Origin of the sequence: Roseicyclus amphidinii (assembly GCF_030163755.1) — a bacterium.
Taxonomy (GTDB): Bacteria; Pseudomonadota; Alphaproteobacteria; order Rhodobacterales; family Rhodobacteraceae; genus Roseicyclus; species Roseicyclus amphidinii.
On the sequence record NZ_JASJOE010000004.1, the window covers coordinates 56034 to 110092 of the forward strand.

At 68.6% G+C, this 54059-nt stretch carries 58 protein-coding genes (1 of these 58 only partly in view); 24 read left to right on the forward strand and 34 right to left on the reverse strand.

The window, feature by feature from the left end:
* Window positions 1–26: 26 nt before the first annotated feature.
* The 4 genes from QQK83_RS02455 (at window position 27) to QQK83_RS02470 (ending at window position 5524) form a co-directional block, all read left to right on the forward strand.
* Window positions 27–1265, forward strand: a complete 1239-nt coding sequence (locus QQK83_RS02455) for a biopolymer transporter ExbB (RefSeq protein WP_284261362.1) — start codon at window positions 27–29, stop codon at window positions 1263–1265.
* A 6-nt stretch (window positions 1266–1271) separates the two neighbouring features.
* The gene (locus QQK83_RS02460) at window positions 1272–3293 is read left to right on the forward strand and encodes a peptidoglycan -binding protein (protein ID WP_284261363.1); all 2022 of its coding nucleotides are present in this window, start codon (window positions 1272–1274) and stop codon (window positions 3291–3293) included.
* A gap of 121 nt (window positions 3294–3414) precedes the next feature.
* The gene (locus QQK83_RS02465) at window positions 3415–4623 is read left to right on the forward strand and encodes an MFS transporter (RefSeq protein ID WP_284261364.1); all 1209 of its coding nucleotides are present in this window, start codon (window positions 3415–3417) and stop codon (window positions 4621–4623) included.
* A gap of 136 nt (window positions 4624–4759) precedes the next feature.
* Window positions 4760–5524: a polysaccharide lyase gene (locus QQK83_RS02470; protein ID WP_284261365.1), complete on the forward strand. Its 765-nt coding sequence runs from the start codon at window positions 4760–4762 to the stop codon at window positions 5522–5524.
* 22 nt (window positions 5525–5546) lie between these two features.
* Here the strand turns inward: QQK83_RS02470 and QQK83_RS02475 are convergent, their stop codons facing one another.
* Window positions 5547–6575, reverse strand: coding sequence for a ribose-phosphate pyrophosphokinase (locus tag QQK83_RS02475; protein WP_284261366.1), 1029 nt, complete (start codon window positions 6573–6575; stop codon window positions 5547–5549).
* A gap of 111 nt (window positions 6576–6686) precedes the next feature.
* Between QQK83_RS02475 and QQK83_RS02480 the strand changes: the two genes are divergently transcribed.
* Window positions 6687–7289, forward strand: coding sequence for a 2-hydroxychromene-2-carboxylate isomerase (locus QQK83_RS02480; protein WP_284261368.1), 603 nt, complete (start codon window positions 6687–6689; stop codon window positions 7287–7289).
* The gene (locus tag QQK83_RS02485; protein WP_284261370.1) at window positions 7286–8062 is read left to right on the forward strand and encodes an alpha/beta fold hydrolase; all 777 of its coding nucleotides are present in this window, start codon (window positions 7286–7288) and stop codon (window positions 8060–8062) included. Before QQK83_RS02480 ends, QQK83_RS02485 begins: the two co-directional genes overlap by 4 nt.
* 9 nt (window positions 8063–8071) lie before the next feature.
* Here the strand turns inward: QQK83_RS02485 and QQK83_RS02490 are convergent, their stop codons facing one another.
* The 6 genes from QQK83_RS02490 to QQK83_RS02515 form a co-directional block, all read right to left on the reverse strand.
* Window positions 8072–9121 (reverse strand): threonine aldolase family protein, encoded by a 1050-nt coding sequence (locus QQK83_RS02490; RefSeq protein ID WP_284261372.1) that lies wholly within the window; start codon window positions 9119–9121, stop codon window positions 8072–8074.
* A complete protein-coding gene (locus tag QQK83_RS02495) occupies window positions 9118–9564 on the reverse strand; it encodes a YcgN family cysteine cluster protein (protein ID WP_284261374.1) in 447 nt (148 codons plus the stop codon). Before QQK83_RS02495 ends, QQK83_RS02490 begins: the two co-directional genes overlap by 4 nt.
* On the reverse strand, window positions 9561–10487 hold the full coding sequence (locus QQK83_RS02500; RefSeq protein ID WP_284261376.1) for a bifunctional riboflavin kinase/FAD synthetase: 927 nt from the start codon (window positions 10485–10487) through the stop codon (window positions 9561–9563). Before QQK83_RS02500 ends, QQK83_RS02495 begins: the two co-directional genes overlap by 4 nt.
* A gap of 47 nt (window positions 10488–10534) precedes the next feature.
* On the reverse strand, window positions 10535–10978 hold the full coding sequence (locus QQK83_RS02505; RefSeq protein WP_284261463.1) for a MaoC family dehydratase: 444 nt from the start codon (window positions 10976–10978) through the stop codon (window positions 10535–10537).
* 264 nt (window positions 10979–11242) lie between these two features.
* On the reverse strand, window positions 11243–12115 hold the full coding sequence (locus QQK83_RS02510; RefSeq protein WP_284261378.1) for a TIGR01459 family HAD-type hydrolase: 873 nt from the start codon (window positions 12113–12115) through the stop codon (window positions 11243–11245).
* A 169-nt stretch (window positions 12116–12284) separates the two neighbouring features.
* Window positions 12285–13208, reverse strand: a complete 924-nt coding sequence (locus QQK83_RS02515) for a manganese-dependent inorganic pyrophosphatase (RefSeq protein WP_284261380.1) — start codon at window positions 13206–13208, stop codon at window positions 12285–12287.
* A gap of 243 nt (window positions 13209–13451) precedes the next feature.
* Here QQK83_RS02515 and QQK83_RS02520 point away from each other — a divergent pair, with 243 nt between their 5' ends.
* Both QQK83_RS02520 and groL read left to right on the forward strand, forming a co-directional pair.
* Window positions 13452–13739, forward strand: a complete 288-nt coding sequence (locus QQK83_RS02520) for a co-chaperone GroES (RefSeq protein WP_284261382.1) — start codon at window positions 13452–13454, stop codon at window positions 13737–13739.
* 45 nt (window positions 13740–13784) lie between these two features.
* Window positions 13785–15425: a chaperonin GroEL gene (gene groL, locus QQK83_RS02525; RefSeq protein WP_284261384.1), complete on the forward strand. Its 1641-nt coding sequence runs from the start codon at window positions 13785–13787 to the stop codon at window positions 15423–15425.
* A 57-nt stretch (window positions 15426–15482) separates the two neighbouring features.
* Here the strand turns inward: groL and QQK83_RS02530 are convergent, their stop codons facing one another.
* The gene (locus tag QQK83_RS02530) at window positions 15483–15878 is read right to left on the reverse strand and encodes an ACT domain-containing protein (protein WP_284261386.1); all 396 of its coding nucleotides are present in this window, start codon (window positions 15876–15878) and stop codon (window positions 15483–15485) included.
* 179 nt (window positions 15879–16057) lie between these two features.
* On the opposite strand from QQK83_RS02530, the gene QQK83_RS02535 reads away from it, so the two are divergent.
* Genes QQK83_RS02535 through QQK83_RS02545 form a run of 3 tightly spaced genes read left to right on the forward strand, consistent with a single transcriptional unit; the run spans window position 16058 to window position 18892 of the window.
* Window positions 16058–16903: an NAD(P)-dependent oxidoreductase gene (locus tag QQK83_RS02535; protein WP_284261387.1), complete on the forward strand. Its 846-nt coding sequence runs from the start codon at window positions 16058–16060 to the stop codon at window positions 16901–16903.
* Entirely contained in the window at window positions 16896–18029 is a 1134-nt protein-coding gene (locus QQK83_RS02540; RefSeq protein ID WP_284261388.1) for an alpha-D-ribose 1-methylphosphonate 5-triphosphate diphosphatase, read from the forward strand. The genes QQK83_RS02535 and QQK83_RS02540 overlap by 8 nt, the downstream gene beginning before the upstream one ends.
* Window positions 18026–18892: a DMT family transporter gene (locus QQK83_RS02545; protein ID WP_284261390.1), complete on the forward strand. Its 867-nt coding sequence runs from the start codon at window positions 18026–18028 to the stop codon at window positions 18890–18892. Before QQK83_RS02540 ends, QQK83_RS02545 begins: the two co-directional genes overlap by 4 nt.
* Here QQK83_RS02545 and QQK83_RS02550 read toward each other — a convergent pair.
* Entirely contained in the window at window positions 18862–19350 is a 489-nt protein-coding gene (locus QQK83_RS02550) for an NUDIX domain-containing protein (protein ID WP_284261465.1), read from the reverse strand. The genes QQK83_RS02545 and QQK83_RS02550 overlap by 31 nt on opposite strands.
* 42 nt (window positions 19351–19392) lie before the next feature.
* Here QQK83_RS02550 and QQK83_RS02555 point away from each other — a divergent pair, with 42 nt between their 5' ends.
* The gene (locus tag QQK83_RS02555; protein WP_284261391.1) at window positions 19393–20124 is read left to right on the forward strand and encodes an alpha/beta fold hydrolase; all 732 of its coding nucleotides are present in this window, start codon (window positions 19393–19395) and stop codon (window positions 20122–20124) included.
* A 144-nt stretch (window positions 20125–20268) separates the two neighbouring features.
* Here the strand turns inward: QQK83_RS02555 and QQK83_RS02560 are convergent, their stop codons facing one another.
* The 3 genes from QQK83_RS02560 to QQK83_RS02570 all read right to left on the reverse strand — a co-directional run bounded on the left by QQK83_RS02560 (window position 20269) and on the right by QQK83_RS02570 (window position 22141).
* Entirely contained in the window at window positions 20269–21339 is a 1071-nt protein-coding gene (locus QQK83_RS02560) for a 5-(carboxyamino)imidazole ribonucleotide synthase (protein WP_284261392.1), read from the reverse strand.
* A complete protein-coding gene (gene purE, locus QQK83_RS02565) occupies window positions 21332–21820 on the reverse strand; it encodes a 5-(carboxyamino)imidazole ribonucleotide mutase (RefSeq protein ID WP_284261394.1) in 489 nt (162 codons plus the stop codon). The genes QQK83_RS02560 and purE overlap by 8 nt, the downstream gene beginning before the upstream one ends.
* 93 nt (window positions 21821–21913) lie before the next feature.
* Window positions 21914–22141 carry a YdcH family protein gene (locus QQK83_RS02570; protein ID WP_284261397.1) on the reverse strand — a complete coding sequence of 76 codons (228 nt, stop codon included), beginning with the start codon at window positions 22139–22141 and terminating at the stop codon, window positions 21914–21916.
* Window positions 22142–22315: 174 nt separating this feature from the next.
* Here QQK83_RS02570 and QQK83_RS02575 point away from each other — a divergent pair, with 174 nt between their 5' ends.
* The gene (locus QQK83_RS02575; RefSeq protein WP_284261399.1) at window positions 22316–22738 is read left to right on the forward strand and encodes an Hsp20 family protein; all 423 of its coding nucleotides are present in this window, start codon (window positions 22316–22318) and stop codon (window positions 22736–22738) included.
* A 15-nt stretch (window positions 22739–22753) separates the two neighbouring features.
* Entirely contained in the window at window positions 22754–22981 is a 228-nt protein-coding gene (locus tag QQK83_RS02580) for a DUF1150 domain-containing protein (RefSeq protein ID WP_284261401.1), read from the forward strand.
* A gap of 63 nt (window positions 22982–23044) precedes the next feature.
* On the opposite strand, the gene QQK83_RS02585 is transcribed toward QQK83_RS02580, so the two are convergent.
* Complete coding sequence (locus tag QQK83_RS02585) at window positions 23045–24706, reverse strand: NAD+ synthase (protein ID WP_284261403.1); 1662 nt, start codon at window positions 24704–24706, stop codon at window positions 23045–23047.
* A 205-nt stretch (window positions 24707–24911) separates the two neighbouring features.
* On the opposite strand from QQK83_RS02585, the gene QQK83_RS02590 reads away from it, so the two are divergent.
* Complete coding sequence (locus QQK83_RS02590; protein WP_417750328.1) at window positions 24912–26366, forward strand: MORN repeat-containing protein; 1455 nt, start codon at window positions 24912–24914, stop codon at window positions 26364–26366.
* 68 nt (window positions 26367–26434) lie between these two features.
* Here QQK83_RS02590 and QQK83_RS02595 read toward each other — a convergent pair whose 3' ends face one another.
* Window positions 26435–27316 carry an NAD(P)H-binding protein gene (locus QQK83_RS02595; protein ID WP_284261405.1) on the reverse strand — a complete coding sequence of 294 codons (882 nt, stop codon included), beginning with the start codon at window positions 27314–27316 and terminating at the stop codon, window positions 26435–26437.
* Between the two features lie 105 nt (window positions 27317–27421).
* On the opposite strand from QQK83_RS02595, the gene QQK83_RS02600 reads away from it, so the two are divergent.
* Window positions 27422–27802 carry a winged helix-turn-helix transcriptional regulator gene (locus QQK83_RS02600; protein WP_284261407.1) on the forward strand — a complete coding sequence of 127 codons (381 nt, stop codon included), beginning with the start codon at window positions 27422–27424 and terminating at the stop codon, window positions 27800–27802.
* A gap of 3 nt (window positions 27803–27805) precedes the next feature.
* On the opposite strand, the gene QQK83_RS02605 is transcribed toward QQK83_RS02600, so the two are convergent.
* A complete protein-coding gene (locus tag QQK83_RS02605; protein WP_284261409.1) occupies window positions 27806–29872 on the reverse strand; it encodes a bifunctional sulfate adenylyltransferase/adenylylsulfate kinase in 2067 nt (688 codons plus the stop codon).
* Window positions 29873–30123: 251 nt separating this feature from the next.
* Between QQK83_RS02605 and QQK83_RS02610 the strand changes: the two genes are divergently transcribed.
* The gene (locus QQK83_RS02610; protein ID WP_284261411.1) at window positions 30124–31953 is read left to right on the forward strand and encodes a fasciclin domain-containing protein; all 1830 of its coding nucleotides are present in this window, start codon (window positions 30124–30126) and stop codon (window positions 31951–31953) included.
* A 28-nt stretch (window positions 31954–31981) separates the two neighbouring features.
* Here the strand turns inward: QQK83_RS02610 and trxB are convergent, their stop codons facing one another.
* A complete protein-coding gene (gene trxB / locus QQK83_RS02615; protein WP_284261413.1) occupies window positions 31982–32983 on the reverse strand; it encodes a thioredoxin-disulfide reductase in 1002 nt (333 codons plus the stop codon).
* 227 nt (window positions 32984–33210) lie between these two features.
* Here trxB and QQK83_RS02620 point away from each other — a divergent pair, with 227 nt between their 5' ends.
* Window positions 33211–33711: an Lrp/AsnC family transcriptional regulator gene (locus QQK83_RS02620; RefSeq protein WP_284261415.1), complete on the forward strand. Its 501-nt coding sequence runs from the start codon at window positions 33211–33213 to the stop codon at window positions 33709–33711.
* A gap of 94 nt (window positions 33712–33805) precedes the next feature.
* On the opposite strand, the gene QQK83_RS02625 is transcribed toward QQK83_RS02620, so the two are convergent.
* From QQK83_RS02625 to lgt, 4 genes are all read right to left on the reverse strand, one after another.
* Window positions 33806–33937: a hypothetical protein gene (locus QQK83_RS02625; protein ID WP_284261416.1), complete on the reverse strand. Its 132-nt coding sequence runs from the start codon at window positions 33935–33937 to the stop codon at window positions 33806–33808.
* Window positions 33938–34235: 298 nt separating this feature from the next.
* Window positions 34236–34991: a peptidoglycan editing factor PgeF gene (gene pgeF / locus QQK83_RS02630; protein WP_284261470.1), complete on the reverse strand. Its 756-nt coding sequence runs from the start codon at window positions 34989–34991 to the stop codon at window positions 34236–34238.
* An 8-nt stretch (window positions 34992–34999) separates the two neighbouring features.
* On the reverse strand, window positions 35000–36070 hold the full coding sequence (locus QQK83_RS02635) for a class I SAM-dependent methyltransferase (protein WP_284261417.1): 1071 nt from the start codon (window positions 36068–36070) through the stop codon (window positions 35000–35002).
* A complete protein-coding gene (gene lgt, locus QQK83_RS02640) occupies window positions 36067–36981 on the reverse strand; it encodes a prolipoprotein diacylglyceryl transferase (RefSeq protein ID WP_284261419.1) in 915 nt (304 codons plus the stop codon). The genes QQK83_RS02635 and lgt overlap by 4 nt, the downstream gene beginning before the upstream one ends.
* A 122-nt stretch (window positions 36982–37103) precedes the next feature.
* On the opposite strand from lgt, the gene QQK83_RS02645 reads away from it, so the two are divergent.
* Window positions 37104–37346 carry an accessory factor UbiK family protein gene (locus tag QQK83_RS02645; protein WP_284261420.1) on the forward strand — a complete coding sequence of 81 codons (243 nt, stop codon included), beginning with the start codon at window positions 37104–37106 and terminating at the stop codon, window positions 37344–37346.
* Window positions 37347–37375: 29 nt separating this feature from the next.
* On the opposite strand, the gene QQK83_RS02650 is transcribed toward QQK83_RS02645, so the two are convergent.
* Complete coding sequence (locus QQK83_RS02650) at window positions 37376–38059, reverse strand: D-lyxose/D-mannose family sugar isomerase (protein WP_284261422.1); 684 nt, start codon at window positions 38057–38059, stop codon at window positions 37376–37378.
* A 169-nt stretch (window positions 38060–38228) separates the two neighbouring features.
* Between QQK83_RS02650 and QQK83_RS02655 the strand changes: the two genes are divergently transcribed.
* Window positions 38229–40199 carry a monovalent cation:proton antiporter-2 (CPA2) family protein gene (locus QQK83_RS02655; RefSeq protein ID WP_284261424.1) on the forward strand — a complete coding sequence of 657 codons (1971 nt, stop codon included), beginning with the start codon at window positions 38229–38231 and terminating at the stop codon, window positions 40197–40199.
* A 24-nt stretch (window positions 40200–40223) separates the two neighbouring features.
* Here the strand turns inward: QQK83_RS02655 and QQK83_RS02660 are convergent, their stop codons facing one another.
* The 6 genes from QQK83_RS02660 to QQK83_RS02685 form a co-directional block, all read right to left on the reverse strand.
* Window positions 40224–40493 (reverse strand): glucose-6-phosphate isomerase, encoded by a 270-nt coding sequence (locus tag QQK83_RS02660; RefSeq protein WP_284261426.1) that lies wholly within the window; start codon window positions 40491–40493, stop codon window positions 40224–40226.
* 125 nt (window positions 40494–40618) lie between these two features.
* Window positions 40619–41131, reverse strand: a complete 513-nt coding sequence (locus QQK83_RS02665) for a CarD family transcriptional regulator (protein WP_284261428.1) — start codon at window positions 41129–41131, stop codon at window positions 40619–40621.
* A 284-nt stretch (window positions 41132–41415) separates the two neighbouring features.
* Window positions 41416–41751, reverse strand: a complete 336-nt coding sequence (fdxA, locus tag QQK83_RS02670) for a ferredoxin FdxA (protein ID WP_284261430.1) — start codon at window positions 41749–41751, stop codon at window positions 41416–41418.
* 142 nt (window positions 41752–41893) lie between these two features.
* Window positions 41894–42271, reverse strand: a complete 378-nt coding sequence (locus QQK83_RS02675; RefSeq protein ID WP_284261472.1) for an RNA-binding S4 domain-containing protein — start codon at window positions 42269–42271, stop codon at window positions 41894–41896.
* Window positions 42268–45207: a helicase-related protein gene (locus tag QQK83_RS02680; RefSeq protein WP_284261474.1), complete on the reverse strand. Its 2940-nt coding sequence runs from the start codon at window positions 45205–45207 to the stop codon at window positions 42268–42270. The genes QQK83_RS02675 and QQK83_RS02680 overlap by 4 nt, the downstream gene beginning before the upstream one ends.
* A gap of 69 nt (window positions 45208–45276) precedes the next feature.
* Window positions 45277–45753 carry a tetratricopeptide repeat protein gene (locus tag QQK83_RS02685; RefSeq protein ID WP_284261432.1) on the reverse strand — a complete coding sequence of 159 codons (477 nt, stop codon included), beginning with the start codon at window positions 45751–45753 and terminating at the stop codon, window positions 45277–45279.
* A 164-nt stretch (window positions 45754–45917) separates the two neighbouring features.
* On the opposite strand from QQK83_RS02685, the gene QQK83_RS02690 reads away from it, so the two are divergent.
* On the forward strand, window positions 45918–46208 hold the full coding sequence (locus QQK83_RS02690; RefSeq protein WP_284261434.1) for an SCP2 sterol-binding domain-containing protein: 291 nt from the start codon (window positions 45918–45920) through the stop codon (window positions 46206–46208).
* Window positions 46208–47167 carry an alpha/beta fold hydrolase gene (locus QQK83_RS02695; protein ID WP_284261436.1) on the forward strand — a complete coding sequence of 320 codons (960 nt, stop codon included), beginning with the start codon at window positions 46208–46210 and terminating at the stop codon, window positions 47165–47167. Before QQK83_RS02690 ends, QQK83_RS02695 begins: the two co-directional genes overlap by 1 nt.
* On the opposite strand, the gene QQK83_RS02700 is transcribed toward QQK83_RS02695, so the two are convergent.
* Together QQK83_RS02700 and QQK83_RS02705 are read right to left on the reverse strand one after the other, a co-directional pair.
* Window positions 47164–47847 carry an ABC transporter ATP-binding protein gene (locus QQK83_RS02700; RefSeq protein WP_284261438.1) on the reverse strand — a complete coding sequence of 228 codons (684 nt, stop codon included), beginning with the start codon at window positions 47845–47847 and terminating at the stop codon, window positions 47164–47166. The genes QQK83_RS02695 and QQK83_RS02700 overlap by 4 nt on opposite strands.
* The gene (locus tag QQK83_RS02705) at window positions 47840–49129 is read right to left on the reverse strand and encodes a lipoprotein-releasing ABC transporter permease subunit (protein WP_284261440.1); all 1290 of its coding nucleotides are present in this window, start codon (window positions 49127–49129) and stop codon (window positions 47840–47842) included. The genes QQK83_RS02700 and QQK83_RS02705 overlap by 8 nt, the downstream gene beginning before the upstream one ends.
* 162 nt (window positions 49130–49291) lie before the next feature.
* Here QQK83_RS02705 and QQK83_RS02710 point away from each other — a divergent pair, with 162 nt between their 5' ends.
* Complete coding sequence (locus QQK83_RS02710; protein WP_284261442.1) at window positions 49292–50416, forward strand: beta-ketoacyl-ACP synthase III; 1125 nt, start codon at window positions 49292–49294, stop codon at window positions 50414–50416.
* A gap of 42 nt (window positions 50417–50458) precedes the next feature.
* Window positions 50459–51049, forward strand: a complete 591-nt coding sequence (locus tag QQK83_RS02715; protein ID WP_284261444.1) for a thymidine kinase — start codon at window positions 50459–50461, stop codon at window positions 51047–51049.
* Window positions 51050–51185: 136 nt separating this feature from the next.
* On the opposite strand, the gene QQK83_RS02720 is transcribed toward QQK83_RS02715, so the two are convergent.
* The 5 genes from QQK83_RS02720 to QQK83_RS02740 form a co-directional block, all read right to left on the reverse strand.
* Window positions 51186–52133, reverse strand: coding sequence for a 2-hydroxyacid dehydrogenase (locus QQK83_RS02720; protein WP_284261476.1), 948 nt, complete (start codon window positions 52131–52133; stop codon window positions 51186–51188).
* Window positions 52130–52471 (reverse strand): tRNA-binding protein, encoded by a 342-nt coding sequence (locus QQK83_RS02725; protein ID WP_284261446.1) that lies wholly within the window; start codon window positions 52469–52471, stop codon window positions 52130–52132. Before QQK83_RS02725 ends, QQK83_RS02720 begins: the two co-directional genes overlap by 4 nt.
* On the reverse strand, window positions 52468–53280 hold the full coding sequence (gene proC / locus QQK83_RS02730; RefSeq protein ID WP_284261448.1) for a pyrroline-5-carboxylate reductase: 813 nt from the start codon (window positions 53278–53280) through the stop codon (window positions 52468–52470). Before proC ends, QQK83_RS02725 begins: the two co-directional genes overlap by 4 nt.
* 30 nt (window positions 53281–53310) lie before the next feature.
* Window positions 53311–53814: a type III secretion system chaperone family protein gene (locus tag QQK83_RS02735; protein WP_284261450.1), complete on the reverse strand. Its 504-nt coding sequence runs from the start codon at window positions 53812–53814 to the stop codon at window positions 53311–53313.
* 218 nt (window positions 53815–54032) lie between these two features.
* Window positions 54033–54059, reverse strand: the end of a protein-coding gene (locus QQK83_RS02740) for a DUF2726 domain-containing protein (protein ID WP_284261452.1). The gene runs 594 nt beyond the window's last position; the window shows 27 of its 621 coding nt (coding positions 595–621); its start codon lies off the right edge, out of view; its stop codon occupies window positions 54033–54035.

A 54059-nucleotide genomic window follows, 5' to 3' on the forward strand; every position in this document is an offset into this window, starting at 1 on the left:
AGTAGAACAAGACCCCGGCGGGCCCCATGGCGAGTAGAGCAGACAGCGGCGCACAGGCACCTTTCATCACGCGACCGACGCAGCAGATCGTGCTGATGCTGATCATCTGTGCCGCCGTCGCGGCGGGGGGCGTGCTGATCTGGCCCTCGGTGCAGCCGGTCTTCCTGACCTCGCCCTACCTGAACGGCACCATCGGGGTGGTGTTCATCGTCGGCGTGCTGGCCTGCTTCTTCCAGGTGTTCCAGCTGTTTTCCTCGATCGCATGGCTGGAGGAGCTGACCGGCGGCGGGGCGCAGGCCGGGACCGAAAGGCCCCCGCGCCTGTTGGCGGCGATGACGGGGATCGCGCGCGTGCGCGGCCGCGGCTTGCAGGTGACGGGGCCGGCGGCGCGCTCGATGCTCGACTCGGTCGGCGCGCGGATGGAGGAAAGCCGCGACATCACGCGGTATATCGCCAACCTGCTGATCTTCCTCGGGCTTCTGGGCACGTTCTTTGGCCTTGCCACCACCGTTCCCGCGGTCGTCGACACGATCCGCTCGCTTCAGCCCACCGAGGGCGAAGAGGGGATGGCTGTCTTCGGGCGGCTGATGGACGGGCTCGAGTCGCAGCTGGGCGGCATGGGCACGGCCTTTGCCTCGTCGCTGCTGGGGCTGGCGGGCTCGCTGGTCGTGGGCCTGCTGGAGCTTTACGCGGGCCACGGGCAGAACCGGTTCTACCGCGAGCTCGAGGAATGGCTGGCCTCGATCACGCGGGTCAGCTTCGCCGGTGGCGAGGGGGAGGGCGGGGGCCTCGACAAATCCACCATCGCAACCGTGCTCGACCACATGGTCGACCAGGTCGAGACGCTGCAATCGCTCTTCGCGCAATCCGAGGCGCGCCGCGCCGAGACCGAGGCGCGGATCGTCCAGCTTGCCGGCGCGGTCGAAGGGCTGACCGAGCGGCTGGGCCCCGAGCCTGTTGCCGCGACGCTACGCCTTGCCGCGGCGCAGGAGCGGTTGTCGGAGGTGCTGGAACAGGGCGCGGCGGGCACCGGCGACGAGGAAAGCCGGATGCGCCTGCGGTCGATCGACGTGCAGTTGCTGAAGATCTACGAGGATCTCGGCGCGTCGCGCGATGCCGAGTTGCAGCCGCTGCGCGCCGACATCGGCGAGCTGACGCAGGCGCTGCGCGACCTGGTGACGGCGGCCCGCGCCCCGGTGCGCCAGCCGCGTGCGGCGCAGCCAGCCCAGCCGCCCCAGCCGCCCGCCGCAACCGGCGGGGAGTGACGCGCGATGGCCTTTCAGCGCCGCGCCGGAAACCGCTTTTCGGGCTCGATCTGGCCGGGATTCGTGGACGCGATCACCTCGCTTCTGATGGTGATGATCTTCGTTCTGTCGATCTTCATGATCGTGCAATTCGTCCTGTCCGAAGAGATCACCAGCCAGGACGACGAGCTGAACACGCTGAACGCCCGGCTGAACGCGCTGTCCGAGGCGCTGGGCCTGGAAGAGACGCGGGCGGCGCAGCTGGAAAGCCGGGTGGCGACCCTGTCGGGGTCGTTGCAGGCGGCTGAGGATGAAATCGCCGCGCAATCGGCGCTGATTTCCTCGCTGACCGCGGAAACCGGCGCGCAGGCCGCGCGGATCGCCGATTTCGAGGCGCAGGTCGCCTCGCTCATCGCGGCCAACACCGCGCTGGAAGCCGAGCGCGACGAGACCGCGGCGGAGCTGGCCGAAAGCCTGAGCGCCGCCGAGGCGCTGGAGCTGGCGCTGGCCTCGGCCCGGTCCGAGGTCGACGCCGCCGCCGAGGAGGCGCGCCTTGCCGCCGCACGTCGCGCGGCGCTGGAGGCGCTGATCGCCGACCTAGAGGCGGAGGTGGAGACCCGCGAGCAATCGCTGGCCGAGGCGGTCGCGGCCCTTGCCGCGGCGCAGGCGGATGCCGATGCGCAGGCCGCCGATATCGCGGCCCTGCAGACGGAGCTGTCCGAGGAAGAGGCCGCGCGCCTTGCCGAAGCCGCCGCGGCTGAGCTGTTGCGCGCGCGGCTGCAGGATGCCGATGCCGAGCTGACGGCGATGACCCTCGCGCTGGAGGAACAGCGCCGGAGGGCCGAGGAGACGCTGACGCTTCTGGCAGCTGCGCAGGCGGCGGAGGAGGACCTGGCCGCGCGGCTGGCGGCGGCCTTGGCACAGACCGAGGGGCGTGCGGAGCTGTCCGAGCAGCTTGCCGCCGCCGAGGCCGAGGCTGCGCGGCTGGAGGCGGAACTGGCCGAGGATGCCGTGGCGCTGACGGAAACCGAGGAGGCGCTGGCCCTGGCGCTGGCCCGGATCGAGAGCGCCGAGGCGAGCGCGGCGGCACGGCTGGCGGAGCTGCAGGCACGCATCGCCGCGCTGGAGGAGGAGGCCGCGGCGCAGGCCGAAACGGCGGCCAGCCGCGGCACGGAGGTGTCGACGCTGGAAGATCAACTGGCCGCGGCCCTTTCGGCGCGGCTGGCCGCCGAGGCGGCGCGCGAGGCCGCACTGAGCGAAGCCGAACAGCGCGCGGCGCTTCTGGCGCAGGCCAATGCCGAGCTGACCGCGGCCGAGGCGGCGGGCGCCGAAAGCCAGCGGCAGGTGGCGCTTCTGAACGAGCAGGTCGCGGCGCTGCGTCAGCAACTGGGCGCGCTGCAGGGGTTGCTCGACGCCTCGGCGGACCGCGACGCCGAGGCCGAGGTGCAGATCGCGCTTCTGGGCGCGCAGCTGAACGCGGCGCTGGCGCAGGTGGCCGCCGAACAGCGGCAGCTGGCCGAGGAACAGACCCGCGTGGCCCAGCTGGAGGCGGCCGAGGCCGCGCGGCTGGCCGCCGAGGCGGAAGAGCTGGAGCGCTACCGCTCGGAGTTCTTCGGGCGGCTGCGCGAGTTGCTCGAGGGGCGCGAGGGCGTGCGGATCGACGGCGACCGCTTCGTGTTTTCCTCGGAAGTTCTGTTCGAGGTCGGCTCGGCCGATCTTGCGCCCGAGGGCTTGAGCCAGATCGCCAGCGTGGCCGAATTGCTGGCCGAGATCGCGGGCGACATCCCCGAGGGGATCGACTGGATTGTGCGCGTGGACGGCCACACCGACGACCAGCAGATCCGGCCCGGTGCCGAGTTCTCGTCGAACTGGGATCTGAGCCAGGCCCGCGCGCTGTCGGTGGTGCTTTACATGGCCGAAGAGCTGGGCTTTCCGCCCGACCGGCTGGCGGCCACGGGTTTCGGCGAGTTCAGCCCGATCGCGTCGAACGAGACGGCGGAGGGCCGGGCGCAGAACCGCCGGATCGAGTTGAAGCTGACGGAACGCTAGGGCGGGCCTGCCCGGACCCGCGGCGGGGCTGTCAGATGGAACGCAGCCGTTCCCGATGCGCCGCGGGGCCGTGACCTGCGCAAATCTTGCCATCGCCGCAACCCCGCCCCATAGCGGGGGCATGATCCGCCGTCCGACCGGTCCCTTCGCCTTCATCCTCGCCACGCTGGTGATCGACGCCATCGGGATCGGCATCGTCTTTCCGATCATGCCCGGGCTGATGGAGCGCGTCGGGGCGGTCGGTGCGGGGCAGGGCGCGTTCTGGGGCGGCATCCTTCTGGCGTCCTACGCGGCGGCGCAATTCGTCTTTGCGCCCATCGTCGGCTCGCTTTCGGATGCCTGGGGGCGGCGGCCGGTGCTGCTTGTGGCGCTGGCCTTCCTCGCGCTCGATTACGTCATCATGGCGCTGGCCGATGACTTCTGGCTGCTGCTGCTGGGCCGCACGCTCGCGGGGCTGGCCGGGGCGACCTACATCACCGCGACGGCCTATGTCTCGGACATCACCCCGCCCGAGGGGCGGGCGGCGCGGTTCGGGCTGATCGGGGCGGCCTTCGGGATCGGCTTCGTGCTGGGCCCCGCGCTGGGTGGCGTGGCGGCGACATGGCATGTCTCGGCCCCCTTCTGGCTGGCGGCGGGGCTTGCGGCGCTCAACCTCGCCTTCGGCGTCTTCATCCTGCCCGAGTCGCTGCCGCGCGCGCGTCGCCGTCCCTTCGGCGCGCGGGAGTTGAACCCGTTTGGCACCATCTTCCGCGCCTTCCGCATCCCCGGCCTTGCCATCCCGCTGACCTGCCTTGCGCTCTTCGAGTTCGCCAACATGGTCTATGTCACCCTCTGGAGCTTCTGGGGCCGCGAGGTCTTCGGCTGGTCGACGCTGGTGATCGGCCTGTCGCTCTCGGCCTATGGCCTGTTGGCTGCGCTGACGCAGGTCTTCGTGATGCCGCGGGCCATCGCGCGGCTGGGCGAACGGCGGCTGATGCTGGCGGGGCTCTTGCTGTCGGTCGTGGCTTTCACCGGGTTCAGCCTGGGCACAGCGCTCTGGGCCGTGGTGATCTTCCTGCCGCTCTCGGCGCTGACCGATCTCGTCCCGCCGACCCTGACGGCGATGGCCGCCAACAGCGTGGACGAAGACCGGCAGGGCATGGTGCAGGGGGTGATCGCGGCGCTGGCCTCCTTGGCGGCCGTGCTGGCACCGCTGGTCTTCACGCCGGTCTTCAGCGTCTTCGTGGACGGGAGCGCGCCGCTCTATTGGCCCGGCGCCCCCTTTGCGCTGTCGGCGCTGATCGTTGCGGCGCTCTTGCCGTTGGCATGGCGGCAGGGCCGGGGGCGCTGAGGAGGCGCGCGAGGGGCAATTCCTGTTGCAATGCTGGCCTCTCCATCGGAGGCTTGGCGCAGGACCGCGCCAAGGGGCCGCGGACCCTTGATCGGTGTCGGGGCCGCAGGCCCCCAGTGCAGGAAGGACTTTCGCCATGCCGTCACGCCGCCTTTTCGGTGTTCTCTGTGGTCTCCTGGCGCTGCTGCCCGTGCAGCTTGCGGCGCAGGACATGGACGGAATCCGCGCCGAACACGCCAATTCCTCCAACCGGGCCTTTGCCGTGTCCTCGCCCGTCCGGACCGGGCCGACCGCGCTCGCCTTCCAGGTGGCGGATGGGCAATGCGCGGGCAACCGCAGCTACAATGATTGCGCCAACGGGCGGGAACGCTCCGAGATCGTGGATCGCGCGCCGGTCTCGACCGACACAGAACAGTGGTATGCCTTCTCGGTCTTCATCCCTTCGAGCACGCGGCCCATCGACCCGGCCAACACGATCCTCGCCCAGTGGCAGGACACGCGCGGCTCGGGCGAGATTACGCTGGGATTTGCCCTTTACCGCGAGGGGCTGGAGTTGACGCAGGACGATCCGCGCACCCGGCAGACCGACGACATGAACCCGCCAAGACCCATGGTTATGGAGATCGTCGTGCCGCCCTCGCGGCTCTATGACCAGTGGCAGGACATCCGGGTGCAGGCGGTCTGGTCGGCGGGGCCTGCGGGGCTGATCAATGTCTGGATCAACGACAGGCTGGTCCATAGCCACCGCGGCCCGAACCTGAACCGCGACGTCGCGCCCAGTTTCAAGTTCGGCGTCTACCGTTCGGGGCTGGGCCGGATCGGCCGGCCGGTGCCCACGCAGTTGGTGGTCTTCGACCATATCCGCCGCGGTGCCACCGAGGCGGATGTCCTGATCCGATGAGGTCTGCGCGCGGCCCGCGCGATCAGCGCCCCCACATCCCCTTGGGATAAAGCCCCTCGTAGATCGGGACGATGCTGCCGGTGTCGAACAGCGACGAGACGCTGGTGCCGTTCCAGATGTTGACGATGGCCTGCGCGAACATGGGCGCGGTCGGCAGGACGCGGATGTTGGGGCAGGCCGCCACGGGCTTGGTCGCCTCGATCGTGTCGGTGATGACCATGGATTTCAGCACCGACCCGGTGATCCGCTCGACCGCGGGGCCGCTCATGACGCCATGGCTGGTATAGGCGTGAACCTCGACGGCCCCGGCCTCCATCAGCACCTCGGCGGCCTTGCACAGCGTGCCGGCGGTGTCGCACATGTCGTCGACGATGATGCAGCGGCGGCCGGTGACCTCGCCGATCACGGTCATGCCCGCGACTTCGCCCGCCTGCTCGCGGCGCTTGTCCACGATGGCGAGCGGGGCGCCGATGCGGGTGGCCAGTTCCCGCGCGCGGGCCACGCCGCCCACGTCGGGCGAGACGACCATCACGTCGGACATGTCGCCGTCGAACTGGTGCAGGATGTCGAGCGCGAAGATCGGCGAGGCATAGAGGTTGTCGACGGGGATGTCGAAGAAGCCCTGGATCTGGGCCGCGTGCAGGTCCATCGTCAGCACCCGCTCGATGCCGCCCGCGGTCATCATGTTGGCGACCATCTTGGCGCTGATCGGCGTGCGCGCCTTGGTGCGGCGATCCTGCCGCGCGTAGCCGAAATAGGGGATCACGGCGGTGATCCGTGCCGCCGATGACCGGCGCAGCGCGTCGGCCATGATCAACAGCTCCATCAGGTTGTCATTGGCGGGCTTGGAGGTCGGCTGGATGATGAACATGTCCTCGCCGCGGACATTCTCGTAGACCTCGACGAAGACCTCGCCGTCGTTGAAGCGTTCGACGCGGGCGTCGACCAGCCCGACCTGCATGCCCCTGTGCATCGACATCCGGCGGCTGATCGCCTCGGCAAGCGTGCGGTTGGCGTTCCCGGAAATGAGCTTCGGGTCTTGTGCGGGCATGTCTGTGGGTCCTCGTGGCAGGCTTTCCCGGAGCCCCCCGGCCCGGGTCGTTGACACCCCCTAGCACCCGTCTACTGTCCGCGCAAAGCCGAAAAGAAAGGGGCGCCGCACATGGCCCGCATAGATTACTACTTCTCCACCGTCTCGCCCTACACCTACCTGGCCGGAACCCGGATGGAGGAGGTGGCCGCGCGTCACGGTGCCACCATCGCCTACAAGCCCGTGGACCTGACCGGGGCGCTTTTCGCGCGCACCGGCGGCGTGCCCGTCAAGGAGCGCCACCCCGCGCGGCTCGACTACCGGTTGCAGGAGCTGCGCCGCCAGTCCGCCCGGCATGGCCTGCCGCTCGATCTCGACCCGCCCTACCGGGCGGTCAACCCCGCGCCGTCCTCCTATGCCTTCATCGCCGCGGCCAAGGCGGGGGGCGGCGATCTGGGCGCGTTGGTTCATGCGCTGACCGGCGCGGTCTGGCGCGACAACCGCGACATCGCCGAGGACGCGGTGATCGCCGACTGCCTCGAGGCCACAGGCTTCGACCGCGGTCTGGCGGGCATGGGGATGCTGGCCGGGGCCGAGGACTACGTCCGCAACACCGAGGAGGCGGTGAACGCCGGTGTCTTCGGCGCGCCCTTCTACATCGTCGACGGGTCGGAGAAATTCTGGGGCCAGGACCGGATCGAGGACCTGGACATGTTCCTGTCCGGCAAGCTGTGAACGGCTTTGCCCGTCATTGGGGGCAGGGCGGCGACCCTGCCCTTCTCCTGCATTGCTCGCTCGCCCATTCGGGCGCATGGGACGGCGTGGCGCGCGCGCTTTCGGAGCGGCTGCATCTGACCGCGCCGGACCTGCCCGGCCACGGGCGCGGCCCCGCCCGCGACCCCGCGCGCGACTACCACGACAGCTGCACCGACGCGGTGGAGGGCCACCTGCCGGGCACGCCCTGCCACCTGGTCGGCCACAGCTTCGGGGCCACCATCGCGCTCAGGCTCGCCCTCGATCATCCGGGGCGCGTGGCCTCGCTCACGCTGATCGAACCGGTGCTGTTCGCGGCTGCCGCGGGGCGACCGGGTTGGCAGTCCCACGCCGAGGCCATCGCCCCCCTCGAAGACCACTTCGCACGGGGCGAGGTCGAGGCGGCGACGCGCCTGTTCCTCTCGGTCTGGGGCGGCGGCGTGCCGCTCGATGCCATGCCCGAGGCGCAACGGCGCTACATGATCGAGCGGATCTGGGTGGTCCTTGCCAGCCACCCCGCGCTTCATGACGATCACGCGCGCCTCTTGCCGCGGCTGGGGCAAATCGCCTGCCCCGTCCTGCTGATCGAAGGCGAAGACAGCCCGCCCGTGGTGGCCGAGATCCAGACGGCCCTCGGCGCGGCCCTGCCGGGTCACACCCGCGTGGTGGTCGAGGGGGCAGGGCACATGGTGCCGATCACCCATCCCGGCAAGGTGGCCGCGGCGATCACCGGCTTTCTCGACGACCTCGCCTGAAGCCCCGCCTCAGCCCGCCCAGGCGGCGAGCAGCGCCTCGACCTCATCGGCGGTCTTGGACCAGTCGCAGACGATCCGGCAGCGCACGGCCGCGTCCGGGGCCGCGCGCTCCATCGCGCCGCCCGGAAAGGTGTAATACTGCGCGCCTGCCGCAAAGGCCCGCTCATGCGCGGCCCGCGGCAGGTCGAGGAACCCGAGGTTGCCCGCCACCGGATGCGCGATGCGCGCGCCCGGCACGCGGGCCAGCCCCTGCACCAGCTGCGCCATGCGGGCATTGGCCGCCTCGGCCATCTCCAGCCACAGCCCGTCCGCGCAATAGGCCCCCATCTGCGCCGACAGATACCGGTGCTTGGAGAAGAGATGCCCGCCGCGCTTGCGGCGCAGCTCCAGCTCGCGGCCCTTCGCGGCGTCGAACATCACCACCGCCTCGACCCCCATGCAGCCGTTCTTGGTGCCGCCGAAGCTGACCGCATCGACACCCGCCTTCCACGTCATCTCGGCCGGGCTGCACCCCAGCGCGGCGCAAGCATTGGCGAAACGTGCGCCGTCCAGATGCACGGGCAGGCTATGGGCATGGGCCACCTCGGCCAGCGCGCGGATCTCGGCCAGGGTATAGACCGTGCCGCGCTCGGTGATGTTGGTCAGCGTCACCGCGCCCGGCTGCACGCCATGCACGCCGCGGTCGGCGGCCTGCAGGATCGCGGCCTCCAGCGCGTCCGGCCCCATCTTGGCGTCGTCCCCCTCGACGAGGATCAGCTTGGCGTTCGAATAGAACTCCGGCGCGCCGCATTCGTCCTCTTCCACATGGGCGACCCGGTGGCAGAAGATGCCGTCCCACGGCTTCACGAGACAGGCCAGCGCCAGCGCATTGGCGACGCTGCCCGTGGCGACGAACTCCACCGCCGCCTCCGGCGCCTCGAAAAGCGCGCGGACGGCATCCCGCGCGGCGCGGGTGGTGTCGTCATTGCCATAGGGCATCGCGGCGCCCGCGTTGGCGGCCACGACCGCCTCCATGATGCGGGGATGCACCGGCCCGGTGTTGTCGGAGGCAAAATTCACGTGCCCGGCTCCTCGATGATGTAGTCTTCCCAGTCTTCCTCCGGCACCTCGAACTCGGGCACCGACAGGCCACGGATGCTGACGCCGGCCTCATGCACGCTCTCGGGATCGCCCGACACCAGCGGATGCCACCATTTCAGCGGCTTGCCCTCGTGCAGCAACCGGTAGGCGCAGGTTTCCGGCATGAAATAGGCGACATCGCCCATCGTCTCGGGCGTGAGCCGGATGCATTCGGGCACCAGCATCTTGCGGATCTCGTATTGCCCGCAGCGGCAGGTCTGGTCGTCGAGCAACCGGCAGGCGACGCGGGTCAGCGCGACCTCGCCGGTTTCCTCGTCCTCCAGCTTGTTGAGGCAGCACTTGCCGCAGCCGTCGCACAGCGCCTCCCACTCCTCGGGCGTCATCTTCGCCATCGGCACGTGGTCCCAGAACCGCTCTCTCACAGCGCCCCCAGGATCGCGCGGGCCCGCGCGCTGTCTGCGTCCATCTGCGTGATCAACGCATCCAACCCGTCGAATTTCGCCTCTCCGCGGAGCCATTCGACCAGACCCACCGACAGGTGCTGCCCGTAAAGGTCGCCCTTGAAGTCGAAGAGGAAGGTCTCGAGGTTCGGCGTCGCCCGCTCGAACATCGGCCGGATGCCCAGATTGGCGACCCCGTGATAGGTGCCCCTGTGTGGCCCCTCCAGCACGTCGACCAGCACGGCGTAGACGCCAAGCCGCGGCACATGCAGCCCCTCAAGCTCCATGTTTGCGGTCGGGTAGCCCAGCTCGCGCCCCCTCTTCTCGCCATGCAGCACCGGCCCCTCGATCCGATGCCAATGGCCCAGCATGTCGGCCGCGTCCCGCGGACGCCCCTCGCTCAAAGCCGCCCGGATCGCGGTCGAGGACACGGCCCCCGCATCACCCGACAGCAATTCGGCCACCGTCACCTCGAAGCCGAAACGCGCGCCGAACTCCCGCAACATCCCCGCTGTCCCGGTCCGCCCCTTGCCGAAACAGAAATCCGCGCCCACGACCACGTGGCTCAGGCCAAGGCCCCCGGCCAGAACGTCGCGCGCGAACGCCTCGGCGGTCAGCGACGACAGCCGTGCGTCGAAGGGCAACTCGGCCAGCAGCTCCACCCCCAGCTTCTCCAGCCGATGCGCCCGCGCCTCGGCGTTCATCAGGCGAAAGGGCGGGGCGTCGGGCGCGAAGAACGCGCGCGGATGCGGCTCGAAGGTCACGACGCCAAGGGCCACGCCGGGCCGACGGGCAAGGTCGATCACATGCCGGTGGCCAAAGTGGACACCGTCGAAATTCCCGATCGCGGCCGAGGCGCCGCGGTCTTCGGGACGGGTATACTGGGGGTCACGCAGGATCCGCATGGGGGACGGGTAGCCGCCCCCGCGGCGATGCGCAAGCGGGCGGCGGTTCAGTCGAACTTGCGCGAGGGCGCAAGGACGACGGCCTCGCCCTTCAGCACCACGGTCTTGCCCACGCGGCAATGGGTGGCCAGCGTCACGCGGCGGCGGGAATGGTCGATCTCCATCACCTCCACCTCGGCATGGACCATGTCGCCGGGGCGGACGGGGGCCATGAACTTGAGCGTCTGGCCGAGGTAGACGGTGCCATGCCCCGGCAACTGCTCGCCGATCACCGCCGAGATCAGGCCGGCGGTCAGCATGCCATGGGCGATGCGCCCCTCGAAGATCGTGTCGCGGGCATAATCGTCATCGAGATGCACCGGGTTCCGGTCGGTCGAGACCTCGGCGAAGAGCTCGATGTCATGGTCGGTGATCAGCTTCTGAAGCGAACGCTTCATGCCGATCTCCAGATCCTCGATCACGATCGTGCCGGTCATGATGTTGTCGAGCATGGGCTGAGTCTCCTGCATCTTGCCGCCCTCATACGCCAGGACGGGGCGGTTCTGCAATGCAGAAAGCAACAAAATGCGCCTCAAGCTCAAAATGCCGCAATTATGTTGCGCGACATCTTTCCTTCATCTTTCTCCAAATACGCATGGCGACCGGCCTGCCACGGGCATGACGCCCCCATCCGTCCCGTCGCCTGCCAAGGGGCCCGGCGGGCGCTGCGCCCGCCGCCGGGTCGGCGCGCGCAGCGCGGCGAAATCCCTCGAGGATCAGCGCAGCATGCCGATGGAGTAGGTCGGCTCGAGTTCCGCATCGGTCAGGAACCGCGCGAGCCTTGCGGGGTCGGGCTGGTCAACCGTGCCCGTCTCCTCGCGCGCCAACCCGCCGGTGATGAAGAGCGTGTCGATGTTCTCGCCCATGCCCCCCAGCACATCGGTGCGGATGCCGTCGCCGATGGCGAGGATGCGGTCGTCGGCCACGCGTCGGCCGATCTGCTCCAGCCGCCGCCGGGCAAGGTCGTAGATTGGCGGATGCGGCTTGCCGAAATACAGGCTCTCGCCCCCCATCTCGGTATAGAGCTCGGCCAGCGCACCCGCGCACCATTCCCGGCTCTCACCGCGGTCCACGACGATGTCGGGGTTCGCGCACAAAAGCTTGAGCCCCTTCGTCTTGGCCAGAAGGAACTGCGGCCGCATCACCGACGGATCGGCATGGGGGTCGAACGGGCCGGTGCAGACGATGCCCTCGGCCTCGGCCAGGTCGACCTTCTCGATCTCGACGGGGTCCGAGAGCAGTTCCAGCGGCTCGAAGAAGGGGGCGTCATGCGGTTCGCCGATGTGCCAGACCCTTGTGCCGATCACGCCCTCGAACATCGCGGCCCGCGCGCTGTCGCCCGAGGTGGCGATCACGTCCCAGCAATCCGCGGGAACACCCAGCCGGTCCAGTTGCCGTGCCACGCTGGCCCGCGGGCGGGGCGCGTTGGTCACCAGCACCACGGTGCCGCCCTCGGCCTTGAAGGCGCGCAGCGCCTCTACTGCGGCGGGGAAGGCGCGCAGGCCGTCATGCACGCAGCCCCAGAGGTCGCAGAAAACCGCGTCGTAATGGCCGGAAATCTCGGCGAGGGTGTCGATGATGCGGGTCATGGGCGGCGCTCCTGTTCCGGGGTCGGGGCCGGTGTAGGCGCTTGTTCCCGGAGCGTCGAGGGATTGCGCCGCCTGCGGCGTCGCCCGATGCGATTTTTCGTACGAAAAATCGCAAACGGCCGGCTGCGCCGCGCGCAGCCGGCCGTTTCCCGGAAACAGGCGGGACGCGTCAAAGCGCGAGGTTGGGGATGATCTGCTTCTTGCGGCTGACGATGCCCGGAAGCACGACGGTGTCGGCCTCGCCCGGCGCGGCGGCAAAGCTCTTCTCGGCCACCTGCCTGACCAGCGCGTTCGGCACCAGCAGCGTCGCCTCCTCGTTCAGGATGTCCACGACGAACAGCAGCACCTGGTCGGCGCCGTCTTCCTCGGCGACCGTCGGCATCGCCGCGATCAGCGCGTCCTTGCGCGACAGCACCGTGCCGGGCGAGGTGGTTTCAAGAACCGACACGCGGAAGGTCTTGCCGCCCACCTCGTAGGTCTTGCTGTCCATCCGCAGCAGCTCCGCCTCGGAGAAGGCCGAGACATCGGACTTGGCCGCGAACATCTCGGCGGCATAGGAGGGGATGTCGATGCCCAGGTCGGCCGCCAGCGCCTCGGCCACGGCGCGGTCCTCGTCGGTCGTGGTGGGCGAGCGGAACTCCAGCGTGTCCGACAGGATGCAGGACAGCATCGCGCCCTTCACGCCCTCGGGTGCCTTCGCCAGGTCGTCGCCGATCATCTTGCGCATGATCGTGGCGGTGCAGGCAAGCGGCTCGATGCGGATGTCGATCGGGCCCTTCGTCTCCAGCCCGCCGACCAGCTTGTGATGGTCGATGATCGCCTGGATGTCGGTGTCGTTGATCCCCTCGGGCAGCTCGGCGGGATTGTTGGTATCGACGATCACCACCGGGGTTCCGGCCTCGACGCCCGCCACGATGCGCGGCTTGTCGAGGTTCCAGCGCGCCAGCATGAAGGCCGCTTCGGTATTGGGCTCGCCCAGCAGCACGGGCTCGGCGGCGGTGCCCTTCACCTCGCTCAGGTACCAGGCCCAGATGATGGGCGATCCGGTCGAGTCGGTGTCGGGCGATTTATGGCCGAAAACGAGGGTGGTCATGGGTCACTTCCGCGGATTTTGGTGGAAACTTTCGCGCCTCTTAGCGAAGCGGGCGCGGCTTGTCAGGGGGCAACCGTGCCGCAGAGCGGCGCAGGGGCCACGCCCTCTGCGCAGTCTTGTGCGAAATCCGTGCTGCAGGGCGTTGACACCCCCGAGCCGCCTGCCTATCTCCGCGTCGTTAGCACTCACCATGGGCGAGTGATAACGGGAGACATAACCGAACCCGAGAGGAGAGTTCGAGAGATGGCATTCAAACCGCTGCATGACCGTGTTCTGGTCCGCCGTGTCGAATCCGACGAGAAGACCAAGGGCGGTCTGATCATCCCCGACAGCGCCAAGGAAAAGCCCGCCGAGGGCGAAGTGATCGCCTGCGGCGACGGCGCGCGCAAGGATTCCGGCGAGCTGATCGAGATGGCCGTCAAGGCCGGTGATCGCGTGCTGTTCGGCAAGTGGTCCGGCACCGAGGTGACGGTCGACGGCGAAGAGCTGCTGATCATGAAGGAAAGCGACATTCTCGGCGTCATCGCCTGAGCCGCGCGCTTTTCCAACCAACCCATCCAGGAATAGGAGCAAACCATGGCTGCTAAAGACGTACGGTTCAACACCGATGCCCGCAACCGCATGCTCAAGGGCGTCAACATCCTCGCCGACGCGGTGAAGGTGACGCTGGGCCCCAAGGGCCGCAACGTGGTGATCGAAAAGAGCTTCGGCGCCCCCCGCATCACCAAGGACGGTGTGTCGGTCGCCAAGGAAATCGAACTGGAAGACAAGTTCGAGAACATGGGCGCGCAGATGGTGAAGGAAGTCGCTTCCCGCACCAATGACGAGGCCGGCGACGGCACCACCACCGCGACGGTTCTGGCACAGGCCATCGTCAAGGAAGGCATGAAGTCGGTTGCCGCCGGCATGAACCCGATGGACCTCAAGCGCGGCATCGACATGGCCACCGCCAAGGTCGTCGCGCACATCAAGGCCGCCGCCCGCGACGTGACCGACAGCGACGAAGTCGCGCAGGTCGGCACCATCTCGGCCAACGGCGAGAAGGAAATCGGCCGCCAGATCGCGGATGCGATGCAGAAGGTCGGCAACGACGGCGTCATCACCGTCGAAGAGAACAAGGGCCTCGAGACCGAGACCGAAGTCGTCGAAGGCATGCAGTTCGACCGCGGCTACCTGTCGCCCTACTTCGTGACCAACCCCGACAAGATGGTCGCCGAGCTCGACGACGCGCTGATCCTGCTGCACGAGAAGAAGCTCTCGTCGCTGCAGCCGATGGTTCCGCTGCTCGAGTCCGTGATCCAGTCGGGCAAGCCGCTTCTGATCATCGCCGAGGACGTCGAGGGCGAAGCCCTTGCGACCCTCGTGGTCAACAAGCTGCGTGGCGGCCTGAAGATCGCCGCGGTCAAGGCACCGGGCTTCGGTGACCGCCGCAAGGCCATGCTGCAGGACATCGCCATCCTGACCGGCGGCCAGGTGATCTCGGAAGATCTCGGGATGAAGCTCGAGAACGTCACGATGGACATGCTCGGCACCGCCAAACGCATCTCGATCACCAAGGACGAGACCACCATCGTCGACGGTCACGGCGAAAAGGCCGAGATCGAGGCACGCGTCAGCCAGATCCGTCAGCAGATCGAGGAAACCACCTCGGACTACGACCGCGAGAAGCTGCAGGAGCGTGTGGCCAAGCTGGCGGGCGGCGTCGCCGTCATCCGCGTCGGCGGCATGACCGAAGTGGAAGTGAAAGAGCGCAAGGACCGCGTCGATGACGCCCTGAACGCGACCCGCGCTGCCGTGCAGGAAGGTGTCGTCGTCGGTGGCGGCGTGGCTCTCGTGCAGGGCGCCAAGGCGCTGGACGGCGTCAAGGGCGAGAACAGCGACCAGGACGCAGGCATCGCCATCGTCCGCAAGGCGCTGGAAGCTCCGCTGCGCCAGATCGCCGAGAACGCAGGCGTGGACGGCTCGGTCGTCGCAGGCAAGATCCGCGAGTCGAGCGACCTGTCCTTCGGCTTCAACGCGCAGACCGAAGAATACGGTGACATGTTCAAGTTCGGCGTGATCGACCCCGCAAAGGTCGTCCGCACCGCGCTGGAAGACGCCGCATCGGTCGCGGGCCTGCTGATCACCACAGAAGCGATGATCGCCGACAAGCCCAAGAAGGACGACGGCGCAGGCGCCGGCATGCCCGACATGGGCGGCATGGGCGGCATGATGTAATCAGGCCCGTCCTGACCAAAGACAGCGAAGGGGCCGCCGCGTGCGGCCCCTTTTGCGTTACGCGCGGGCCTGGTCCTGCAGCCGGTGCAGGATCCCGAGCGCCGCCTCGGCCATCGCCGCGGGCACGAAGACGTGGTCGTGATGGAAGGCCGCGACCATGTTGCAGGGGATCTCCTCCGCCGCGAGCGCACCGGCCACCGCCGCCGTAAGCCCCACACCGTCGAGCGCCGAATGGACGTTCAGCGTGATCAGCCGCATCGGCTGCCCCTCGGCCATGTCGGCCGGCAGGATCAACGACAGACCTTCCGCCTCGGCAAAGCTCGCCAGCGCCCGCGGCAAGAGACGCTCGGCGTCCGCGCGCTGCGGCACGGTCACGAAGACCCACAGCCCCGGTTTCAGCTCGGGTGACATGCCGCCGATCATCTCGGCCGCAGTATGGGCGATCCCTGGCATCTGTCCTCCGAACCTTGTGCCGTGCCATGCTGATGCCTGCGATACAGGTCTGGCAAGACCGTCTTGCTGCGCGGTCGCCCGCGCCGGTTTCAGGCCGGAGCCCGCGCTGGCCACGCGACAGGTTGCCGGTTCGGCCCTCTCCGTGCCAAAGACCCGGTGAACCGAACGGGGGTGATGCAATGGACAGGATCGGCGTGATCGGGCTGGGCCGCATGGGCGCGGCCATGGCGCAGCGCTTTGCGGGGCAGGGGGTGCCGGTGACCGGCTGGACCCGCAGCGGTCGCGGCGTCGAGGGGGTGCCGTCCGCCCCCGACCTCGCGTCGCTAGTCGCGGCGTCGGATGTCCTCGTGACATCTCTCTTCGACGATGCCGCCGTGGCGGAGACGCTGGATGCGCTTCTCGGCTTGGATCTTTCGGGCAAGCTGATCGTCGAGACGAGCACCGTGGTACCGGGAGTGGTCAAGGCGCGGGCGGACCGCGTGGCGGCCCTTGGCGCAGCCGTCGTGGATGCGCCGGTTTCCGGCGGGCCCGAGCTGGTCGCGGCCGGACAGTGCGGCATCTTCCTCGGCGGTGACGAGGCCGCGGCGGCCCGCGCTCTGGAGGCCCTAAAGGCCCTGACCGATCGCATCTTTCACGTGGGTCCGCTTGGCAGCGGGCTGGTGATGAAGACGATCAACAACGGTATGATCCAGGTCTACATGGCCGGTCTGACCGAGCAGTTGCGCCTTGGCCGGCGCGCGGGGCTGCCGATGGAAACGGCGCTGAACATCCTGTGTGGCGGCCCGGCCGCGATGCCCGCGATCCGCGACCGCATGCCCCGGATCCTCGGCCAGGATACGACCGTAGGCTTTCCCGTCTCAGGCATGCACAAGGACAACGATGTCTTCCGCCGCGTGGCAGCGGAGGCGGGTGTCGAAACGCCCGCCCTGGCCGTCGCGGAGCAGGTCTTCGAGACGGCCATCGACGCGGGGCTCGCCGAAGCCGACGGTGCCTCGATCTTTGCCCGTGCCTACCACGATGCGTGATCTGCCGCCCCTGCGCCTGACCGGGGCCGAGATCCTGTTGCCGGACGGCTTTGCGCGCGAGGCGCTGTCGCTGGAGGGCGGGCGGATCGCTGCGGGCGGTGGGCGCGAGATCGACCTGTCGGGCTGGCGCATCCTGCCCGGCATCATCGACCTGCACGGCGACGGGTTCGAGCGCCACATGGCGCCGCGCCGCGGGGCTGTCGACCGCCCCGAGGCCGGGCTTGCCGGTCTGGATGCGGAGTGCGGGGCCGCGGGAATCACCACCGCCGTTCTCGCCCAGTTCTGGAGCTGGGAAGGCGGGATGCGCAGCCCCGAGTTCTCGGCGACGCTGGCCGAAACGCTGGCGGGCGCGGAGACGCTGACCGACATGGCGATGCAGCTGCGCGTCGAGACCCACATGCTCGACACGCTGGAGGCGATGGCCGATCTCGTGGCGCGGCATGGGATCGGTTTCGTCGTCTGGAACGACCACCTTCCCCATGCGCAGCTGGCCAAGGGCAAGCGCCCTCCGGGCCTGACCGGGCAGGCGCTCAAGGCGGGGCGCTCGCCCGAGGCGCATGAGCGGCTGCTCGGGGCGTTGCATGCCAACGGCCCCGAGGTGGCGGCGGCGCTGGCCCCCATCGCTGCGAGGCTGGCGGCGCATGGTGTGCGCATGGGCAGCCATGATGACCACACCCCGGAGGATCGGGCCAAGTTTCGGGCGCTTGGGGCCGATCTGTGCGAGTTCCCCGAAACCCTCGCCGCGGCCGAGGCCGCCAAGGCGGCGGGCGAGCCCGTCATCATGGGCGCGCCCAACGTGGTGCGCGGCGGCTCGCACAGCGGCAAGGTCGCGGCCGCGGATCTGGTCGAGGCGGGTCTCGTGGATGCGCTGGTCTCGGATTACCATTACCCGACGCTCGCCCGCGCGGCGGTGAAACTGAGCGACCGCCATGGTTGGCCGGCCGCATGGGCGTTGGTCTCGGAGGGGCCCGCGCGGGTGATGGGGTGGCGCGACCGCGGGCGCATCGCCGAGGGGCTGCGCGCCGACCTCGTCATCATGGACGCTGCGGGCCGTGTCGGCGGAACGATCTCGGGCGGGAAGGTCTCTTACCTCGCGGGCGCGCTTGCCGCGCGGATGCTGTCATGAGGCTGATCGCGCTGACCGCTCTTGTCATGGCGGCCTTCGCCGCCAACTCCGTCCTGAACCGCGCCGCGGTGGCCGCGGGCGAGATCGGCGCGCTCGATTTCGCCCTCGTGCGCGCGGTGGCGGGGGCGGCCGTTCTGGTGCTGCTGATCCGCATCCGGCATGGCTCGGTGCCGCTTCTGCAGCCCAGACGCATCCTCGGCGGTGCCATGCTGACCACCTATCTCGTGGGCTTCTCGGTCGCCTACCTGGCGATGGACGCAGGCCTCGGCGCGCTGATCCTGTTCGGGGGCGTGCAGGTGACGATGTTCGCGGGGGCCCTGTTGCTGGGCGAACGCCCTCCCGCGCGGCGCTGGGCGGGGGCGGGCCTGGCGCTGGCGGGTTTGGCCTGGCTCGTCTGGCCCGGCGGCGCGGCCGTGACGCCCCTATGGGCGGTGGCGGCCATGGCGGCGGCCGCCGCCGGTTGGGGCGTCTATTCGCTGATGGGGCGCGGCTCGGCCGACCCCTTGGGCGACACCGGCGCGGCCTTCGTCTGGGCGACGGTGGCCTGTTTCATGGCCGTGCTGGTGAAGACCGGCGGGGCCACGGCGAATGATGCGAGCCTTGCTGGTCTTGCACTGGCCGTGACATCGGGGGCGGTGACCTCGGGGCTGGGCTATGCGCTGTGGTATGCGGTCCTGCCGCGGATCGGGGCGTCGGTCGCGGGGCTGGTGCAGCTGTCGGTGCCGGTGATCGCGGCGCTGGGCGGCGTCGTCTTCCTGGCGGAAGCGCCCACGCTCCGGATGATCGGCGCGGGTGCGCTGGTGATCGGGGGGATCGCCTGGGGCCTCTGGCCTCAGCGCACCAGCGGCTCCAAGGCATCGTAGTGGATGATGTCCGACCATGCGACATCGGGCAGGCTGTCGGGCTTGTAGCGGTAGCGGCCCATGTCCTCGCGCGCGACCAGGTGACGTTCGGTCACGATCCCCTCGGGGTCGGTCCATGGCGCGCGCGGGTCGCCCGCCACCAGCGTCACGCGGAAATAGACGTCGACCTGGTGAAAGCCGTGTTCGGGGGCATGGAACTCGTTGACGAGGCAGGGCGCGCCGACCGCGACAGTCAGGCCGGTTTCCTCGTGGAATTCGCGGACGAGGTTCTCGGGCAGGGAGCTGTGCGGCTCGACCCCGCCGCCCGGCGCGCAGAGCAGGTCGCTTTTGCCGCCGCCCCAGGCGTTGACCAGCAACAGCCGGTTCTCGATCAGAAGAAGGCCGCGGACGGCGAGGCGGGGGAAGGGGCGGGGCGTCGGCATGGCGCGAACCTCGCCCAAGTCCTGCGCGGCGTCCATCCCCCTCTCGCGGGGGCGCGCCGGCGTGCCTATGTTCACGGCATGATCCGGCGCATCGCCCCGTTGCTTCTTCTCCTGTGCCTCGCGCCGCCCGCGCGGGCGGAGGAGTGTGTGATCCTGCTGCACGGGCTGGCGCGGACCGAGGCCTCGCTCCTCGTGATGGAAGAGGCGCTGGAGGCCGAGGGCTACCGGGTCGTGAACCGCGGCTATCCCTCGACCCGCGCCTCGATTGCCGAGCTTGCACCCGTGACGCTTCTGCCCGCCATGGCGCGCTGCGGGGCGGGGCGGGTGCATGTCGTGACCCATTCGATGGGCGGCATCCTGTTGCGCTACTGGCTCGCGCGGCACCGCCCGGAGCGGCTGGGCCGCGTGGTGATGCTGGCCCCGCCCAACGCGGGGTCGGAACTGGTGGACGTGCTGGGGCCGCTCGAGCCCTTCGAATGGATCAACGGGCCCGCGGGGATGCAGCTGGGCACCGGGGAGGGGGATCTGCCGAACCGGCTGCCGCCGGTGGATTTCGAGCTGGGCGTGATCGCGGGCAACCAGACGCTCAACCCGTTCTACTCGGCGCTGATCCCCGGCGAGGATGACGGCAAGGTCGCGGTCGAGAGCACGCGGGTGGAGGGCATGGCCGACCACATCGTGCTGCCGGTGACCCATACCTTCATGATGAACAACCCGCTGGTGATCGCCGAAACGCTGCTGTTCCTGCGGACAGGAGCCTTCGACCCCGACCTGACGCTGATCGACGTGATCGAGCGGATCGTGGAGTAGGGGGCGGCGCCCCTCGTCAGGCGCCGCTGGCGCCCTCCTCGGGGCGCGTTGCCACGGGATGCGTGGAGGTTTGGCGCCTGGTGCCCGGCGGCGGTGCGGGCGTCGGGGACGGGTTCCGTATTTGGAGGAAGATGAAGGGGCGGCTCAGGCCGGGCCGGTCACCCGGTTGACATGGCCCATCTTGCGGCCGGGGCGGGTTTCGGCCTTGCCGTAGAGGTGGACCTGCACGCCCGGTTCGGCGGCCAGCGCCGGGGCGCGGGTCACGTCATCGCCGATCAGGTTCTCCATCACCACGTTGGCGTGGCGCTCGCCATTGCCGAGCGGCCAGCCCGCGATGGCGCGGATGTGCTGCTCGAACTGGTCGACGGCGCAGCCCGCCTGCGTCCAGTGACCCGAGTTGTGCACCCGCGGCGCGATCTCGTTCACGACAAGGCCCTGCGGGGTGACGAACAGCTCCACCCCCATCACGCCGACATAGTCGAGCGCGTTGAGGATGCGCGAGGCGATCAGCACCGCGTCGGTGCGCTGCAGCAGCGGCAAGGGCGCGGGAACGGTGGTGGTGGCGAGGATGCCGTCGCGGTGGACGTTCTCGCCCGGATCATAGGCCGCGACCGTGCCGTCGCGTCCGCGGGCGGCGATGACGCTGATCTCGCGGGAGAAACGCACGAAGCCCTCGGCGATGGCGGGGGCACCTTGCAGGGTGGCCAGCGCGGCCTCGGCCTCGTCGGGGGTCATGACGCGGGCCTGGCCCTTGCCGTCATAGCCGAAGCGGCGGGTCTTGAGGATCGCGGGTGTGCAGGTGGTGGCGAGGGCGGTCGGCAGGTCGGCAGCGGTGTCGACAGGCGCGAAGGGCGCGGTGGCGAGGCCGAGCCCCGCGAGGAAACTCTTCTCGGTCAGCCGGTCCTGGCTCGTCTCGAGCGCGCGGCGGTCGGGGAAGAGCGGCGTGGTCTCGGCCAGAACGTCGAGCGAGGGGGCCGGTATGTTCTCGAACTCGTAGGTGATGAGATCGCAGGTTTGCGCGAAGGCGCGCAGCGCGTCGAGGTCTTCGTAGGGGGCTTTCGTCCAGGCATGGGCCACGTCGGCGGCCGGCGCCGCGCCGGGCTCGTAGATGTGGCAGCGGTAGCCGAGACGGGCGGCGGCCATGGCGAGCATGCGGCCCAACTGCCCGCCGCCGAGGATGCCGATGGTGGCGCCGGGGGGGAGCATGTCAGTCATCGGAGGGGGTCTCGGGGATGGAGGCCGAAAGCGCCGCGCGCCAGGCGTCGAGGCGGTCTGCCAGCGCGGTATCCGATGTCGCAAGGATCGCGGCGGCCATCAGGCCCGCGTTGGCGGCCCCCGCCGCGCCGATCGCCATGGTGGCGACGGGATAGCCCTTGGGCATCTGGACGATGGAATAGAGCGAATCGACGCCCGACAGCGCCCTGGTCTGGACCGGCACGCCGATCACCGGCACCCGCGTCTTCGACGCCATCATGCCGGGCAGATGCGCGGCCCCGCCTGCGCCTGCGATGATGACCTTGAGGCCGCGCCCGGCGGCGGCGCGCCCGTAGTCCCAAAGCCGGTCGGGCGTGCGATGCGCCGAGACGATCCGCGTCTCGTAGGGCACGCCCAGCTCGTCAAGGATGCCTGCCGCCTCGCGCATGGTGGGCCAGTCGGACTGGCTGCCCATGATGATGCCCACTTCGATATCCGCCATGCGCCTTGCCCCTGCGAGCCCGTTCCGGAGCGCCGCACTATAGACACGCGCGCGCGAGGCGCAACGTGTGCCGTGCGGGGATCGCGCGCCGTGTCACGCGATGATGTCGGGGGTCAGTTCATCCTCGATCCGCGAGATGCGGTCCTTGAGGGTGAGCTTGTGCTTCTTCAGGCGTTTCAGGGTCAGCTGGTCGGGGTTCACCGCGTCGTGCAGGGCTGCGATGGCGTCGTCGAGGTCGCGGTGTTCGCGGCGAAGCACCTCGAGCTTCACGCGCAGCACGTCCTCGTGCGTCATCTCGCTGGGGCCTTTGGGGGCGTTCATCTGCGGGTGGTTCCGGTTGCGGCACTGCCTGAGGCCTGCAGTCTAGCGCGCCGCCCGGCATCCGCCAAGCCTTGCAGAGCGCGGGGGCGCGCCCCATATTTCGGGCAATGCGGCATTGCCGAAACCGGGGTGCCGCCCAACGTGCAGATCGCTTGATGCAAGGATGTGCCCCGCATGACGAAACTGACCCTTGGATCGCACCCCTTTCTTCTGGGGTTCGATCAACTGGAACGGCTGGTGGAACGCACGGCGAAGGCCGACGCGAACGGCTACCCGCCCTACAACATCGAACAATCCGGCGAAAACGCCTACAGGATCACGCTGGCCGTGGCGGGCTTTGCCGAGGATGACCTGTCGATCACGCTGGAGGATCGCCAACTGGTGATCCGCGGCAAGCAGGCCGACGCCGGGGCCGAGCGTGTGTTCCTGCACCGCGGGATCGCGGCGCGGCAATTCCAGCGCAGCTTCGTGCTGGCCGAAGGGGTGGAGGTCGCGGGCGCGTCGATGGAGCACGGGTTGCTGCATATCGACCTGAAGCGCGCGGTGCCCGAAACCGTCGTGCAGACCATCCGCATCAATGCGGCGTCGAACAGCTGAACAGGAGGGGGAGCGATGACCAATCACCATGACGCAGCCACCGCCGAGGGGCGTCCCATCGTCTATATCCGGCCCGTGGCCGTGGCCGACCTGCCCGACGAGATCCGCGAGCAGGCCGAGGGGATCGAGACGCTTTACGCCATCGGCAGCGAGACCGGCGAACGGCTGGCGCTGGTCAAGGACCGCAAGCTGGCCTTCATGGTCGCGCGCCAGAACGACATGACGCCGGTCAGCGTTCACTGAGCCCCGCGGACAGGACCGATCCAAAGGGCGCCTTCGTGCGCCCTTTTTCATGCGCCCGTTCGCTCACTCGGTATCGTCGCGCCAGCGATTCACGATGGGATAGCGCCGGTCGAGCCAGAAGGCGCGTTCGGTCAGGCGCGCGCCGGGGGCGGACTGGAACCGCTTGTATTCGCTGATGTAGATCAGGTGTTCGATCTTCTTCACCGTGGCGCGGTCATAGCCCATGGCGACGACATCGGCGACCGACGCCTCCTTGTCGATCAGCATCTCGAGCATGACGTCGAGGTCGGCATAGGGCGGCAGGCTGTCTTCGTCCTTCTGGTCCTCGCGCAGTTCGGCGGTCGGGGGCTTGTCGATCACGCGGGGCGGGATGACCTCTCCCTCCGGGGCCTTCATCCAGTCGAAATGATGCGTGTTGCGCCAGCGGCAGGTCTCGAAGACGCGGGTCTTGTAGAGGTCCTTGATCGGGTTGTAGCCGCCTGCCATGTCGCCATAGATCGTGGCATAGCCCACCGCGACCTCGGACTTGTTGCCGGTGGTCAGAAGCATCTCGCCGAACTTGTTCGACAGCGCCATGAGCATCACGCCGCGCAGGCGCGACTGGATGTTCTCCTCGGTGATGCCCGGTTCGGTCCCTGCGAAGATGGGTCCCAGCGTGTCCAGCACCGCCTCGTGCGCGGCGCCTATCGGCACGGTGTCGAGCCGTGTGCCAAGCCGCCGGGCCACGTCGGCCGCATCCTCCAGCGATACCTCGGAGGTGAAGCGCGAGGGCAGCATGACGCAGCGGACGTTCTCGGGGCCAAGCGCATCGGCGGCGATGGCGGCGACCAGCGCGCTGTCGATCCCGCCCGACAGGCCGAGGACCACCTGCCGGAAGCCCGTCTTGCCCATGTAGTCGCGCAGCGCCTCGACCATGACGCGGTAATCGGCCTCCCACGTGTCGGGCAGCGCGGCTTTCGCGCCCGGCACGGCCTGCCAGCCGTCGGGGCCCTTCTCGAAATCGACATGGACCAGCGCGGCGTCGAAGGCGGGCATCTGGTGGGTCAGCACGCCATGGGGGTTCAGCACGAAACTGCCGCCGTCGAAGACCTGGTCGTCCTGCCCGCCGATCAGGTTCAGATAGACCAACGGCAGCCCCGTCTCGATCACGCGCGAGACCATGATCGCCTGCCGCATGTCCATCTTGCCGCGGTGATAGGGCGAGCCGTTGGGCACCAGCAGGATCTCGGCCCCCGTCTCGGCCAGCGTCTCGGTCACGTCTTCGAACCACGCATCCTCGCAGATCGGGATGCCGATGCGCAGCGGGCCGACCCGGACGGGGCCGGACGGGTCGCCTGCGTGGTAATAGCGCTTCTCGTCGAAGACGTTGTAGTTCGGCAGGTGGTGTTTCAGAACCTGCGCCGTGACCTTGCCGCCCTGCAGGACGAAATAGGCGTTGAAGGGCTTGGCCCCGCCCGGAAGCGGCCCGCCGATCCCGATGGCGGGGCCGTCGGCGCACGCCTCGGCCAGTTGCGCCAGCACGCGCTGCACGTCCATGGCGAAAGCGGGTTTCTTGACCAGGTCCTGCAACTGGTAGCCGGTCAGGAACATCTCGGGGAAGGCGACCATGTCGGCACCCGCCGCCTTGGCCTCGGCCCAGGCCTTTCGGGCCAGTGCGGCGTTGCCGGTCAGGTCGCCCACCGTGGGGTTCGATTGTGCAAGGCTCAGGCGGAACCGCTCGGCCATGGGCCACCCTTTCGGTTTGGGACGTGTCGCGTCATCGCGGGAGATGTAACAGAATGCGCCCCGAGGCCAAGGGCCGGGCGAGCCCTCGCCCGCGGTCTGCCAAAGCCGTTGCGCGCGCGCGCCCGACCCCCTAGCTTTGGACGCGAAGCCCGAACCGGGCACCGACGACAGGGGGGAGCGACCCGTGCTCAAGACAACCCATGCGATGGCGCTGGGCGCCGTCCTGCTGGCCGCACCGGTCATGGCGCAGGAGGCGACCGACCTGACGGTCGATATCCAGCAATACGACAACGGCGGCATCTACGAGGGCGAGTTCCGCAACGGTGTCCAGCACGGCACCGGCACCTACCGGTTGCCGAACGGTTACGAATACACCGGCGAATGGGTCGACGGCGAGATCCGCGGCCAGGGGCGGGCGACCTTTCCGGACGGTTCGATCTACGAAGGCTCCTTCGTCGCGGGACGGCCCGAGGGGACCGGTTCGATCACCTTCGCCGATGGCTCCACCTACGAGGGCGAGTGGGCCGAAGGGCGGATCAACGGCACCGGCACCGCGGCCTATTCCAACGGCGTGACCTATATCGGCGCGTTCCGCGACGCGCTCCACCACGGGCAAGGCGTGATGACGGGGCCCAACGGCTACCGCTACGAAGGCGGCTGGCTCGAGGGGCTGAAGCATGGCGAGGGGACGATCACCTATCCCGACGGCGCGACCTACACCGGCCAGTTCGAGGGCGGTCAGCGGTCCGGCACCGGGCGACTCGTGATGGCGGACGGCGTGATCTACGAGGGGCAATGGGCCGATGGCCAGATCAATGGCACCGGCACGCTCACCCAGCCCAACGGCGACGTGTTCGAAGGCACGTTGGTGAACGGCCAACGGCAGGGCACTGGCGTGGTGCGCTACGCCAATGGCGACACCTATGAGGGCGAGTTCGCTGACGACCGCCGCCACGGCAGCGGCATCTTCACCGCGACCGATGGCTATGCCTACACCGGCGAATGGGTCGAGGGCCGGATCGCCGGGCAGGGGCGCGTCACCTATCCCGACGGGTCGGTCTACGAGGGGCAGTTCGCCAATGATCTGGCCCATGGCACCGGCACGATCACCTATCCCGACGGCTCCACCTATTCGGGCGACTGGGTCGAGGGGGTGATCCAGGGACAGGGCACCGCGACCTATGCGAACGGGCTGACCTACGTGGGCCAGTTCCTGAACGCGCGCCAGCACGGGCAGGGCGTCATGAGCCACCCCGACGGTTACCGCTACGAGGGCGAATGGCAGGACGGTCTGCGCCACGGGCAGGGGCGGGCGACCTATACCGACGGCTCGGTCTATGACGGCACCTTCGTCGCGGGCGAACGCTCGGGGCAGGGCCGCCTGACGATGCCCGAGCCCAACGCCTTCTCCTATGTCGGCGAATGGGCCGATGGAGAGATCAACGGCTTCGGCATCGCCACCTATTCCAACGGCGATGTCTACGAAGGGCGCTTCGTCGACGGGCGCCGCCAGGGCGAGGGCACGATGCGCTACGCCTCGGGCGAGGTGCTGCGCGGGACATGGGAAGACGGGTTGCCGACCGAGGGCAGCGCGGTGGACGGGCCGGTGCCTGCCGCCGACCCGGATACGACCGAGGCGACCACCGCGCCCGATCAGTGAGGCCAAGGCTACCGTGACGGCAGGACGGCGCGCGCCGTCCCGCCGCTTCTTGATAGTGGGCCGGTCGGTCAGCCCTTCAGCATGTCGGCATTCGTGGCCAGCCACGTGGCCAACGTCTGCGGCGCACGACCGGACAGGCGCGCGACATGGTCGGTCACGCTGTCCATCCGCCCCTCGCGGGCGGCGCGGTCGGCCCCCACCAGCAACGCGGCCAGCGGCGCTGGCACGCCCGCCCCGGTCAGGGTTTCGCCAAGCGTGGCGTCGTCCATCGGAACGACGGCAATGGCGCTGCCAAGGGCCGCGTTGATCGCGGCGACCTGCTCGGCCACGGTCTGCGCCTCGGGGCCGGACAGGTCGTAGATCGCGCTCTCGCGCTCGCTCAGAAGCGCCCCGGCCGCCGCGGCGGCGTAATCGGCGCGCGCGCCATGGGCGATGCGCCCCTCGCCGGCGGCTGTCAGCATCGCGCCATGGGCCAGCGCGCCGGGCACGCTGAGGGCGAGGTTCTCGAAATACCAGTTGTTGCGCAGGATCGTGTAGCCCATGCCGCTGGCCGTGATCGCCTCTTCGGTGGCCAGGTGATCGGGCGCGAAGAAGATCGGGTGATCGGCGGCGGGCGCGGGCATCGAGGTGTAGACCACGTGGCGCACGCCCGCGCGCGCGGCGGCGGCGACGGCGGCACGGTGCTGGCGCTGGCGGGTGCCCTTGTCGTCCAGCGCATCGGTCGAGATGATCAGCAGCCGTTCGACCCCTGCGAATGCCGCGTCGAGGCTGGCGTCATCGTCGAAATCGACATGCACGGGCGTGGCCCCCGCGATGTTGAGCGCCTCGGGCTTGCGGCTGCCTGCGCGCAGGTCGCTGGCGCCGCGCGCGGTCAGTTCGGCCAGCACGAGGCGGCCGAGCGCGCCACTCGCGCCGGTGACGAGTATGGGGGAGGTGCGGTAGTCCGACATGGGTTTCTCCAGTCTTGTTTCGATTGCTGGTCTCAATTAGAGACTGTAATCGAATGCCACCAGAGGGCATGTTCACGTGCCAAGGTAACATCGGGGGAACCGGTCATGGCGGATGCAGTGAGCGTGGAACGCAGCCTCGACGGCATGCCGGGCGACCTACAGTCCTGCCCGATCCGGCAGGTTCTGGACCGCATCGGCGACCGCTGGTCGCTGTTGTTGCTGCTGACGCTGAAGGACGCGCCGCAGCGATTCAACGCGCTGGGCCGCGCGGTGCCCGACATTTCGCGGCGGATGCTGTCGAGCACGCTCAAGTCGCTGGAGGCAGACGGGCTGATCTGGCGCTCGGTCGAGGCGACGACCCCGCCCGCGGTCACCTATGGCCTGACCGACCGGGGGCGCTCGCTGATCGTGGCGCTGCGCCCGCTGGTCGATTGGGCCGAAGTGCAGACGCCCGCGATCCTCATGGACCGCAGGCGCGCATCGTAAGGGTCAGGCCGCGATCAGGCCCATGCTCTCGAGCTTCAGAAGCACCTGCTGGGCGCAGTAATCCACGTCCATGCCTTCGGTATCGACCACCAGTTCGGCGGCGGTCGGCGCTTCGTAGGGGTCCGAGATGCCGGTGAATTCCTTGATCTTGCCCTCGCGCGCGAGCTTGTACAGGCCCTTGCGGTCGCGCCGCTCGCATTCCTCGAGGCTGGTGGCGACATGCACTTCGATGAAGGCGCCGAAGCTCTCGATCATCTCGCGCACGGCGCGCCGCGTCGCGGTATAGGGCGCGATGGGCGCGCAGATGGCGATGCCGCCGTTCTTGGTGATCTCGGAGGCGACATAGCCGATGCGGCGGATGTTGATGTCGCGGTGCTCCTTCGAGAAGCCCAGTTCGCTCGACAGGTGCTTGCGCACCACGTCGCCGTCCAGAAGCGTCACGGGGCGGCCGCCCATCTCCATCAGCTTCACCATGATCGCGTTGGCGATGGTCGACTTGCCCGAGCCGGAGAGGCCCGTGAAGAACACGGTGAAGCCCTGCTTCGAACGCGGCGGCGAGGTGCGGCGCAGCTCGGCCACGACCTCGGGGAAGGAGAACCACTCGGGGATCTCCAACCCCTCGCGCAACCGGCGGCGCAGTTCCGTGCCGGAGATGTCGAGGATCGTGTCGCCCTCGGGCACCTCGTTGGCGGGGAAATACTGCGCCTTCTCCTGCACGTAGACCATATGCTTGAAGTCGACCATCTCGATGCCGATCTCGGCCTCGTGCGCCTTGAACAGCTCCTGCGCGTCATAGGGGCCGTAGAAATCCTGCCCCTGGCTGTTCTTGCCGGGGCCGGCATGGTCGCGGCCGACGATGAAATGCGTGCAGCCGTGGTTCTTGCGGATCAGCCCGTGCCACACCGCCTCGCGCGGGCCGGCCATGCGCATGGCGAGGTTCAGCAGGCTCATGGTGGTGGTGGCGCTCGGGTATTGATCCAGCACCGCCTCGTAGCAGCGCACGCGGGTGAAATGGTCGACATCGCCCGGCTTGGTCATGCCCACGACGGGATGGATCAGCAGGTTTGCCTGCGCTTCCTTGGCGGCGCGGAAGGTCAGTTCCTGGTGCGCGCGGTGCAGCGGGTTGCGCGTCTGGAAGGCGACGATCTTGCGCCAGCCGAGCTTGCGGAACAGGGCGCGCAGCTCGTTGGGCGTGTCGCGGCGGGCGCGGAAATCGTAATGCACAGGCTGCTGGATGCCGGTGATCGCCCCGCCGAGGTAGACCGGCCCTGCAACGTGGTGCAGGTAGTTGACGGCGGGGTGCGCCACGTCATCCGCGCCAAAGACCATCTGCGCCTCGCGCGCCTTGTTCGGCACGTATTTGTCGGAGATCGACAGGATGGCGAGGATCACGCCCTCGGCGTCGCGCAGCGCGATGTCCTGGCCCGGTTCGATCTTGTCGGCAAAATCCTGCGAGACATCCAGCGTGATCGGCATCGGCCAGAGCGTGCCATCGGCCAGGCGCATGGTCTCGACCACGCTTTCGTAATCGTCCTGCCCGAGGAACCCCTTGAGCGGCGCGAAGCCGCCGTTCATCAGAAGCTCCAGGTCGCAGACCTGCCGCGCGGTCAGGTCCCAGGAGGGCAGCTCGGCCGCCTCGACCTTGAGTTTCTGGGCGCTCTCGTAGGAAACGTAGAGCTCGGGCACGGGTGCGAGCTGCATCTGCATGTCATCGGTCCTGTGTTTGGGTAGGGTCAATTTGCCCGCGCTGCCGGTCAATTCGGCATGAAGGGCGTTGTACTCGGCAATCTTGCGGGCAAGGAAGCGGTCGATCAGGCGCGCCTTTTCCGCCGCGCCGCGAGGGGTCAGAGCATAGGCGACGCGGCTGCGTCGGTCCGTGCTGTCGCGCTCGGTGAGCCGCACGAGGCCCGCTTCGGTCACGGCCTTGAGCTGCGCGTTCAGCCGCCCGAGGCTGATGCCCAGTGCCTCGGCCGTCGCGCGCTGCGACGCCTGCGGCGCAGCGTCGAGCTGGCGCAGCAGTCGAAAGAGCAGGTCTTCGTCCGGCTGGAGAGGGGTGGTGGGCGCGGGCATTCGGGTGGCTCATGTGTGTTCACGGGTGAACATATGCCATACCCCGCGCGTGCGGCCAAGATTTTTGTTCAGGGTTGAACATAAAATTCTGACCGTCGGTCCGAGACAAACCTCGGTCGGTTGCAGGTGGGGTGCCCTGTCTCGCTGGTCACATTGACGTGATCACAGGGCGGTATTCCTTGATCTTTAGTCAACATGTCGCAGCTGCTCACGCCATCTGGGTGGGTGTTTCGAGTAACGAGGTTGCCAACATGTCGCTTACGGCGATTTTCCCGACGGTCGACACGCCACTGTCGACCGGGGCAGGGACACTGTCCCCACAGGATGATTTCACGATCTTCGGTCTTGCGCTCGATGCTGCCGGCCTGACCGAAGCCGTTCAGGCGCTGGACAGCGCAACGGTCTTCGTGCCCAGTGATGCGGCCTTTGCCGCGCTCGCGCAGGATCTGGGCTACCCGGGAGACCCCGAGGACACCACGGCCGTCTTCAACGCCATCGCCCAGGCCCTGACGGCGTTGGCGCCCGACAACGATCCGATCCCGCTGCTGACCGATATCCTTCTCTATCACGTCGCGCCCACGTCGCAGGGGTCCGCGGACCTTGACGGGTCCGGACCGATCGCCACCCTGCTGGACGGGGCCAGCTTCCAGATCACCGGCGGCACCGTCGTGGACGGCGACCCGGATGCCACCAACGCCGAGCTTGTCGCGCCGGATGTCGCGGCGGGTGGTGTGACGCTGCAGGTGATCGACCGGGTGCTCCTGCCCATCGACACGCCGATCGACAACGCGGACCCCAGCCTGCTCGACCTGCTCAAGGAAAGCGGCGGGGCGCCGGATGATGTCGGGACGGACTACGACCTGCTTCTCGCCGCGCTGCAGGCGACGGGGCTCGACGCGGCCGCCGATGATCCGAATGCCGACCTGACGGTCCTCATTCCCGATGACCAGGCCTTCATCGACCTGGCGCGCGACCTCGGCTACGAGGGCACGGACGAGGCGGGGGCGCTGGCCGCGATCCTGTCGGCGTCGGCCGAGGCCGACCCCGAGGATCCGCTGGCGCTGGTTCGGGACATCCTGTCGTTCCACGTCGTGCCCACGGGCCAGACCGCGGAAGAGCTGGCCGCCTCGGGCAGCGTTGAAACGCTTCTTGGGACGAACCTCGTCGTGGACGGTCTGACGTTCGTCGACCTCGATCCCAACGCCGAGGATGCCACCCTGGTGGCGCCGAACCTGGCGGCCTCGAACGGAATCGCGCAGGGCATCGATGCGGTGCTGCGGCCGGTCGATCTGCCGCCGCTGGCGCAGACCACACCCCCGACCGAAGAGCCGCCCCCCGAAACGCCCCCCGAAACGCCGCCCGAAACCCCGCCCGAGACACCCCCCGAAACGCCGCCGGAGACACCGCCGGAGACGCCGCCCGAGACGCCGCCGGAGACCCCTGGCACCTTGCTAGATATCCTGTCGCAAAGCGGCGGCACGCCGGATGACGACCTTGAGGATTTCGACCTGCTGCTCTCGGCGCTGCAGGCCACGGGTCTCGATGCGGCGGTGGATGATCCGAACGCCGACCTGACGGTCTTCATTCCCAACGACCAGGCCTTTCTGTCGCTGGCGCAGGATCTTGGCTACGAGGGCGAAGACGAGGCCGGCGCGCTTGCAGCCATCCTCGAGGCATCGGCGGCCGCCGATCCCGAAGATCCGCTGGGTCTTGTCCGCAGCGTGCTGCAGATCCACGTCTCGCCGGGCGCGCAGACGCTGGACGAGATCACCGCATCCGACAGCGTGGCCACCCTGTCGGGCGTCGATCTGGGCGTCAGCGCGCAAGGGCTTGTCGATGCCGATCCCGACACGCCCGATGCACAGGTCATCTCGCCCGACATCGCGGCCTCGAACGGGATCGCCCATGGCATCGACAGCGTCCTGTTGCCCACGGACCTGCCGCAGGTCGAGATGACACCCGAAGAGACCCCGACCCCGCCCGAGGAGGAAACCGCCTCCTCCGGCGGGGATGACGGGTTCGACTTCGGCGATATCGGCCTCGTCGCGGGCCTGGCGCTGCTGCTGTTCCTGTTCGTCTGACGCAGGCGCGCCGCTGCTCGCCGCGGGATCACTCCGCGGCGGGCGTCTCCGCGGCGTAGGCCCCGGCCTCGGTCACGGGCTCGCCTTCCTGCTCGGCCAGGAACTTCTCGGCGTCGAGCGCGGCCATGCAGCCCATGCCGGCGCTGGTCACGGCCTGCCGGTAGACATGGTCGGTCAGGTCGCCCGCGGCGAAGACGCCGGGGACCGAGGTGCGGGTCGTGCCCGGCTCGACCTTGACGTACCCGCCGTTGTGCATCTCGAGTTGATCCTTGACCAACTCGCTGGCGGGCGCGTGGCCGATGGCGACGAAGAACCCCTTGCAGGGGATCTCGGTGATCTCGCCGGTTTCGACATGGCGGGCGCGCACGCCCTCCACCCCGCGCGGTGCCTCGCTGCCGATGACTTCCTCGACGGTGTGGTTCCACAGAACCTCGACCTTGGGATGCTTGAACAGGCGGTCCTGCATGATCTTCTCGGCGCGCAGGCTGTCGCGGCGGTGGATCAGCGTGACCTTGGAGGCGAAGTTCGTCAGGAACAGCGCCTCTTCCACGGCGGTGTTGCCGCCGCCGATCACCACGATCTCCTGCCCGCGGTAGAAGAACCCGTCACAGGTCGCACAGGCCGAGACGCCGAAGCCCTTGAAATGCTCCTCGGAGGGCAGGCCGAGCCACTTGGCCTGCGCTCCCGTCGCAAGGATCACCGCCTCGGCGGTGTAGCGCGTGCCGCTGTCGCCCTGCGCCACGAAGGGGCGCTTGGACAGGTCGAGCGAGGTGACGTGATCCGAGATGATCTCGGTCCCCATCTCTTTCGCATGGGCCTCCATCCGCACCATCAGGTCGGGGCCCATGACGCTCGCGTCGCCCGGCCAGTTCTCCACATCGGTGGTGATCGTCAGCTGTCCGCCGGGCTGGATGCCCTGCACGAGGATCGGCTCGAGCATGGCGCGGCTGGCGTAGACGCCGGCGGTATAGCCCGCGGGGCCGGAGCCGATGATCAGAAGGCGGGTGTGGCGGGTGGCGGCGTCGGACATGGGGTTCCCCTTTGCGTGGCTCGGGTCGCGGGATGGCGTGTGGCGCAGGCCCTTGGCCGCACCGTTGCACCGGATATATCCATCCGCGAGGCGTGATGAAAGACCTGCGCCGCGGGGTTGCGCCCGCCGTCGATATGTTCCATTTATTGCGCGGGTGCGAAATAAAATTGCGCGAGCCTTGGTGCCCGCGACCAGATTGCAAAATCGCGTGAGGGGGGCCGGACCGCATGCCACAGACCAAGCTCGATCCGATCGATCGCAAGATCCTTGCCGAGTTGCAGGAAGACGGGCGCATGACCAATGTCGAGCTTGCCAAGCGCGTCGGCATCTCGGCCCCGCCCTGCCTGCGCCGCGTGCGCACGCTGGAAGAGGCGGGGTATATCCGCGGCTACCATGCCGATGTCGCCCCGCGGCTGCTGGGCTTCGAGGTGCAGGTCTTCGCCATGGTCGGCCTGCACAGCCAGGCCGAGGCGGATCTCGTCGCCTTCGAGGACCGGTGCCGCGACTGGCCGCTGGTGCGCGAGTGCCACATGCTCAACGGCGAGATCGACTTCATCCTGAAATGCGTGGCGCCGGACCTGTCCACCTTCCAGAGCTTCCTGACCGGCCAGCTGACCGCCGCGCCGAACGTGGCGAGCGTGCGGACCTCGCTGGTGATCCGCGGGTCCAAGGATGCGCCGGGCGTGCCCTTCGACGTGATGGAAGACCGGCTGAACCAGACCGCCTGAGCCGGTTGGGCGCGTGAGCGTCCGAACATGAAAAAGGCGGCCGTTCTGGCCGCCTCTTGTTCATGTGCGCTTTGGCCCGACCGGCCCGACCGGTTTACCCGGCGGCCTTCGTCCGCACCGTCTTTGCAACCCGCCGTTCGGCGCGCTTGGCGCGGGACCAGGGCATTTCGACCTGGTCCTTCTTGGCTTCGTTCAGGACCGTCTTCATCCAGCGACGCGTTTTCATCTGCCTCATCCTTTCCGTGCTTTCCGGTTTCTCTCTGCCCGTTCTCTCGGGCTTGAGGGGAATTTGCCCCGGCTTTCCGGCAGGGATAGGGCAAGGATCTCAACGCGCGGTAAATTTGCTGGGCGATTTTGTGGCGCGACAAGGCAACCGGAGGGGCAGTTTTTGCGGGGTTTTCCGAAAATTCGCGGCACTGGCCGGGGTGGATTGGGGCGAATCCTTGGCGCGGCTTGCCCCGAAGCGGCCCCGATCCGGGTGGAGGCGGCGACAATTCGGGCAAGCCCGCCCGATTTTCCCCGGATCAGAGACGAATCGCCGACAGAAGCCGCCCGTAATCCGCCTCGCCGCGATGGGTGGCGCGGCGGTAGGAATAGAACCGCTCCGGGTCGGCATAGGTGCAATGCCGCGTCCACTCCGCCGCGGCGATCCCCGCTCCCCTCAACCGCATCAGTCCGTAGCCCGGCAGGTCGAACAGGTATTTCCCGTCGGCCCCGTTCACGAAGAAGCGTGCGGTCGCGGGGTCCTCGTCGTGGAATCGTTCGAAAAATTCCTGCCCGACCTCGTAATTGGCCTGGCTGATCGTGGGGCCGATCACGGCGCGGATCGCTTCGCGGCGCGCGCCCGCCTCGATCATCGCCTCGACCGTCGCCTCGAGCACGCCGTCCACCGCCCCGCGCCAGCCCGCATGGGCGGCCCCCACGACGCCCGCCTCGCGGTCGGCGAACAGCACCGGTTGGCAATCCGCGGTCAGCACCGCGATGGCAAGGCCCGGTGTGGCGGTCACGATGGCATCGGCCTTCGGCTTTTCGGCGGGCACGTCGTCGAGGATCACCGCCCGCGCGGAATGCACCTGGTGGACGGTGAGCAGACGCTCGGGCGGCACGCCCATCGCGTCGGCGGCCCGGTCGCGGTTCAGCGCCACGATGGCCGCCTGGTCGGACGAGCCGCCGCCGCAGTTCAGCCCCTCGAAGATCCCCGACGAGGCCCCGCCGCGGCGGCCGAAAAACCCGTGCGTCACCCCCTCGAGGGTGGGCGCGGTCAGGATGTCTAGGGTCAGCGTGACGGTCATGTCGGGCCGGGATCGAGGGCAGGGGGCAGCGGGCTGCCCGGTGGTGAAAGGGCGAGCACGCGGAAAAGGTGTCCCATCTCCTGCGGGTGCGTCAACCGCCTGTGCGCCTCGACATGGGTCTCGAGTGCCGCACCCGACAGCCCGCGGGCAAGGCTTTGCGCACGCTGCGTGATCCCGAGGCGTTCGAGAAACACGCCCTGCGGGGTCAGCGCGCTTGTGCGGGCGGGGTGTGCCGCCCGCGCGATGGGGCCGAAGGCGACATGCGCCGTCAGGTCGGCGGTGCCGGGTGCCTCCAGCGGATCGACCGGGGCATGGGCGCGCAGCGCCTGAAAGGTGTCGCCGATGCTTTCGCCGTCGCCGTAGTCGATGATCAGCGCCGCGCCGCCATGGGCGGCCACCCGGCGGCCGATCTCGCCCGCGATGGCCTCGGCCGGGGCGCAGGTCTCGACGATCTGGCCTTCGGTGACGTCCGAGCGATGCGCAAGCGCCGCCACCGGGGCAGGGGGGCTGAGGCCCCAGGCCAGCCTGCCCCCCTCGGCCCCGATCATGCGTTCCGACCAGCCGTTGGCCTGCCGTTGGAACTGGCGGATCGGCAGGGCGTCGAAGAACTCGTTGGCGACCAGGTAGAGCGGCCCCTCGGGCAGGTCGGCGATGCTGTCGTGAAAGCTTGGCGCATGGCCTGCCAGCGCGGCCCCCTGCGCCCTTCGCAGCACCGGCGAGGCCTCGACGAGGTGCAGCTCGAGCGCGTCGTGGAAGCCGGGAACGCCCCGCGTCGCGCGCAGCGCGTCGGCCATCAGCGTGCCGCGTCCCGGCCCCACCTCGGCCAGCAGGATGCGCGCAGGCGCGCCCTGGTCCATCCAGACCTGCGCAAGCCACAGGCCGATCAGCTCGCCGAACATCTGGCTGACCTCGGGCGCGGTGATGAAATCGCCAGCCTGCCCCAGCGGGTCGCGGGTGGCGTAATAGCCGTGCTCGGGATGAAGCAGGCACTCGGCCATGTAATCGGCCACGCTCAGCGGCCCGGTCCGCGCGATCCGCGCGATCAGCCGATCCTTGAGCGCACTCATGCCGCCCCGCGTCGCCGTGACGCCACCAGCCACAGCCCCAGCGCGATCATCGGCAGCGACAGAAGCTGCCCCATCGTCAGACCGACCGAGGGCGAGAGCGCGATGGCGAAGCCGATGGGATTGTCGGGCCCGGTGAACTGCGCGTCGGGTTGGCGCACGAATTCCACGGCGAAACGGGCCAGCCCGTAGATCGTGAAGAACATCCCCGTCAGCGCGCCCGGCGTCTTCAGCCAGCCGCGCCGCCACGCCAGCCACAGCATCACCGCGCCCAGAACCAGCCCCTCGAGCGCCACCTGGTACAGCTGCGAGGGGTGGCGCGCGCACATCTGGCCAAGCTCGGTGGCAACGATCCCCACCGGGCCGGGGCAGTCCTGCGCCGCGGGGCCGGGGAAGATGACGCCCCACGAAACATCCGTGGGCCGCCCCCACAGCTCGCCGTTGATGAAGTTGGACAGCCGCCCGAGGCCGAGGCCGATGGCCACCACCATCGACATCGCGTCGGCGACCTGAAGGGGGGGCACCTTGTTCATCCGGCAGAAGATGAAGGCGGCGACGGCCACCCCGATCAACCCGCCGTGAAACGCCATGCCGCCCTGCCAGACCATCAGGATCTCGGCCGGGTTCTGCAGGTAATACCCCGGTTGGTAGAACAGCACGTAGCCAAGCCGCCCGCCAAGGATCACGCCCAGAACGACCGCCGTCAGCAGCCCCTCGACCTGCGCGGGCTGCATCGGCGCGCTGTCGCCGGGCCAGAGGGCGGGGCGTTTCACCGCCTGCACGATCAGCCACCAGCCCGCCAGAAGCCCCGCGATATAGGCCAGCGCATACCAGCGCAGCGCGAAGCGGAAGCTGCCGATCTCGATGGCGAACAGCTCGGGGCTGAGATCGGGGAAGGGGATGGCGAAAGGCATGTTTCTGGGTCCGCTTGGGCCGGGTTGCGGCCATGGGTGTGGCCGGGCTGCGGCGAAGTCAACCTTGATCGGGACCGCGCGGGGGGCCATATCGCAACACGACAGCCAAGGAGCCGTGCCAGATGCAGACCCGCAACAAGATCATGGAAGACATCAGCCAGCTGATGACCAACGCGATGGGCGTGGCCCAAGGCGCGAAGGAAGAGGCCGAGACGGCGATGAAATCCATGATGGACCGCTGGCTCGCCGACCGCGACTTCGTCACCCGCGACGAGTTCGAGGCCGTCCGCGCCATGGCCCAAAAGGCCCGCGAGGAGAACGAGGCGCTCAAGGCGCGCATCGCCGCGCTGGAAGCCAAGGGCTGACGCGCGCCCGCGCGCCGGTAGCTAAAGTCTCAGAGCCAGCGCGCGTAATCCGACACCAGCAGGTGCGTGGGTGCGACGTCTTCCTCGATCTCGGCGAAACGGCCGATGGGCTCGCGGAAGATGTTGTCGGTCTCGTCGTCGTTGACGGTCGAAACCTCGCCGATCAGCACGTCGCCGCCCTCGCCCCAGAAAGCATGCCAATCGCCGGGCCGCAGCGTGACGCTTTCGCCCGGCGCAAGGCGCAGCTTCTGGCCCGGCGCGTAATCCACCGCGATCCCGTCGCACCAGACGCGCCCGCCGCGATCCTCGGCGAAATGGCCCGCATCGTCCGAGCCGAACAGTTCCACCACCAGCGTCGCACCACCGCGGTTGATGATGTCCTCGGCCTTGATCACGTGGGTGTGCATCGGGCTGAGCTGGTCCTGCTTCGAGATCAGGAGCTTCTCGGCGTAGCACATGCCCCGGCCCGCGGTCAGGTCGGACAAAAGCCCGTTGCGCAGCGTGAACAGGAACAGCCCCATCTCGTCGTAGCGGCCAGCCCCGTAATCGGTGATGTCCCAGCCGCAGCGCGCGTCGATGACATGGCGCGCCTCGGCCGCGCGGGCCTTGAAGGCCTCGGGCGTCCAGGTGGCGAAGGGCGGTAGCGAAAACCCGAACGAGCGGATGAAGGCATCCGCCTCGGCCATGATCGCGTTGACCTCGGATCGTTTCATCGCGTGCCCTCCTGTTGACCGCCGCGCAGGTATGCGCCCAAACGCGCGCCGATCTCAAGCCTGCCCTGCGCCTTGGCACAGCCAAGGGTCACCGCGGGCTGTGGACGCTCCACGGCGCGCCGCCTAGGGTGGTGATGGACAACCACCGGGCAGGGACCGCAATGACGGCATGCTTCTTCAAGCCATGATCTACTTGTCGGCGATGGTCATCGCCGTGCCACTGGCTGTGCGCTTCGGGCTCGGCTCGGTGCTGGGCTACCTGATCGCGGGGATCGCCATCGGCCCGGTTCTGGGGCTTGTCGGGTCCGAAACGGCGGATCTGCAGCATTATGCCGAGTTCGGCGTGGTCCTGATGCTGTTCCTGATCGGGCTGGAACTGGACCCCAAGGGTCTGTGGGAGATGCGGCGCAAGCTGATCGGGCTGGGCGGTGCTCAGGTCGTGATCACGACCGCGGTTCTGGCCGCCGGGGCCATGGCCATCGGCCTTGCCTTGCCGCTTGCCGTCGCCATCGGCATGACGCTTGCGCTGTCCTCGACCGCCATCGTTCTGAAAACGCTGAACGAAAAGGCCCTGATGCCGACGCCCGGCGGGCGCTCCGCCTTTTCGGTGCTGCTGACGCAGGATATCGCCGTCATTCCCTTCCTTGCCCTGCTGCCGCTCCTCGCCACCGAGGCCACGCGGGTCAGCTTTGCGCCCGACGGCTCGATCCAGCGCCACGCGGGCGAAGAGGCGCATCACACCATGTCGCTGGTCGAGGGACTGCCGGCATGGGGCGTCACGCTGGTGACGCTGGGGGCCGTGGCCGCCGTCATCCTGGCCGGGCGCTACCTGTCCACGCCGCTGTTCCGCCTGATCCACATGACCCGGCTGCGCGAGATGTATACCGCCGTGGCGCTGGTCATCGTGGTGGCCATCGCGGTGCTGATGCTGGTGGTCGGCCTCAGCCCGGCGCTGGGGGCCTTCGTCGCGGGCGTGGTCCTGGCCAATTCCGAGTTCCGCCACGAACTCGAGGCCAATATCGAGCCCTTCAAGGGCCTGTTGCTGGGCCTGTTCTTCATCACCGTGGGGGCCGGGGTCGATTTCGGCACGCTCCTGGCCAACCCGTTTCTCATCGTCGGGCTGACGCTGGCGGTCATGCTGCTCAAGGGGCTTGTCCTGCTGGGCATCGCGCTTGTCTTCCGGCTGAAGGGCGGCGACCGCTGGCTGTTCACGCTCGGGCTGGCGCAGGCCGGCGAATTCGGCTTCGTCCTCGTCGCCTTCGGGGCGCAGCAACTGGTGTTTCCCGACCGCGTGGGCGAGATCCTGCTGCTGGTCATCGCGCTGTCGATGCTGCTGACCCCGCTCAGTTTCATCGCCTCGGATTACCTGCGCAAACGCATGGCCGACCCGGCGGGCGAGACGCCCGAACCCGACGAGATCGACGACACGGCGCCGATCATCATCGCCGGGATCGGCCGCTTCGGGCAGGTGGTGATGCGTATGGTCCAGGCTTCGGGATTCAGGACGGTGGTGCTCGACAGCGACCTGTCCACGATCCAGCTGATGCGGCGCTTCGGGTTCAAGGGGTTCTTCGGCGATCCGACCCGGCCCGAACTTCTCGCCGCCGCCGGGCTGGAGACGGCGCGCGTGCTGGTCGTGGCCGTCGATGACCGCAAGGCGGCGGTCGATCTGGTGCGCTATGCGCGCAAGATGCGGCCCGACATGTCGATCACGGCCCGCGCGCAGGACCGGCTGCATGTCTACGAGCTCTACGAGGCGGGGGCCGATCACATCGTGCGCGAGATGTTCGACAGCTCGCTGCGCGCGGCGCGCTACGTGCTGGAGGACATGGGCCTCAGCGACTACGAGGCGCATGAGCTCGAGATCGCCTTCTACCGCCACGACCGGCAGAACCTGCGCGAGCTGGCCGAGCTGTGGAAGCCCGGTGTGCCGATCGCCGAGAACGCCGCCTACGTCGAGCGCGCGCGCGAGCTGAACAACAGCCTCGAGACGGCGCTGGTCTCGCAGCTTGACGAAATGGTCGAGGGGGATCCGCAAGATCGGGAACCGCGCCGCTCTTCTGGTGACGCGGGGGCCCTGCGGGGCACGATGGGGCGCGACTCGCCTGCGCCGCGGCGTCCGGGCGGGCGTGAAAGCTGAGTGCCCGCGCCCGCCCGGCTGCGATCAGCAGGGTGCGATGTAATAACCGCCGCGACCGTCGGCATAGGCGCATTCCTGCGTCGCCTGGTTCTGCGCCACGACGGCGCCGGCGGCCGCACCGCCGAGCACGGCGACAGCCCGCCATTGCGGGTTCGCGCCCACCAGTTCCGACAGGGCCAGCCCCGTGGCCCCGCCAAGGACAGCGCCCAACGCGGCCTGGTTCTGTGGCGTCGGCTGGCAGGCCGAAACCGCGAGCAGCGTGGCAAACAGAGCAGCGGGCAGTTTGAGGGTCATGGTGTTATCCTTCCGTTTTCCGTGCCTTGGCCCGGATGGCTTCAAAGGTCCCGGAGCAGGAGAATATCGAAAAAACCCGCCGCACCATAGGTGCGACGGGTCCGGGATGTGGAAAATCGGCGGGTTTACGCCGCGCGGGCGGTCAGGACGGCATCGACCTGCTTCTGCGCGCCCGACTCGTCCATGCCCTTGACCGCGGCCAGTTCGCGGGTCAGCCGCTCGAGCGCGGCTTCGTAGAGCTGACGCTCGGAATAGGACTGCTCGCGCTGGTCGTCGGCGCGGTGCAGGTCGCGCACCACCTCGGCGATCGAGATCAGGTCGCCCGAGTTGATCTTCTGCTCGTATTCCTGCGCCCGACGCGACCACATGGCGCGCTTCACGCGGGCCTTGCCCTTGAGCGTTTCCATCGCCTTCGACACGACGTCGGGCGAGCTGAGCGAGCGCATGCCGACCTCGGCCGCCTTGGCGGTGGGGACGCGCAGCGTCATCTTGTCCTTCTCGAAGGAGATCACGAAGAGTTCAAGCTTGAGGCCGGCGATTTCCTGCTCCTCGATCGAGACGATCTGGCCAACCCCGTGGGCTGGGTAGACGACATACTCGTTCGGGCTGAACTCCTGCGACTTGCGGGCCTTCGACATTTCCAGTGGTTCCTTTCCATTTCCCGGGCCACAGGCGACAAAAACACCTGAGGAAAACCTTGGTTTTCCACAAGCGGGGTAGGATCACGATGGGGACCGGGCAGGTTGGCAGACCTGCGTGTGTTTGATCGACAGACGGCTTAACGTGTCAGTTGTATAACACGACTTCAGGCCGATTTCCAGATGGACGACACGGCAACACCTGAAAGGCCAGTAAACACTGGGCAATCCTGCACAACGCGGGGTGCCGCGGTGCCGCATCGGCACCGAATCGGCGCGAGGTCTCAGCCGCCTTCGCCCGCGGCTTCCGAGAAGAGCTCCATCTTGCCCGGTTTGCCGTCCTGCTCCTCGGCGTCGGGCAGCGGGTCCTTCTTGGTGATGATGACCGGCCAGGCCTCGGAGTATTTGCGGTTGAACTCCACCCATTTCTCCATGTCCGGCTCGGTGTCGGGCCGGATCGCATCGGCGGGGCACTCCGGCTCGCAGACGCCGCAGTCGATGCATTCGTCGGGGTGGATCACCAGCATGTTCTCACCCTCGTAGAAACAATCCACGGGGCAGACCTCCACGCAATCGGTGTATTTGCAGGCGATGCAATTCTCCGTCACGACATAGGTCATCGGGTCTTCCTTGGCTGGTCGTTCTGTCTGTCTGCTACGATACGGGTTTGGGCTTTGCAAGACCGCGCCCACCGCTCAACTGTTAGCAGAGTGTAAACTTGAGTTGACATCATTCAAGCGGTTTTTTTGCGGCATACTGGCCTCAGAAACCGCTCTCTCCGTCGTCCCGCATCGCATCGAGGCTGCGCCGGTCCTTTTTCGTCGGCCGCGGGCCTGTCCGGGGCTGCTCCGCCGCCGCCGGATCCGGGGCCGGTGTCAGGTCGTCGTAGAGCGCCTGCGCCTCCGGTGCCGGTCCGCGGCGGGTCGCCAGTGCGACGATGCGTATCACGCGGATCTGGCGGCCCTGCGCGAAGGTCAGCACGTCGCCGGGGCCCACCGGGCTGGCGGCCTTCGTCACCCGCGTCGCGTTCACCCGGACCGCGCCCGAGGCGACCTGTTTCGTGGCCAGGCTCCGCGTCTTGAAGAAGCGGGCCTGCCACAGCCACTTGTCGATCCGGTCGGTGGAGCGCGGGTCGGTCAGGACTTGCCTTTCAGCCCAGCGAGGGCCTGAGCGAAGGGGTTGTCGGGGTCGATCCGGTCCTTCTTCTCGGGGCGCGAGGAGAAGGTCTTGGGCCGCTCGTCACGTTCCGGCTTGCCGCCCTTGCCGCCCTTCCCGCGCGGCTTGCCGCCGGGTTTGCCACCGCCCGGCTTGCCCGACGACTGGCCGCGGGGCTTGTTGCCCCCTTCGGCGCGGCGCGGGCCTTTGCCGCCACCGCCACCGCCTTGGCGGCGCGGCGGGGCCCAGACAAAGGTGTAGAACACCTCCATCTCGGGGGCGGCGCTTTCCGTCGGCGGGGTCTCGTCCGGGGTGCTGTCCGGCACTTCGGTCGGGGTCTCCGCCGGGGTCTCGGCAGGCTGGTCGGCGGGCGTTTCCGCCGGTGGGGCAGGCGGCGTTTCGCCTGGCTGCTCCACGGGCAGCTCGGTCGGCGTCGGGTCGGGCGTGTCCGCCCCCTCGAGGCCCGTGGGCGGTGCGGCGGCCAGCACGGTCTCGTCCACCGTCTCGGGTGCTGCGGTCGCCGCGGGCTCGGGTGCCACGGCCTTCACCTTGGCGCGCTCGCCGCGCTCGGCGCGGTAGCCGAGGCCCCCCATCAGGTCGGCGAATTGCTCCAGCGTCAGGCCGGTGATCGACAGCATGTCGGCGGTCGCCTCGAACCCGCCGCGGGTGTTCTGACCGCGCAGCATGTCGGCCAGGCGCTCCAGCATGTCGATGCGGATCGCGCGGCTGGCGGCCGGGCGGTAGCCCGACATGGTGTAATAGCCCTGCGGCTGGTCGGTCTCGTGCGGGATCGTCACAAGGCCCGGCGGCGGGCTTTCGGGGAACATGTCGAGCCCCTGCCACAGCCCCCAGAGCACAAGGCGCAGCCGCGTCGGGGCGGGCTTCAGCAGCAGCGGCAGGAAGATGGTGAACTGGCCGAAGCGCACGCCATGCTTGCGGAGCATGCCGCGGGCGTCCTGGTCGAGCGCCTTGATGTCGTCGGCGATCTCGGCGCGCGGCACGATGCCGAAGCTCTCGAGCAGGCGGAAGGCGACGCCGCGGGCCAGCCCCGTGACGGCCTCGTCGCGCGACAGGCCCAGAAGCGGCTCGAACTGAGCTGCGATGCGGCGGTCGATGAAATGCTGCAGGCGGCGCTGCACCTTCTGGATCACCTCCGGCCCGGCCTCGTCATCGACGAAGGCCTCGGCCATCGGCTTCATCGGGTCGTCACCCTTCACCAGCTTGCCAAGCGCCTGGTCGCCCCACATCAGCCCGCCCTGTTCGGTCAGGTCGAACTCGGTGTCGGGCGCGTTGTAGAAGCGGTCGGCGCGCAGGTGGAACTCGGGGCGCAGCGCGGCCATGGCGGCCTGACGCAGGGTCTTTGCCTCGTCCGGGCTGGCGGTCTTGTCCTGGATGAAGCGAAAGCCCTCGATCCGCCCGAGCACCTCGCCCTCGACGGTCACCTCGCCCTTGTCGTTCACATCGGCCACAAGGCTCTCCTTCTGTTTCAACCGCCGGAGGAGGACACTCGTCCGCCGGTCGACAAATCTTTGCGTCAGCGCGCCATGGAGCGCGTCGGACAGTCGGTCTTCTACGGCACGGGTGGCCCCGCGCCAATGGGCAACATCGTCCACCCAGCCGTCTCGCTGCGCGACGTAGGTCCATGTGCGGATAAACGCCAGACGTTTCGACAATGTGTCGATATCGCCTTCGGTCCGGTCGATCCGCTTGACCTGTCGGGCGAGCCAGTCGTCGGGCACCCGGCCCAGGTCGTGCAGGAAATCGTAGATGCGGCCCAGCAACTCGGCGTGTTCCTGGTGGCTGATGCCGCGGAAATCGGGGATGCGGCACACGTCCCAGAGCAGGCGCACGTCGCGGGCCGACTGCAGACGTGCCTTGACGTCGTCGCGTTCCGAGATCGCCTTGAGCGCCATGAGGTCGTCCGCCTCTCGCGCGCGGGTCAGCCAGTCATCCTCGACCGGTTCCTCGAGCGAGGCGACAAGCCGCGCGACCGAGCCGAATTCGAGGTCGGAGTTGCGCCATTGCAGCTTTTTCACCGGGGCGAACCGGTGGTCCTGGATCGCCTGTGCAAGGTCATCGTCAAGTGGCGGTGCCTCGCCCGTCACGCCGAAGGTGCCGTCCTCGGTGTAGCGCCCGGCGCGGCCGGCGATCTGTGCCAGCTCGTTCGGCCAGAGCTCGCGCATGCGCCGCCCGTCGAACTTGCGCAGCCCGGAAAAGGCGACATGCCGGATGTCGAGGTTCAGGCCCATCCCGATGGCGTCGGTGGCCACCAGCACATCGACGTCGCCGTTCTGGTAGAGCTCCACCTGCGCGTTGCGCGTGCGCGGCGACAGCGCGCCCATGACGACCGCCGCGCCGCCCTTCTGACGCCGCAGCAGTTCCGCCGTGGCATAGAGGTTTTCGACCGAGAACCCCACGATGGCGCTGCGCGGAGGCATCCGGCTGATCTTTTTCGAACCTGTATACACAAGCTGTGAATAACGCTCGCGGCTCAGGAACTGCGCCTTGGGCACCAGCGCCGCGATGGCGCCGCGCATGGTTCCCGCCCCCATGAACAGCGTTTCGTGCAGGCCACGCGCATGCAGCAGCCGGTCGGTGAAGACATGCCCCCGCTCGGGGTCGGCGCACAGCTGGATCTCGTCCACGGCCAGGAAATCCGCGCCGATCCCCACCGGCATCGCCTCGACCGTGCAGACCCAATACTGGGTCCGCTCGGGAACGATGCGCTCTTCACCGGTGATCAGCGCCACCACAGAGGGGCCGCGCAGCGCGACGATGCGGTCATAGACCTCTCGCGCGAGCAGCCGCAGCGGCAGGCCGATCACCCCCGTGCGATGCGCCAGCATCCGCTCTATCGCGTAATGCGTCTTGCCGGTGTTGGTGGGGCCAAGAACCGCGGCGATCCGCCCCCGGTCCTTCATCGCGCCCGTGCTGCTGCCGTCCATGCGTTGCGGCCCACCCTTCTCGACGGTGCCCGGCCCTTCGGCCGCTCAGAGCGCCTGTCCCTCGAGAGCCCGTTCCACCCGGCTCACCGCGCCGTTTATGTCGTCGCGGTGGGGATGTATAGCCTGCGCCGCCTTCAGCGCCTCCAGCGCGCCCTCGAGATCGCCGATCTCCTCCAGCATGATCCCGAGGCCCGTGAGCGCCCCGAAATGCCGCGGCTCGAGTGCCAGCACGCGCTGGATGTCCGCGATCGAGGGGCCGTAGCGGTTCGACTGGAAGAACAGCGTCGCGCGGGCGTTCCACCCTTCGGCGAACTCGGGGGCGTGATCGGTCAGCGCGGTAAGGTGCTGATAGGCTTCGTCCATCTCGCCCGCCTCCAGCGCGGCGCGGCCGCGTTGCAGCAGGTAATCCGCCGTGGCCGAGCCGGAGCGCGACCAGAGCATGTAGATTTCCTGTTCGACCACGTCCCAGTTGCGCAGGTCGGGCTGCGCCAGCCGGTCGAGCAACTCATCCGTGCGGGCCATGCCCTGCGCGGACACAAGCAAGGGAAACCCGCACAGAAATGCCGCTACGGCAATGTTGTGGAATGGGCGCATCATTCGCATGGTGCGCAAGCTAGCATGTTCGCGCGGATGATCCATATCAAACCAGTGCGAGCACCCGGGATATGGAAAGGGAATGTGCAGACATGAGCATGATTGATCACGCGGTGAAGGCCCTGTCGGACAGGCTGTCGGAGGGGTTCGACGGATCGGCCAAATTCGTCATCGAGGGCGAAGGCGCCGTGATGGTGGACGGCGGCGGCGTGCGCGCGGCGGGTGACGGCGACGAGGCCGATGTCACGATGACGGCGGATGCCGACACGTTCCAGAGCATCCTCGCCGGCGATCTGAACCCCGCCTCGGCCTTCATGACGGGCAAGCTCAAGCTCGACGGCGACATGGGGACGGCCATGCGCCTCGGGTCGGTTCTGGGCTGATGCAGATGGCCTCCATCACGCCGGAGGTCAGCCTTGCACAAGCGCCCTTCTTCGACGACGTCGCCGAGGGGCCCCGCGGTGTCAGGGCACATTGGGTCGAGAGCGCGGACGGCACCCGCCTGCGGGTGGCGCTCTGGCCCGTGGGGGCAAAGGGCACCGTGCTGCTCTTTCCCGGACGTACCGAGTATTGCGAGAAATACGGCCGTGTCGCGGCCGACCTGGCCGCCGCGGGATATGGCATGGCGGCTTTCGACTGGCGCGGTCAGGGGCTGGCCGACCGCCCGCGGCATCGCCGCGACATGGGCCATGTCGTCAGTTTCGACGAATACCGCGAGGATGTCGCCGCCTTCCGTGCAGCCTTGGAAGAGATGCAGGTGCCAAAGCCCTGGTTCCTGATCGGTCACTCGATGGGCGGGGCCATCGGCCTGCGCGCCATTCATGACGGGCTGCCGGTGCGGGCCGCGGCCTTTACCGGGCCGATGTGGGGCATCCAGATGCGCCCCTTGCTCAAGGCGGTCTCGGGTGTGGTGCTCGGCCTGTCCGGGCCGCTCGGCTTCGGCAAATCATTCGCCATGACCACCGGGCCCTACGCGCCCATGAGCTTCGACGACAACCCGTTGACCACCGACCGCGACCAGTTCGACTACATGGCGCGCCAGATGGACCGGCATCCCGAGCTGACGCTGGGCGGCCCCTCGAACCGCTGGGTGCATGCCGCCCTGCGCGAATGCGCGGCGCTGATGGCGATGCGCGCGCCCGATCTTCCGGCGGTCACCCTCGTCGGTGGGCGCGAGAAGATCGTCACGTCCTGCGCGGCGCGGCGACGCATGGCGACATGGCCGCGCGGGCGTTTCGTCGAGATCGCCGGGGCCGAGCACGAGGTGCTGATGGAAAGCCCGATGCGCCGGGCCGAGACGCTGGAGACGATTATCGCCCTGTTCGACTCCGAGGCGGCTTAACCCGCCACCAACACCCCGCCCTCGAGCTTTAGCCGCCGGTCCATCCGTGCGGCCAGCTCGGGGTTGTGGGTGGCGATCAGCGCAGCCATGCCCGTTTCGCGCACCAGCTCCATCAACGTGTCGAAGACCGTGTCCGATGTCTCGGGATCAAGGTTGCCGGTGGGCTCGTCGGCCAGCAGCAGACGCGGGCCATTGGCCAGCGCCCGGCAGAAGGCCACCCGCTGCTGTTCCCCCCCCGAGAGCGCCGCGGGCCGGTGATCGAGCCGCGCGGACAGGCCCACCGCGCCCAGAAGGTCGCGGGCGCGCGCCTCGGCCTCGGCCATGCTTGCGCCATTGGCCAGTTGCGGCAGGAGAATGTTCTCGGCGGCGGTGAATTCGGGCAGGAGGTGGTGGAACTGGTAGATGAACCCCACCATCTCGCGCCGGGCCGCGGTCCGCGCGCGATCGGGCGCGCGCGACAGGTCCTGACCCCCGATCTCGACGAGGCCCGCATCGGGCGTATCCAGCAGCCCCGCGATATGCAGCAACGTGGATTTCCCTGCGCCCGAGGGCGCGACCAGCGCCACGACTTCGCCCCTGTCGATCCGTGCCTCCGCCCCGCGCAGCACGCGCACCTCGTTCGGGTGGCCGGGGTTGTAGACCTTCTCGATGCCCTCGAGGCGCAACACGGCGTCACTCATGGCGCAGCGCCTCCACCGGGTTCATCCGCGCGGCGCGCCGCGCCGGGAAGATCGTGACGACAAAGGACAGGCCCAGCGAAAGCGCGACCGCCGACAGCACGTCGCCCGCCTCGAGCCGCGCGGGCAGCTCCGAGATCAGCCGCACCGACGGGTCCCAGACCCCGCCGCCCGCGATCCAGTTGACGACATCGAAGATCGGGTCGATCCAGATCGCAAAGGCGCATCCCAGCGCGACCCCCGCGACCGTGCCCGCCACCCCGATGGCCGAGCCGCACAGGAAGAACACCCGAAGCACCGACCCCTCCGACAGGCCCATGGTGCGCAGGATGCCGATGTCGCGCGACTTGTTCTTCACCAGCATGATCAGGCCCGAGACGATGTTCAGCGTGGCGATCAGCACGAGGATGGACAGGATGATGAACATGATGTTGTCCTCCATCTGCAACGCCTGCAGGAAGGCGCCGGAACTGTCGCGCCATGTCCAGACCGAGACCTCGCCCGCGGCCATCAGGACCGGCAGCACCATCGCCTCGACCCGCTCGGGATCATCGAGATAGACCTCGATCTCGTCGGCGACGCCGTCGCGGTTGAAGTAGCTCTGCGCCTCGGCGAAGGGCATGTAGACCCGCACGCGGTCGATGTCCCAGCGCCCGACCTGGAAGATGTAGACCACCTCGTAGGCCGAGACGCGGGGGCTGGTGCCGAAGGGCGTGCGCGCCCCGTCGGGCGAAATCAGGCGGATACGGTCGCCCAGCCGCAGCCCCAGTTCGCGGGCCACGCCGATGCCGATGGCCACGCCCTCGCCATTGCCGAAATCGGCAAGGCTGCCGAAGGCCTGCTCGGGCTCGGCCACCAGCGGCACGGTGGCAAGATCCGCGGCCGCGATGCCCGTCACCTCGACGCCCGCGTTGCGCCCCTCGTGGCTGGCCATGACCTGCCCGCGGATGACGGCCGCGGCATGGGCCACGCCCGGCACCCCGGCCACCGCGGCGGCAGCGGCCTCGTAGTCCTCGAAGACGCGGTTCTGCCGCCCGTTGGCGTCCAGTTCGACCTGGTCGTAGACGCTGATATGCGGGTTCGCGCCGAGGATCGTGCCGACGAACTCGGCCCGGAACCCGGTGCGCACCGCCAGCGTGGCGATCAGCGCCGCCACCGCAAGCATGATGCCGAGAAAGCTGATCACGGTCATCACGCTGACGCCGCCCTCGGCGCGACGCGCACGCAGGTAGCGCCAGGCGATCATGACCTCGAAGCGGGAAAAGGGCGGGGGGGTGCGGGCCACACGGCTCTCCTTGGGATGGGTGCGCGCAACGTGGCGAGTTTGCCGCCCCTGTCAAGCGTCGCGCCCCCCGGTCACGCGCGGTTCACACAGGGGTGACGCAGGGGCGCGGCTTGACCTTTGCGCGCGATCCGGCCCTTCTTTCCCGCGGGAAGGGAGAGCGCCATGCACCAGCCAGCCATCACCGGATCGGGCGTCTTCACGCCGTCCGAGGTCATCACCAACGACGAACTGGTCGCGGCCTTCAACGCCCATGCCGACCGCTGGAATGCCGAGAACGCCGAGGCCATCGCCGCGGGCGAGGTCGAGGCCAAGCAGCATTCCTCCTCCGAGTTCATCGTCGCGGCCTCGGGCATCGAACGACGCTACGTGCTGGACAAGACCGGCGTTCTTGACCCTGCGGTGATGCACCCCTGGCTGCCCGAGCGGCCGACGGAAGACCCCTCCGTCATGGCCGAGATGGGCGTCACCGCCTGCCGCGCGGCGCTGGAGATGGGGGGCGTCGACGCAGCGGAGGTGGACCTGATCCTCTGCGCGGCCTCGAACCACGAGCGCGCCTACCCGGCGATTGCCGTCGAGATCCAGCAATTGCTCGGCGCGGGCGGCTTCGCCTTCGACATGAATGTCGCCTGTTCCTCGGCCACCTTCGGCATCCAGGCGGCCGCCGACATGATCCGCGCGGGCAGCGCGAGGAAGGCGCTGGTCGTCAGCCCCGAGATCTGTTCCGCCCATCTGGAATGGCGCGACCGGGATTGCCATTTCATCTTCGGCGACGTCGCCACCGCCATCCTGATCGAGCGCGACGAGGACGCACAAGGCCCGCGCTTCACCATCCGCTCGACCCGCTGCGCGACGCAATTCTCGAACAACATCCGCAACAACAACGGCTTCCTGCGCCGGACCCGCAAGGGCCACATGGAAGACCGGCGCGACATGCAGTTCATGCAGAACGGCCGCAAGGTCTTCAAGGAAGTGCTGCCGCTGGTGTCGCAGCACATCGCCGATCACATGGCCGAAGAGGGGGTCGCGGCCAGCGATCTCACGCGGCTCTGGCTGCACCAGGCCAACAAGACGATGAACGATTACATCGGCCGCAAGGTGCTGGGCCGCGACCCGGAGCCGGGCGAGCAGCCCAATATCCTGCAGGATTACGCCAATACCTCCTCGGCGGGCTCGATCATCGCCTTCGCGCAGCATTCGGCGGACATGACGAACGGGCAGATGGGGCTGATCTGCTCCTTCGGGGCGGGCTATTCGGTGGGCTCGGTGATCGTGGAGCGGCGCGGCTGAGCGGCCCTTGCCCGCGCGGCGGGGCTGGGGCAGAAGCAGGACATGGCCAAGCTCTACTTCCATTACTCGACGATGAATGCGGGGAAATCGACCCTGCTGTTGCAGGCGTCCTACAACTACATCGAACGCGGCATGCAGACCTACCTGATGACCGCGAATTTCGACGACCGCGCGGGCACGGGCCGGATCGGCAGCCGCATCGGCATCGCGGCCAAGGCAGATACCTATGCGATCACGAGCGACCTGTTCGAGATGATCGCCGCCCGGCTGGATGCGGGCCCCTGCGCCTGCGTCCTGATCGACGAGGCGCAATGGATGACCCGCGAGCAGGTCTGGCAGGTCGCCCGCGCGGTCGATGACCTGAACGTGCCGGTGATGTGCTACGGTCTGCGGGTCGATTTCCGGGGTGAGCTGTTTCCGGGCTCGGCGGCGCTGCTGGCGCTGGCGGACGAGATGCGCGAGGTGCGCACGATCTGCCATTGCGGGCGCAAGGCGACGATGGTGATCCGCGTCGATGCCGAGGGCCGCGCCCTGACCGAAGGGGCACAGGTCGAGGTGGGCGGGAATGACCGCTACGTGAGCCTGTGCCGTGTGCATTTCCGCGAGGCGACGGGCGACCGTCCCGCGGGATAAGGGTGTTTCGCCCGCTTCGCGGCCGACCCGCGCGCCGCGCACGCGGCGCGGTTGCGAATTTTCGTACGAAAATTCGATTTGGCGCTGTTGAATTTTCGTACGAAAATTCGGCGGCGTGGTCTTGGCCGGGCGGCGGTCAGACGATGTTCGGAAGCGGACGCCCCTCGGCGAAGGCGATGCAGTTCTGAAGCGCCATCCGCCCCATCGCCTCGCGCACCTCCAGCGCCGCGGTTCCGAGGTGCGGCAGGAGCGTGACGTTCTCCATCCCGATCAGCGCCTCTGGCACCTGCGGTTCGAACTCGTAGACATCGAGGCCCGCGCCCGCGATCTGCCCGGCTTGCAGGGCTGCAATCAGCGCCGCTTCGTCGACCACGTCGCCGCGCGAGATGTTCACGAAGATCGCGTGGCCCTGCATCGCCGCGAACTCGGCCGCGCCCATGAGGTGATGGGTCTCGGCCCCGCCGGGGGTCGCCAGCACCACGATATCGGCAGCCGCCAGCGCCGCGGGCAGGTCCATCTGCTCTGCGGGGAAATCGACGGATTTGGCCGACCGGTTGGCATAGACGATCCGGCAGCCGAAGCCGAAATGGCAGCGCCGCGCGATGGCCTGGCCGATCCGGCCCATGCCGATCACGCAGACGGTCTTGCCCGTCACGTGCAGGCCCAGCATCTGCGTGGGGTGCCAGCCGGTCCAGCGGCCCGCGCGGAGCATCCGCTCGCCTTCGCCCGCGCGCCGCGCGGTCATCAGGATCAGCGTCAGCGCGATATCGGCTGTGGCATCGGTGACGGCACCGGGCGTGTTGGTCACCTCCAGCCCCGCGGCGCGGGCGGCGGTCACGTCGATGTGGTTGTAGCCGACCCCGAAATTCGCCAGCAGCCGCGCCCGCGGGTCCGGCACCTCGGCGAAGGCCGCCGCGCGGAAAGCGTCGCCGAGCGTGGGCAGGATGACGTCGAAATCGCGCAGTCCCGCGACGCATTCGGCATGGTCCATCGGCGTGGTCACGCCGCGGCAGGTCACGTCGAAGACGCGGGCGGCGGCCTCCATCACGCTTTCGGGCAGGCGGCGGGATACGAGCAGCTTCAGCACATCTTCTCTCCGTTCGGGATGTCGCGGTCGGGGCCGATCAGCACGACGCGCCCCTCGGCGTCATGCAGCCCGAGGACAAGCGCCTCGGACATGAAGGGGCCGATCTGGCGTGGCGGGAAGTTCACCACGCCCATGACCTGCCGCCCCACCAGCGCCTCGGGCGTATAATGGGCGGTGATCTGGGCCGAGCTTTTTCGCACGCCGATCTCGGGCCCGTAATCGACCCAGAGCTTGATCGCGGGCTTCTTCGCCTCGGGGAAGGGTTCGGCGCGGGTGACGGTGCCGACGCGGATGTCGACCTTCAGGAAATCTTCGAACCCGATGGTGTCGCTCATCCGCGCAACTTCCGGCTGCGGTCGGTGGCGGCCTTGACGGTGGCGCGCATCAGCGGCGCGAGGCCCGTGGCCTCGTCCATCAGCACCGACAGCCCGGCCTGCGTCGTGCCTTTGGGCGAGGTCACGTTGATGCGCAGCTGTTCCGGCGTCTCCACGGCCGCTTCCGCCAGCACGCCCGCCCCCGCGACGGTGGCCTTGGCGAGCTGCATCGCCATCTCGGGCGGCAGGCCCTCGGCCTCGCCGGCCGCGGCCAGCGCGTCGATCATGTAGAAGACATAGGCCGGCCCAGAGCCCGAGACGCCGGTGACCGCGTCGATCTGATCCTCGGATTGCAGCCTCACGACCTGCCCGATGGCGCTGAGCAACCCCTCGGCCATGTCGAGATCGCCTGCGCCCGCGTCCTCATTGCCGACGATGGCCGTGATCCCCTTGCCCACCGCGGCGGGCGTGTTGGGCATCGAGCGCACCACCCGCGTGCCGGGGCCGAAGACCGCCTCGAAGGCCGCGATGGGGGTGCCCGCCGCGACCGACAGCACCAGCGTGCCACCGCCGCCGAAGCCCGCGACGCGGGGCAGGGCGTCGCCCATCATCTGCGGTTTCACGGCGACCATCAGCACCGCCGGATCGGCGGGCAGGGGGCCGTTCACCGACACGCCCTGCGCCCGCAGCCAATCGGACGGGTGCGGGTCGATCACATGGACGGCCGAAGGCGCAAGCCCGGCCTTCAACCAGCCCTCCAGCATGGCCGATCCCATCTTGCCGCAGCCCAGCATGACCAGGCCGCGGTTTGAAATCTCGTCGAAATTCATGGCGTCCCCCGTGCGTTCCGGGGGCCGAGACTAGGCGCGGCCGTAGCTCTCTGCAATGGCGACCTGCAGCGCGTCCGACGGGCTGCGATTGCCCCAGCAGGCCAGCTGGAACGCCGGGTAGTAGCGTTCCGCCGCCAGCACCGCGGTTTCCACCATGCAGGCGATCTGGTCGGGGCTGGCCAGTTGCTCGCCCGCCAGCACGAGGCCGTAGCGGTAGACCATCAGCTTTTGCGCGGGCCAGTAGGTGAAGGCCCCGGCCCAGCAGCGGTCATTGGCAAGGTTCAGCGTCTCGTAGAGGGCGGGCAGCGTCTCGGAGGGCGGTTCCATGTCGAAGGTGCAGATCATCCGCAGCGTCTCGTCATAGGCCGACCAGGCGAGCGTCACGGAATAGGTCCGCCACTGGCCTTCGATGGCCATGGCGATCTGGTCATCGGCGATACGGTCGAAATCCCACTCGTGATGCGACGCAAGCGTCTCAACGATGTCGATGGGATGCAGGTCTTCGATGTCCAGATACTGCTCGGAATGCGACATTGCCCAGGCCTCGTGTTTTGGCAGCCTAGCGGGCCTTGGGTCACTAACCAAGACGCCCGCTAAAGGCTGGGTGTCTTTCAAACTGGTGGGGGCAGGCTGCCCCTCACCTACGAAATATGGTGCGGCGGTTGGGGCGTTGTGTAAAGCAGTATTTTTGTGACCGAAAGGCGAGAGACCCCGATACCACGGGGTATCCACAATATATCGTGGGTTGGGGATTACTCCGCCGCTAGGGCAGGGCGCAG

Excerpts from the sequence above, each read along its gene's own strand:
- QQK83_RS02535 (WP_284261387.1), top strand. The coding sequence starts at position 16,058 with ATGGACAGGATCGGCGTGATCGGGCTGGGCCGCATGGGCGCGGCCATG.
- QQK83_RS02510 (WP_284261378.1), bottom strand. The coding sequence starts at position 12,115 with ATGACCCGCATCATCGACACCCTCGCCGAGATTTCCGGCCATTACGAC.
- QQK83_RS02555 (WP_284261391.1), top strand. The coding sequence starts at position 19,393 with ATGATCCGGCGCATCGCCCCGTTGCTTCTTCTCCTGTGCCTCGCGCCG.
- proC (WP_284261448.1), bottom strand. The coding sequence starts at position 53,280 with ATGAATTTCGACGAGATTTCAAACCGCGGCCTGGTCATGCTGGGCTGC.
- QQK83_RS02665 (WP_284261428.1), bottom strand. The coding sequence starts at position 41,131 with ATGTCGAAGGCCCGCAAGTCGCAGGAGTTCAGCCCGAACGAGTATGTC.
- QQK83_RS02465 (WP_284261364.1), top strand. The coding sequence starts at position 3,415 with ATGATCCGCCGTCCGACCGGTCCCTTCGCCTTCATCCTCGCCACGCTG.
- QQK83_RS02725 (WP_284261446.1), bottom strand. The coding sequence starts at position 52,471 with ATGAGCGACACCATCGGGTTCGAAGATTTCCTGAAGGTCGACATCCGC.
- QQK83_RS02570 (WP_284261397.1), bottom strand. The coding sequence starts at position 22,141 with ATGAACGCCCCCAAAGGCCCCAGCGAGATGACGCACGAGGACGTGCTG.
- QQK83_RS02460 (WP_284261363.1), top strand. The coding sequence starts at position 1,272 with ATGGCCTTTCAGCGCCGCGCCGGAAACCGCTTTTCGGGCTCGATCTGG.
- QQK83_RS02575 (WP_284261399.1), top strand. The coding sequence starts at position 22,316 with ATGACGAAACTGACCCTTGGATCGCACCCCTTTCTTCTGGGGTTCGAT.
- QQK83_RS02530 (WP_284261386.1), bottom strand. The coding sequence starts at position 15,878 with ATGCCAGGGATCGCCCATACTGCGGCCGAGATGATCGGCGGCATGTCA.
- lgt (WP_284261419.1), bottom strand. The coding sequence starts at position 36,981 with ATGCCTTTCGCCATCCCCTTCCCCGATCTCAGCCCCGAGCTGTTCGCC.
- QQK83_RS02595 (WP_284261405.1), bottom strand. The coding sequence starts at position 27,316 with ATGTCGGACTACCGCACCTCCCCCATACTCGTCACCGGCGCGAGTGGC.
- QQK83_RS02550 (WP_284261465.1), bottom strand. The coding sequence starts at position 19,350 with ATGGACGCCGCGCAGGACTTGGGCGAGGTTCGCGCCATGCCGACGCCC.
- QQK83_RS02685 (WP_284261432.1), bottom strand. The coding sequence starts at position 45,753 with ATGGCCCGCACGGATGAGTTGCTCGACCGGCTGGCGCAGCCCGACCTG.
- QQK83_RS02700 (WP_284261438.1), bottom strand. The coding sequence starts at position 47,847 with ATGAGTGACGCCGTGTTGCGCCTCGAGGGCATCGAGAAGGTCTACAAC.
- QQK83_RS02690 (WP_284261434.1), top strand. The coding sequence starts at position 45,918 with ATGAGCATGATTGATCACGCGGTGAAGGCCCTGTCGGACAGGCTGTCG.
- QQK83_RS02505 (WP_284261463.1), bottom strand. The coding sequence starts at position 10,978 with ATGCTCGACAACATCATGACCGGCACGATCGTGATCGAGGATCTGGAG.
- QQK83_RS02520 (WP_284261382.1), top strand. The coding sequence starts at position 13,452 with ATGGCATTCAAACCGCTGCATGACCGTGTTCTGGTCCGCCGTGTCGAA.
- QQK83_RS02605 (WP_284261409.1), bottom strand. The coding sequence starts at position 29,872 with ATGCCCGCGCCCACCACCCCTCTCCAGCCGGACGAAGACCTGCTCTTT.
- purE (WP_284261394.1), bottom strand. The coding sequence starts at position 21,820 with ATGGCGGATATCGAAGTGGGCATCATCATGGGCAGCCAGTCCGACTGG.
- groL (WP_284261384.1), top strand. The coding sequence starts at position 13,785 with ATGGCTGCTAAAGACGTACGGTTCAACACCGATGCCCGCAACCGCATG.
- QQK83_RS02470 (WP_284261365.1), top strand. The coding sequence starts at position 4,760 with ATGCCGTCACGCCGCCTTTTCGGTGTTCTCTGTGGTCTCCTGGCGCTG.
- QQK83_RS02715 (WP_284261444.1), top strand. The coding sequence starts at position 50,459 with ATGGCCAAGCTCTACTTCCATTACTCGACGATGAATGCGGGGAAATCG.
- QQK83_RS02625 (WP_284261416.1), bottom strand. The coding sequence starts at position 33,937 with ATGAAAACGCGTCGCTGGATGAAGACGGTCCTGAACGAAGCCAAGAAG.
- QQK83_RS02540 (WP_284261388.1), top strand. The coding sequence starts at position 16,896 with ATGCGTGATCTGCCGCCCCTGCGCCTGACCGGGGCCGAGATCCTGTTG.
- QQK83_RS02610 (WP_284261411.1), top strand. The coding sequence starts at position 30,124 with ATGTCGCTTACGGCGATTTTCCCGACGGTCGACACGCCACTGTCGACC.
- QQK83_RS02500 (WP_284261376.1), bottom strand. The coding sequence starts at position 10,487 with ATGCGGATCCTGCGTGACCCCCAGTATACCCGTCCCGAAGACCGCGGC.
- QQK83_RS02655 (WP_284261424.1), top strand. The coding sequence starts at position 38,229 with ATGCTTCTTCAAGCCATGATCTACTTGTCGGCGATGGTCATCGCCGTG.
- trxB (WP_284261413.1), bottom strand. The coding sequence starts at position 32,983 with ATGTCCGACGCCGCCACCCGCCACACCCGCCTTCTGATCATCGGCTCC.
- QQK83_RS02635 (WP_284261417.1), bottom strand. The coding sequence starts at position 36,070 with ATGAGTGCGCTCAAGGATCGGCTGATCGCGCGGATCGCGCGGACCGGG.
- QQK83_RS02735 (WP_284261450.1), bottom strand. The coding sequence starts at position 53,814 with ATGTCGCATTCCGAGCAGTATCTGGACATCGAAGACCTGCATCCCATC.
- QQK83_RS02620 (WP_284261415.1), top strand. The coding sequence starts at position 33,211 with ATGCCACAGACCAAGCTCGATCCGATCGATCGCAAGATCCTTGCCGAG.
- QQK83_RS02650 (WP_284261422.1), bottom strand. The coding sequence starts at position 38,059 with ATGAAACGATCCGAGGTCAACGCGATCATGGCCGAGGCGGATGCCTTC.
- QQK83_RS02645 (WP_284261420.1), top strand. The coding sequence starts at position 37,104 with ATGCAGACCCGCAACAAGATCATGGAAGACATCAGCCAGCTGATGACC.
- QQK83_RS02480 (WP_284261368.1), top strand. The coding sequence starts at position 6,687 with ATGGCCCGCATAGATTACTACTTCTCCACCGTCTCGCCCTACACCTAC.
- QQK83_RS02585 (WP_284261403.1), bottom strand. The coding sequence starts at position 24,706 with ATGGCCGAGCGGTTCCGCCTGAGCCTTGCACAATCGAACCCCACGGTG.
- QQK83_RS02710 (WP_284261442.1), top strand. The coding sequence starts at position 49,292 with ATGCACCAGCCAGCCATCACCGGATCGGGCGTCTTCACGCCGTCCGAG.
- QQK83_RS02560 (WP_284261392.1), bottom strand. The coding sequence starts at position 21,339 with ATGACTGACATGCTCCCCCCCGGCGCCACCATCGGCATCCTCGGCGGC.
- QQK83_RS02455 (WP_284261362.1), top strand. The coding sequence starts at position 27 with ATGGCGAGTAGAGCAGACAGCGGCGCACAGGCACCTTTCATCACGCGA.
- QQK83_RS02515 (WP_284261380.1), bottom strand. The coding sequence starts at position 13,208 with ATGACCACCCTCGTTTTCGGCCATAAATCGCCCGACACCGACTCGACC.
- QQK83_RS02695 (WP_284261436.1), top strand. The coding sequence starts at position 46,208 with ATGCAGATGGCCTCCATCACGCCGGAGGTCAGCCTTGCACAAGCGCCC.
- QQK83_RS02545 (WP_284261390.1), top strand. The coding sequence starts at position 18,026 with ATGAGGCTGATCGCGCTGACCGCTCTTGTCATGGCGGCCTTCGCCGCC.
- QQK83_RS02660 (WP_284261426.1), bottom strand. The coding sequence starts at position 40,493 with ATGACCCTCAAACTGCCCGCTGCTCTGTTTGCCACGCTGCTCGCGGTT.
- fdxA (WP_284261430.1), bottom strand. The coding sequence starts at position 41,751 with ATGACCTATGTCGTGACGGAGAATTGCATCGCCTGCAAATACACCGAT.
- QQK83_RS02600 (WP_284261407.1), top strand. The coding sequence starts at position 27,422 with ATGGCGGATGCAGTGAGCGTGGAACGCAGCCTCGACGGCATGCCGGGC.
- QQK83_RS02590 (WP_417750328.1), top strand. The coding sequence starts at position 24,912 with ATGGCGCTGGGCGCCGTCCTGCTGGCCGCACCGGTCATGGCGCAGGAG.
- QQK83_RS02475 (WP_284261366.1), bottom strand. The coding sequence starts at position 6,575 with ATGCCCGCACAAGACCCGAAGCTCATTTCCGGGAACGCCAACCGCACG.
- QQK83_RS02580 (WP_284261401.1), top strand. The coding sequence starts at position 22,754 with ATGACCAATCACCATGACGCAGCCACCGCCGAGGGGCGTCCCATCGTC.
- QQK83_RS02680 (WP_284261474.1), bottom strand. The coding sequence starts at position 45,207 with ATGAAGGACCGGGGGCGGATCGCCGCGGTTCTTGGCCCCACCAACACC.